This window comes from Candidatus Poribacteria bacterium (genome assembly GCA_026702755.1).
In the GTDB taxonomy this organism is placed as follows: domain Bacteria; phylum Poribacteria; class WGA-4E; order WGA-4E; family WGA-3G; genus WGA-3G.
This window is the reverse complement of sequence record JAPPBX010000088.1, coordinates 1-55,707: the sequence shown is the minus strand read 5'-3', so window position 1 is coordinate 55,707 and position 55,707 is coordinate 1. Positions and strand designations below refer to the sequence as shown.

41 protein-coding genes are annotated in these 55,707 nt (G+C 47.4%); 10 read left to right on the top strand and 31 right to left on the bottom strand.

The annotated features are described in order from the left end of the window. Nucleotides 1-279: 279 nt before the first annotated feature. From OXH39_16910 to OXH39_16895, 4 genes are all read right to left on the bottom strand, one after another. Nucleotides 280-1,539, bottom strand: coding sequence for a cytochrome-c peroxidase (locus OXH39_16910; GenBank protein ID MCY3552145.1), 1,260 nt, complete (start codon nucleotides 1,537-1,539; stop codon nucleotides 280-282). Nucleotides 1,540-1,616: 77 nt separating this feature from the next. Further along, nucleotides 1,617-2,516: a formylglycine-generating enzyme family protein gene (locus OXH39_16905; GenBank protein MCY3552144.1), complete on the bottom strand. Its 900-nt coding sequence runs from the start codon at nucleotides 2,514-2,516 to the stop codon at nucleotides 1,617-1,619. A gap of 7 nt (nucleotides 2,517-2,523) precedes the next feature. Beyond that, on the bottom strand, nucleotides 2,524-3,348 hold the full coding sequence (locus OXH39_16900) for an SUMF1/EgtB/PvdO family nonheme iron enzyme (protein MCY3552143.1): 825 nt from the start codon (nucleotides 3,346-3,348) through the stop codon (nucleotides 2,524-2,526). A 170-nt stretch (nucleotides 3,349-3,518) separates the two neighbouring features. Continuing rightward, a complete protein-coding gene (locus OXH39_16895) occupies nucleotides 3,519-4,316 on the bottom strand; it encodes a hypothetical protein (protein MCY3552142.1) in 798 nt (265 codons plus the stop codon). 226 nt (nucleotides 4,317-4,542) lie between these two features. Between OXH39_16895 and OXH39_16890 the strand changes: the two genes are divergently transcribed. Continuing rightward, nucleotides 4,543-5,496 carry an HNH endonuclease gene (locus OXH39_16890; GenBank protein ID MCY3552141.1) on the top strand — a complete coding sequence of 318 codons (954 nt, stop codon included), beginning with the start codon at nucleotides 4,543-4,545 and terminating at the stop codon, nucleotides 5,494-5,496. 96 nt (nucleotides 5,497-5,592) lie between these two features. Here the strand turns inward: OXH39_16890 and OXH39_16885 are convergent, their stop codons facing one another. Both OXH39_16885 and OXH39_16880 read right to left on the bottom strand, forming a co-directional pair. Beyond that, entirely contained in the window at nucleotides 5,593-6,003 is a 411-nt protein-coding gene (locus OXH39_16885) for a PIN domain-containing protein (protein MCY3552140.1), read from the bottom strand. After that, nucleotides 6,000-7,808, bottom strand: coding sequence for a hypothetical protein (locus tag OXH39_16880; protein MCY3552139.1), 1,809 nt, complete (start codon nucleotides 7,806-7,808; stop codon nucleotides 6,000-6,002). The genes OXH39_16885 and OXH39_16880 overlap by 4 nt, the downstream gene beginning before the upstream one ends. A 128-nt stretch (nucleotides 7,809-7,936) precedes the next feature. On the opposite strand from OXH39_16880, the gene OXH39_16875 reads away from it, so the two are divergent. Then, nucleotides 7,937-9,022, top strand: a complete 1,086-nt coding sequence (locus OXH39_16875) for a Gfo/Idh/MocA family oxidoreductase (protein ID MCY3552138.1) — start codon at nucleotides 7,937-7,939, stop codon at nucleotides 9,020-9,022. 48 nt (nucleotides 9,023-9,070) lie between these two features. Further along, on the top strand, nucleotides 9,071-10,156 hold the full coding sequence (locus tag OXH39_16870) for a Gfo/Idh/MocA family oxidoreductase (GenBank protein ID MCY3552137.1): 1,086 nt from the start codon (nucleotides 9,071-9,073) through the stop codon (nucleotides 10,154-10,156). A gap of 183 nt (nucleotides 10,157-10,339) precedes the next feature. Here the strand turns inward: OXH39_16870 and OXH39_16865 are convergent, their stop codons facing one another. The 13 genes from OXH39_16865 to disA form a co-directional block, all read right to left on the bottom strand. Next, the gene (locus tag OXH39_16865) at nucleotides 10,340-10,852 is read right to left on the bottom strand and encodes a hypothetical protein (GenBank protein ID MCY3552136.1); all 513 of its coding nucleotides are present in this window, start codon (nucleotides 10,850-10,852) and stop codon (nucleotides 10,340-10,342) included. An 86-nt stretch (nucleotides 10,853-10,938) separates the two neighbouring features. After that, on the bottom strand, nucleotides 10,939-11,460 hold the full coding sequence (locus OXH39_16860; GenBank protein MCY3552135.1) for a hypothetical protein: 522 nt from the start codon (nucleotides 11,458-11,460) through the stop codon (nucleotides 10,939-10,941). Nucleotides 11,461-11,517: 57 nt separating this feature from the next. After that, nucleotides 11,518-12,564 (bottom strand): methyltransferase domain-containing protein, encoded by a 1,047-nt coding sequence (locus OXH39_16855; protein MCY3552134.1) that lies wholly within the window; start codon nucleotides 12,562-12,564, stop codon nucleotides 11,518-11,520. A gap of 121 nt (nucleotides 12,565-12,685) precedes the next feature. Beyond that, a complete protein-coding gene (locus tag OXH39_16850; GenBank protein MCY3552133.1) occupies nucleotides 12,686-14,953 on the bottom strand; it encodes a prolyl oligopeptidase family serine peptidase in 2,268 nt (755 codons plus the stop codon). A 101-nt stretch (nucleotides 14,954-15,054) separates the two neighbouring features. Next, a complete protein-coding gene (locus OXH39_16845; GenBank protein MCY3552132.1) occupies nucleotides 15,055-16,242 on the bottom strand; it encodes a CaiB/BaiF CoA-transferase family protein in 1,188 nt (395 codons plus the stop codon). A 33-nt stretch (nucleotides 16,243-16,275) separates the two neighbouring features. Beyond that, on the bottom strand, nucleotides 16,276-17,169 hold the full coding sequence (locus tag OXH39_16840; GenBank protein MCY3552131.1) for a phosphoribosylaminoimidazolesuccinocarboxamide synthase: 894 nt from the start codon (nucleotides 17,167-17,169) through the stop codon (nucleotides 16,276-16,278). Between the two features lie 185 nt (nucleotides 17,170-17,354). Continuing rightward, nucleotides 17,355-17,960: a hypothetical protein gene (locus OXH39_16835; protein MCY3552130.1), complete on the bottom strand. Its 606-nt coding sequence runs from the start codon at nucleotides 17,958-17,960 to the stop codon at nucleotides 17,355-17,357. Between the two features lie 104 nt (nucleotides 17,961-18,064). Next, entirely contained in the window at nucleotides 18,065-21,343 is a 3,279-nt protein-coding gene (locus OXH39_16830) for an FtsX-like permease family protein (protein ID MCY3552129.1), read from the bottom strand. Nucleotides 21,344-21,361: 18 nt separating this feature from the next. Continuing rightward, complete coding sequence (locus OXH39_16825; protein ID MCY3552128.1) at nucleotides 21,362-22,051, bottom strand: ABC transporter ATP-binding protein; 690 nt, start codon at nucleotides 22,049-22,051, stop codon at nucleotides 21,362-21,364. 41 nt (nucleotides 22,052-22,092) lie between these two features. Beyond that, the gene (locus OXH39_16820; GenBank protein MCY3552127.1) at nucleotides 22,093-22,509 is read right to left on the bottom strand and encodes a thioesterase family protein; all 417 of its coding nucleotides are present in this window, start codon (nucleotides 22,507-22,509) and stop codon (nucleotides 22,093-22,095) included. A 174-nt stretch (nucleotides 22,510-22,683) separates the two neighbouring features. Beyond that, a complete protein-coding gene (locus tag OXH39_16815) occupies nucleotides 22,684-24,090 on the bottom strand; it encodes a hypothetical protein (GenBank protein ID MCY3552126.1) in 1,407 nt (468 codons plus the stop codon). Between the two features lie 33 nt (nucleotides 24,091-24,123). After that, nucleotides 24,124-25,443 (bottom strand): DUF4398 domain-containing protein, encoded by a 1,320-nt coding sequence (locus OXH39_16810; protein ID MCY3552125.1) that lies wholly within the window; start codon nucleotides 25,441-25,443, stop codon nucleotides 24,124-24,126. A gap of 323 nt (nucleotides 25,444-25,766) precedes the next feature. Then, nucleotides 25,767-26,987, bottom strand: coding sequence for a DNA integrity scanning diadenylate cyclase DisA (gene disA / locus OXH39_16805; GenBank protein MCY3552124.1), 1,221 nt, complete (start codon nucleotides 26,985-26,987; stop codon nucleotides 25,767-25,769). 296 nt (nucleotides 26,988-27,283) lie between these two features. Between disA and OXH39_16800 the strand changes: the two genes are divergently transcribed. The 4 genes from OXH39_16800 to OXH39_16785 all read left to right on the top strand — a co-directional run bounded on the left by OXH39_16800 (nucleotide 27,284) and on the right by OXH39_16785 (nucleotide 29,896). Beyond that, nucleotides 27,284-27,817, top strand: a complete 534-nt coding sequence (locus OXH39_16800) for a peptidylprolyl isomerase (protein MCY3552123.1) — start codon at nucleotides 27,284-27,286, stop codon at nucleotides 27,815-27,817. Nucleotides 27,818-27,943: 126 nt separating this feature from the next. Continuing rightward, complete coding sequence (locus OXH39_16795) at nucleotides 27,944-28,999, top strand: KamA family radical SAM protein (GenBank protein ID MCY3552122.1); 1,056 nt, start codon at nucleotides 27,944-27,946, stop codon at nucleotides 28,997-28,999. A gap of 100 nt (nucleotides 29,000-29,099) precedes the next feature. Continuing rightward, nucleotides 29,100-29,519 (top strand): transposase, encoded by a 420-nt coding sequence (locus OXH39_16790; GenBank protein ID MCY3552121.1) that lies wholly within the window; start codon nucleotides 29,100-29,102, stop codon nucleotides 29,517-29,519. A gap of 2 nt (nucleotides 29,520-29,521) precedes the next feature. After that, complete coding sequence (locus OXH39_16785; protein ID MCY3552120.1) at nucleotides 29,522-29,896, top strand: transposase; 375 nt, start codon at nucleotides 29,522-29,524, stop codon at nucleotides 29,894-29,896. A 650-nt stretch (nucleotides 29,897-30,546) separates the two neighbouring features. On the opposite strand, the gene OXH39_16780 is transcribed toward OXH39_16785, so the two are convergent. The 7 genes from OXH39_16780 to OXH39_16750 all read right to left on the bottom strand — a co-directional run bounded on the left by OXH39_16780 (nucleotide 30,547) and on the right by OXH39_16750 (nucleotide 41,335). Continuing rightward, nucleotides 30,547-32,796 carry a serine hydrolase gene (locus OXH39_16780; protein ID MCY3552119.1) on the bottom strand — a complete coding sequence of 750 codons (2,250 nt, stop codon included), beginning with the start codon at nucleotides 32,794-32,796 and terminating at the stop codon, nucleotides 30,547-30,549. A 335-nt stretch (nucleotides 32,797-33,131) separates the two neighbouring features. Beyond that, entirely contained in the window at nucleotides 33,132-34,676 is a 1,545-nt protein-coding gene (locus OXH39_16775) for a leucine-rich repeat domain-containing protein (protein ID MCY3552118.1), read from the bottom strand. A gap of 117 nt (nucleotides 34,677-34,793) precedes the next feature. After that, the gene (locus OXH39_16770) at nucleotides 34,794-34,934 is read right to left on the bottom strand and encodes a hypothetical protein (GenBank protein MCY3552117.1); all 141 of its coding nucleotides are present in this window, start codon (nucleotides 34,932-34,934) and stop codon (nucleotides 34,794-34,796) included. Next, nucleotides 34,935-35,450 carry a hypothetical protein gene (locus tag OXH39_16765; protein MCY3552116.1) on the bottom strand — a complete coding sequence of 172 codons (516 nt, stop codon included), beginning with the start codon at nucleotides 35,448-35,450 and terminating at the stop codon, nucleotides 34,935-34,937. 38 nt (nucleotides 35,451-35,488) lie between these two features. Next, nucleotides 35,489-37,825 (bottom strand): hypothetical protein, encoded by a 2,337-nt coding sequence (locus OXH39_16760; GenBank protein MCY3552115.1) that lies wholly within the window; start codon nucleotides 37,823-37,825, stop codon nucleotides 35,489-35,491. Nucleotides 37,826-37,890: 65 nt separating this feature from the next. Beyond that, a complete protein-coding gene (locus tag OXH39_16755) occupies nucleotides 37,891-40,551 on the bottom strand; it encodes a leucine-rich repeat domain-containing protein (protein MCY3552114.1) in 2,661 nt (886 codons plus the stop codon). A gap of 253 nt (nucleotides 40,552-40,804) precedes the next feature. Continuing rightward, entirely contained in the window at nucleotides 40,805-41,335 is a 531-nt protein-coding gene (locus tag OXH39_16750) for a hypothetical protein (GenBank protein ID MCY3552113.1), read from the bottom strand. A 478-nt stretch (nucleotides 41,336-41,813) separates the two neighbouring features. Here OXH39_16750 and OXH39_16745 point away from each other — a divergent pair, with 478 nt between their 5' ends. Next, entirely contained in the window at nucleotides 41,814-45,044 is a 3,231-nt protein-coding gene (locus tag OXH39_16745; GenBank protein ID MCY3552112.1) for a hypothetical protein, read from the top strand. 69 nt (nucleotides 45,045-45,113) lie between these two features. Here OXH39_16745 and OXH39_16740 read toward each other — a convergent pair whose 3' ends face one another. The 5 genes from OXH39_16740 to OXH39_16720 form a co-directional block, all read right to left on the bottom strand. Beyond that, the gene (locus OXH39_16740) at nucleotides 45,114-45,884 is read right to left on the bottom strand and encodes a slipin family protein (protein MCY3552111.1); all 771 of its coding nucleotides are present in this window, start codon (nucleotides 45,882-45,884) and stop codon (nucleotides 45,114-45,116) included. Nucleotides 45,885-46,194: 310 nt separating this feature from the next. Then, nucleotides 46,195-47,217 (bottom strand): hypothetical protein, encoded by a 1,023-nt coding sequence (locus OXH39_16735; protein ID MCY3552110.1) that lies wholly within the window; start codon nucleotides 47,215-47,217, stop codon nucleotides 46,195-46,197. 186 nt (nucleotides 47,218-47,403) lie between these two features. Beyond that, a complete protein-coding gene (locus tag OXH39_16730; protein MCY3552109.1) occupies nucleotides 47,404-51,018 on the bottom strand; it encodes a hypothetical protein in 3,615 nt (1,204 codons plus the stop codon). Nucleotides 51,019-51,162: 144 nt separating this feature from the next. Next, a complete protein-coding gene (locus OXH39_16725) occupies nucleotides 51,163-51,855 on the bottom strand; it encodes a DUF4159 domain-containing protein (GenBank protein ID MCY3552108.1) in 693 nt (230 codons plus the stop codon). Between the two features lie 32 nt (nucleotides 51,856-51,887). Then, nucleotides 51,888-54,263 carry a hypothetical protein gene (locus OXH39_16720; GenBank protein MCY3552107.1) on the bottom strand — a complete coding sequence of 792 codons (2,376 nt, stop codon included), beginning with the start codon at nucleotides 54,261-54,263 and terminating at the stop codon, nucleotides 51,888-51,890. Between the two features lie 304 nt (nucleotides 54,264-54,567). Here OXH39_16720 and OXH39_16715 point away from each other — a divergent pair, with 304 nt between their 5' ends. Together OXH39_16715 and OXH39_16710 are read left to right on the top strand one after the other, a co-directional pair. Next, on the top strand, nucleotides 54,568-54,948 hold the full coding sequence (locus OXH39_16715) for a hypothetical protein (protein MCY3552106.1): 381 nt from the start codon (nucleotides 54,568-54,570) through the stop codon (nucleotides 54,946-54,948). An 86-nt stretch (nucleotides 54,949-55,034) separates the two neighbouring features. Continuing rightward, nucleotides 55,035-55,517, top strand: coding sequence for a hypothetical protein (locus OXH39_16710; GenBank protein MCY3552105.1), 483 nt, complete (start codon nucleotides 55,035-55,037; stop codon nucleotides 55,515-55,517). The last annotated feature ends 190 nt before the right edge of the window (nucleotides 55,518-55,707 follow it).

Genomic DNA, 55,707 nt, shown 5'->3' with positions numbered 1-55,707 from the left:
AACCCACAAGAATACCTATAACTATTGAATCAAACAATGTTTTGAGAAATATCAGCTGTATAAATTCTATTCAATTTCCACCTGTTTGTCAAATTATTTTTTGGTATGATGGAGCCATTCGGTTTTTCTCTGTTTTCATTAAAGAAATAACGATTGGGAAACCGCCCCTACCGGACGGATGCTTTCAAGGATTTAGAGGTTTTTCGTCAACGGAAAATTAAATGTTTGTGTTAGCATGGATCGAAGGGCAAATTCGCTCTGACAAGGTTGAAAATGTTTCTATGGAAGGTTAGGTTTAATTAACAAATGTGCTGGTGGTGATTCACCTGTCAATGTCTTCAAAAATTCAACCAAGTCCCGTTTTTCTTCTTCACTGAGATGCAGCGGTTCCAACGTCCCTTCCCGTTGACCAGCAAAATTGCCTCTGGCTCCACCAGCATTATTAAATTCAATTACCGATTCGAGTGTCGGAAATTCGCCGGTATGAAAATAGGGTGCCGTTAGTGCAACATTGCGGAGGGTTGGCGTTTTGAATTCGCCTTTATGTTGCGGTATTGGTTCCAGAAAGTTTAAAATACGCGAAGCAACGGCAGTATCGTCGCTATAGATACCGCCACCGTTAAACGGGTTCACTAAAAGTTCTGAGATTCCAGCAAAACGCCCGAGGTCTTCTGGCAATTCGCCTTGTGGCACACCGAGATTATGAAACTCATTGTTTGTGAAACTTGGTGTATCGTGACACAAGATACAGACACCTTTACCAATGAATGTTTTTAATCCGCGTTTGGCTTCAGGCGTTATAGCCTCTTGATCGCCTGCGACATACTGATCAAACGGGGCATTCCTGCTAATTAAGAGACGTTCATAAGCCTCAATTGCCTTACCAATATTCGCGAAAATGGTGTTAACGACATGTTGGTCCGCTTCGGACATATTATCAAAGGTGGGGTCACCGGGTTTGCCATCGGACGGAAAGCGTGTTGTATCCTCAAATTCGGGAAGTGCCCCGAATACTCTTTCATAATCCACTGCGTAGTGCCGATGGATGAGATGTGCATATTGGAGTCGCGTTCCTGCCTGTTCCGCCTCACCTTCAAGCGCACTCAACGCTTGTGCCCAAAGGGTATCCGCCCGACCATCCCAAAACTGCCATTGGTTATAGGCAGCATTGAGGAGTGTTGGGGCATTTCTGGTGCCTCTACCTGCCCCTAATGACGTTGATTCAACATCGGCGAACCCGTGAAACGGTGAATGGCATGTTGCGCAAGCAACCGTCCCATCCTTTGAAAATCGTGTGTCAAAAAAAAACATCTGTCCCAACTGTGCGGCTTCTGGGTTATCAGCCCCACGGTTGGTAGGGTTGGGGGGCGGTGTCTCAGGCAATGGCGATAAACGTTGAATTACACTCCACTCGCGCGCTGTGAATATATCATCTTCTTGCTCAGGTGCCGCTATTTCTGGTGTTTTTTCCTCGCCGCACCCAAAGATAAATAAGACACTATTGAATATTATCCAGAGCGTTACAAGCCGTATGGTCAAGTTGATATCTCCGAATTGAGAATTAGTTTTTTGATATGGGTTGGCGTGCTAAAGCTGATACAAGTTTTATTCTATTTCTATTTTTGGGCATCCATCGCGCATCGGAATCCGAGTATCTGTCCACTTGCAACGATATCATCATATTCTCGAAAGGCGCACCGCATCTGCTCTGAACCGGCAAACCAACTTGCCCCCCGCCACGATTTTTTTCCCATCCCGCTTGTTGGGGGGCCCTTCGGGTTTTCCGCAGGACTGACGGCATAGTATTCCGCGTCAAACCAATCAGCGACCCATTCTGCTACATTTCCTACCATGTTGAGTGCGCCATACGGACTCGCGCCTTGTTCAAAACTTTTCACAGGTGCTGCCATCGCGAAGCCGTCAAGGTGTCCATCGAACTTCCGTTCATCATCAAAATTACATTTGGTCGGATCGAATTCATTGCCCCAGGGCCAGATACGTCCGTCAGTGCCACGTGCTGCCTTTTCCCATTCCGCTTCAGTAGGTAGACGTTTCCCAACCCATTCTGCATAGGCGGCTGCATCGCCCCACGTCACACCTACAACAGGTTGATCGGGATGATTGAACTTTGGATTGTCCCAGAAGATTGAGTTTCTGTGTCCCGTAACTTCTACAAATTTGGTGTAATCAGCGTTGGAGACCTCGTGTTTATCAATGAAGTAGGCATCCAAGAACACCTTATGCTGTGGGAGTTCATCAAGGGCATCCGTCATCGGATCGACATCCGGATCGCTGCCCATTATAAACTCACCTGCGGGGACATGCACCATACCTTCCGGCACCACTATGGGTGTTGGTTGAGGTTCCGATTCCACTACGGGGACCTCATCAATTTGAAGAGCCTGTTCCTCTTCCACTTCTTCGTCAACAGGTATTTCTTCATCGCTGCCACAACCGATGAGGCTCGCTATTAGCAACATCAAGTAACAGATGGTGTGTTTCAGTATGTTTGACATAGTTGAGTTAAGGATTTTTTGCGCAGCGGAATCCAACGGAACTACTGTGATCGCTACACTGCGCGGGATAGATATAAGCGACGGTTGTTCTTGTGTCTCCTGCCCCGTTTGTCCACGAACCACCACGGATTGCATAAATTTTCCCGTTTATTGTCTCTGGGTGTTTTGAATATTGCTCTACTACCCATTCCCATACGTTTCCTGCCATATCGTGTAATCCATAAGGACTTATACCGCTTGTAAAATTTCCGATAGGTGCTGATGTCATAGCGTAGCCGTCGGTGCTACCGTCCATACTGCCACCGTCGTCGAAATTGCCGCGCGCTGCGTCATAATCATTACCCCACGGATAGAGCCTACCGTCTGTGCCGCGCGCCGCCTTTTCCCATTCGCTTGCCGTAGGTAGCCGCTTACCAGCCCATACAGCGTAAGCCTCAGCGTCTTCCCAATTGACACCAACAACGGGTTGATCTGGCGCGTTCAGCCTCGGATCATCCCAAAACTTCGGTTTTCGGTGTCCAGTCTCAGAGATGAATTCGGCGTACTGCTTGTTTGTAACCTCGTACTTATCAATATAGAACGCAGCGACAAACACTGTCCGCGTGTCGGCTTCTGTTCCGAACGTCAAGTCGGTCTTGCTATCCGTGCCGAGCCTAACCTCTCCAGACGGAACCAAAACCATCTCTTCAACATCAATTGGGGTGTGAGAAGCCTCCGGAGAGGTTTGCGAATCCATGAAATCCTCTGATGCTTCATCACCACCGCATGAAATCAGGCTGACGCTCAAGCCAATAATAAGACACAAGACTGCACAATGTTTTGTTGCTTTCATGCTAAAGTTAGTTAACAGTGGGTGGAACATAATTTTTCGTGGCATGGTATATAGTCTAAACTGTCAACAGTCAGTATTCCGTCACCACAGTTTCCGTTGGTGCAAATTGATTGTAGCCCCAATATAAAGATTGAGGCTACAAGTAAACAGATAGTTCCAATAACGAATTGCTACTGTAATGATTTTTTGAGTTGTCCCCATACAACGCTAATCTTACCACTTGGATCCACCGCTTTTGCAGTCGCAAAACGATTGGAAATGAGTTCTGCGTATTCCGTAGCGATCTGATCATTCGGCGGTATGGCTGTTCCGCAACACGAGGTATGGAAATTGATAAACCACCCCTCCATATCTTTCGTGCGGTAAGCGATTGGATCCGCGTTTACACCGTCGTCGGCGTAACTTTCATACTCAAAATCGTTCCCTTTCAAAACAGCGAGACCTGACGCACGATTGGAACTCCACTTCTTGAGAGAAGGAATGAGCTCCTTACCGAGATCCGTCGGGCTAACTTGCGAAACTGTGCCGTTTGTGACTGTGGCACCAAACACGCTCTGCTGTCCGGCACCGGCAGCGGTAACACGGGCACCTTTATCCCAGTAATAGTAGAACGCGTAATCGCCGATGAAGCCGCCGATCCCGCCTTCTCTTAGCCATGTATAGACAAGGTCTTTCTTGCCTTCCTTCTTAAATATGGTGCCAGGGGTATTCCCCTGCGTGATGATGTAGATCCCCTTTGGATTCGCCTTCATATACTCAGCCAACTCGTCGCTATCCACAATTTCAGCAGTTAACTTTTTCGCTTCCAGTTCATCTACGATCATCTCAGCCAACTGCTTCGGGTTTGGAACGGCTAAGCCGCCTCCATTTTCAACAGCCGCGTCATAAAAAACAGCGACATCCTGTGCAAATGTGTGCCCTGTGAAAATTAGCACCAGCACACAAGCAAAACAAAATAGCCTTTTCATTCTTTATTCCTCCTTGTCTGCAATTTCAAATCGGTTTTAATGTTATCTAACCTTCATCGTCTAATTTAGGATAACACATCTGGACAGAAATGTTAAGAAAAATTTAATTGGGTCATAAAATTTCATTCTGGGAAAATTGCCAAACAAAAAATTGACATTTTCATGTAACGGTATTAGACTACAGACTAAAATCACCCACGTATGAACTTCCAAAGGGATGCGAAAGATGCCTAATAATATCCTACAAAAATACATCCAGAAAATGGAAAGATTGCGAATAGACAGAGCACGCGGTGCAGCACCTAATAAACCCCTTTTATTGTTAGCAATTATTGAACTAATTGAACAAGGACAGATTCCTGAAAACAGAATCGTCCTTTCCCCTGATTTGGCGGAGGCTTTCCTGAAATATTGGACTAAAGTAACAGATCGGAAACCTAACATCGCCATGCCATTTTTCCACTTAAAAAGCGAGGGATTCTGGCACCTCCACGCAAATTCTGGATATGAAACAGCATTAAGCGTTGCCTCTCAACTTAAAACGGCTTCTCGTATTCGTGAGGTGATCGCGTCTGCGAGTTTTGATGATGAACTTTTTTTCTTACTTACTAATGCCCATGATCGAGAGGTAATCCGCCAAACCCTTATAGACACCTATTTCACAGATTTTAAAACAGGTATTGAGAGTCTTATAACTGAAAAACAGCAGGTTGATGAGTACAGACAAGCACTACTGCAGCAAGTTAAACAAACGTTCTCATCTCTACAACCGTTGACACCAACAGAAGAAGATAATCCAATTCGGACTGCAGGTTTCCGTCAAGCAATCATGAGAATATACGATTACACTTGTGCTGCTTGCCAATTACGTATTGTTACAATGGATGGAGAAAGTGTGACGGAAGCTGCTCACATCATTCCGTTCAAGGTTTCAGGAAATAACGATGTACGGAACGGGATTTCTCTCTGTCAACTACATCACTGGGCTTTTGACGTGGGCTTGATTTCCTTGGGGAAGACCTATGAAGTGATCGTTTCAGAACTTATGTCAGAGCGTGGACCTACAGAGTGGTTGCTAACGACCTTGCGTGGTAAGTCGATACTATTGCCTGAGCATAATGAACTTTACCCAGCTCAAGAAGCGTTGACATGGCATCGTGAGGAAGTTTTCAGACAGTGAATTAACGAAGTATTTGAGAGGAGATACTGCAAAACATAGTCGATTAATTGATAGGGAACACGATACCAATGAAGTGATGGGTGAAAGACAAGAGAGTTATCGACGCAAGTCAATCCCCATCATCGCAAAATGCTGATCAAAAGCAAAAGCCTCGCGGATGTTATTTTCCCTGCACACTACAAAACTTGTGCAATCCGTAAAAGATAATCGTGTCGAGTCATACTGACGAAAAAGTGCTATTGCTTTCTCAAACACATCTTTATCAATTTCTACAATGGTTAGACCACCTGTCATTTCAGCGTTTCCAATAAACTCAAGGAACGCAACCGCTACTGAATGGTTTGTATCATATCTGAGTCGAGTTACGGCTTCGTCAATTACATAATCAGTGGTTAAAAGTTGGGTTTCGCGGTCTCGTAGGTTGTTGTAAATTGCCATAGCTTCGCGATGGTGCCGGTCATTCCGCTTGTAAATAGCAATCCATGCACCAGTATCAACAAAAATCATGTTTTTGACTGCAATTCATAGATAACTTCATCGTGATTGACAGAAGCATCAGTTGTGCCGGAATCGACAGATCCAACCATTTCATCAAGGATAGCGTAAGCGGCCTTAATTTGATTTCTCTTAATGATTTCACGGATTTGTCCGCTATTCACAAGAATAATGAAGTAATCGAGCGTGTCTGAGGCACTGTTCAGGATGTTAGCGAAAACATGCCGTAGACTCTGATTTTCAACCCCAAAATGCTCCGCTATTTTTAGATAGTTTCGTCCTTTCCGATGCGCGCTCCCACTTGAGCGAAGGTTCTGAAGTTTTCGGAGAAAGGCAACGTGAACATCAGCACCTTCAAGTTCATTCAAATGCAGGACAACTTCAAGAAGAGCAATCCCTCTTTTATCTTTAAACTCTTCCTGTTTCTCACAAGAGATCAATTTTCTCAGCGATTTTTCATTCAGAGAGTCAATTAGCATCTTAGTAAGGCTTAACACCATGCTATCAAAATCCCGTTGTTCGTCAGTAGCAGGAATCCTCAAGGATTGTCGGTGATGAGCATCGGCAGTTTGCAGTGGCAACAACCACTGCAAACCCAACTGTGCTTGACTCACTTTTTGCAAATCGTCGTAACGTTGTTTAAATATATGTTCTGGTCTGCCTGAATTTGCAAATTGTGCTTCAATCTGACGAGCGAAATATGTTTTGCTTACACCACCTATTGGTGGAATATTGTGTAGGTGCCAGTGTCCCTGTTCGCTGGACGGCAAGTCGCGTCCGAGATCGCCTAACCACGCACAAACTATATCATCGTGATGATTATCAATATACACGCTCCATAAACTACCGCAGCGAAGGATAGAATCCTCTACAGAGTATTTACTTGGCTCGTGGTAGTATTTGTCTAAGACTTTCTTACGGAAGTGAACGGGTGTTAGATAACTCGGTGCCTCCTCATCCACACCGCGAATATTCCCCGGATCCGCCGGCGTTTTTAGTTCATCTGGATTGGACGTGTAACTAATTTCATTCCCGTTCTCATCGACATCAATAATAAATGAGGCATATTCCTGTTCAGATACTTCGGTAAAAGGCCAGAAACCACTCTTGGTTTTTGGCAGCGGTTCAACGAGCCGTTTTCCGACTAACCGACTAAACGCTCCACAATTACCAATGCCATCAAGATCCCCATAGCGTTGCATCCAACGTATCATCCCATCTCGTCTATCTTCCTCACCTGCTGTGAACCCGAGTCTTTCCAACGACTGCGTTGAGGTTTCATTAAAAATGAATTGAATGGCGAGATGCATCTCCTTGATCGCCAAAAATTGGCGAATTTCTTTGAGTCGGATCCGGACATGGTTCGGTTCAACAACTGCAACAACTTCCTCATTTCCATCTTCATCAATTTTGATGTATGGATCCGTTGTTCTTTCGTGATGGAGATTATGGAAAAGGCGGAATTCTTCGGATATCTCCCTGTAGTCATCGCGCAATCTATGAAAATTTCTGCCAATGATTAGGGGTTCAACCCCATTGTCAACACCATAACGGAGATATTTGTGTTCTTCTTTAGTGCCTTTATAGGAAACCATACCACTGGGCATGCCCTGTGAAAATTCCAAATCCCACGTTGAATCAGACAGGGCTTCTTCAATGTGATCAGATGGTATCAGCGCACAATAAATGTAACGTTTGCTATATTCCTCCTCATATTCTTGATATACAGTGAGCATCTCGTTAAACTTCTGGGTGCTCTGCACATTCTGCAGGTTCTGCGCTTGTGAGAGTCGCCTCTTGTCTCCATTAACACTCATGGGGTCCTCCTTTCTATAACCATATAGAATATGTACCTTGAAGTATATCACATTTTTCCCTTGCATTGCAAACCGATTTCGTCTAAACTTTTATGGCAATTCTATTCTACGCATGAGGAGATAACAGTATGACGATTCGAGTCGGTATTGTGGGTACGGGTGGTATTTCGCGTGCGCATCAGCGAGCTTACACACAAGTCGGCGGTTTCGAGATCGTCGCGGTGTGCGACATCATCAAAAGCAAGGCAAACGAAGCTGCCGACCAGTGGGGTGTCCCCAGAAAGAACGTCTTCACAAGTTACAACAAGATGCTTGAGATGGACGAAATCGACACGGTGAGTGTTTGCACCTACAACCAAGGACACAGGCGACCCACCGTCGCGGCACTAAACGCTGGCAAACATGTCTTCTGTGAGAAGCCGATGGCAGCGACGCTCCCCGATGCGACAGCGATGGTGCGGGCAGCGAAAGCGTCTGGCAAAATCTTGCAGATCGGTATCCACAGCACGTTTAATCCGAGACTCCAATTCGCTAAGAAAGTGATCGATGAAGGACTGCTTGGTGACATCTATTATTCTGAATCTGCAGCATGCAGGCGCCGCGGGAATCCAGCGCGCACGTTCATCTACAAGAAAACAGCAGGTGCCGGTGCGATCGTAGACATCGGTGTCTACAACATGCACGATTCACTGTATGCGATGGGGTATCCGAAACCGGTGCGTGTCTCTGCTATCACCGAGGATTACATCTCACAGCAAGATCCCCAATTTCGAGGGATTATGGATGTCGAAGAGTTTGGTGTCGCATGGGTGCGGTTTGAAGATGGTGGCGTGATGGTATTCAAAATCTCTTGGGCGATTCATCAGGATTCGCTCGGTCCCAGTTTCTGTCTCGGTAAAGAGATGGGTATCTCCTTAAATGGTCCAGTCGTCTATGCCGATACCTATACAAGTGAACTCAAGAAGCTGGTAAAATCGGAAGGATTGACAGCAGAACCGAACCCACCAGAGGGAATGACGACGATTCGGTTCTCCGGGTTTCCTGAGGTCAATGTCTGGCAAGCACAGATGACGGCATTCCGTGAGGCAGTTAAGGCGGACGCACCATCACCGATACCGCCAGAGGGTGTACTCCTCACAAATGTGATTATGGATGGCATTTTCCGATCACACGAGGCGGGGAAAGAGGTTGCGGTAAGCGTGCCGGAAATTTAGTAAATCGCGTCTATTTCTATACAGAATTTGTTATGAGGAGGGAACATTATGACTGTCAAGGTTGGTATTATTGGTACAGGTGGCATCTCCCGGGCACACCGAAGCACTTATGAGAAGGTAGGCGGTTTTGAAATCATCGCGGTCTGCGACATCATCAAGAGTAAGGCGAACCAAGCCGCTGACGAGTGGGGTGTCCCAAGAAAGCACGCTTTTTCAAGCTACAACAAAATGCTTGAAATGGACGAACTTGATGGTGTGAGTGTCTGCACTTACAATCAGGGACATCGGCGACCGACAGTCGCAGCATTGAACGCCGGTAAACACGTCCTCTGCGAAAAACCGATGGCGGCGACACTCCCCGATGCGACCGCAATGGTGCGCGCAGCGAAGGCATCAGGCAAAATCTTACAAATCGGTCTCAATCCCACGTTTGATCCAAGGATCCAATTCATCAGAAAAGCGTTCGATGCTGGATTGTTTGGTGATATTTATTACTCTGAATCTGCGGGCTGTAGGCGGCGCGGGAATCCAGGACATACCTTTATCTACAAAAAGACGGCGGGTGCGGGGGCAACCGTTGATATCGGTGTCTACAATATGCACGCTTCGCTGTATGCGATGGGGTATCCGAAACCGGTACGGGTCTCCGCGATCACTGAGGATTACATCTCGCAGCAGGATCCGAGATTTAAGGGCATCATGGATGTTGAAGAGTTCGGCGCGGCGTGGGTCCGGTTTGAAAATGGTGGTGTGATGGTGTTCAAAATCTCTTGGGCAGTGCATCAGGATTCGCTCGGTGGCAACTTCCATCTTGGGACGAAAGCGGGTTTCTCGTTGGGTGGACCGGTTATTTATGCCGATGCGTATGATGGTGAGCTCAAGAAGTTTGTCGAAGCAGAAGGATTAACTGCGGAACCGAACCCACCAGAAGGGATGACGACGATTCAGTTCTCCGGATTCCCGCAATCTGATAACTGGGCGGCACAGATGATCGCATTCCGTGAAGCCATCAAGGCAGATGCTCCGTCGCCGATACCACCGGAGGGTGTATTGCTCACAAACGTGATTATGGATGGTATTTTCCGTTCACATGCAGCCGGTAAAGAGGTTGCAGTAAGAGTGCCGGAGATTTAGTTATTAGCCGTCAGCAATCAGCAAGCGGTAGGCGGGGTATCTAACCCCGCCTATCCGCAATGTTAAAGTAATTGGTTTTGGGCGGTTTTACCCATCTCTGTGAAACGCTTACAGATAATAACACAAGGCACAAAGCATGGAAAATAAATATAAGTTTGAGATGCTTTTTCATTTGATTTGTCTCTAAAAGGCACTTGTGTACGCCAGCAGCGTTGCAAGGGCAAAGCCTACATTGCTGGCGATAGATCCTGCAATTACGAATTTCTTGCGAAGCGATGTTATTTTCGATGTATAGATTTGGGTGTAAGCCTCAACATACTCAGGAGATTTGCCGAGGAGTCGCTCCGGTGGTGGCGTTACGTTGTGTGGATACAGGTCCACACCGAGCGGCATTGCGAAGGCACCAAGAAGGATAGCACTTGCGGCAGCGCAACCTACCTCGGCAGGAGAAAATAAAACATCAGATCCTCCATCCATCCGTGTTCCTAACAAGCACCCTCCGACACAACCTATGAGGCACCCCGCAGTGCTACCCAACCCACCTAACATAAACAACATCGCTTTTGCCGTATCTGACATATCGGAATTCGCATCGGCTTCCGCTTGTGCCTGCACGGAATTCTGTTGCGCAAAACTGACAGGTGTCGTGCTGAGAATCAATAAGGTTGCCATCAAAAAGGCGGATATACGGAACATAAAGCATCTCCTTGAATTGCAAATGGTGAGGGGTCCCGGTAGGTGCGGTTTCTAACCGCACCGGGCTTCGTCAAAAAATTGTAGCATCATAAGTCGTTAATCATGAATAGTAGCATCGCGCCCATACCCAAGTTAGAGGTGAGGGACCCCACCGTTATCCACCTTTTCCGAAGCGATACTGTTTTTGATCTATAGGCGTGGAGATAGGCTTCGATGTATTCCGGTGATTTACCGAGAAGTCGCTCCAGCGGTGGACTTGGATTATGCGGATATATGAAAACAGCGGCTGGCACGACCAAAGTCCCGCAAAAGATAGCACCTGCGATGCTACAACTCACCATCGGGTCTTCAGAGATAGAATATATACAACTATTAGTATCTTCTATAAGCAACCCGGATAAACACGCTCCGACACCGCCCGCGGCAAAACCCACGCTACTACCCACCAGTCCTGACATAAACCACAAACTTTCTCTCATATCGTGGTTTACGTCCCTATGTGCATCGGTTTCTGCTTGTGCTTGTATGGGATTCTGTTGTGCGAAACCAACAGGAATCATGTTGAAAAGAAGTAGAGTTGCCATCGAAAAGGCAGGGATACGCGACATAAAACTTCCGCTTTTATGTACGTTCTGGAAAAAGTATAGCATATATGGTAGAAATTATTATGTAAACCGGATGACATATATCCATGCTTGTTTTCCACGGACATCGACTGTCAACCGTTGCTGAACACCGAGAAAACGCAGTTTTTCCAGCTCGTCATTGAGAAGTGTACGTTGCGAGGTGAGCAGCACCATCCTCCCCCTCGGTTTCAAGACGCGTGCATACTCCTTGAGACAGTGCCGATATAGATTCGTCAACTGAGGAATGTTTCCGATAGTCTCACCGAATGGGAGATTACAGACGATTTTATCAACTGTGTTCGGTTGTAGTGGTAAAGTGCGTGCATCCCAATGGAAAAATTGACGGGGTTGATGTTTCCTGCCGAAATTCATCACGGTAGCATCTAACGCCTCTGTAGAGACATCACCACCGATGAGATAACGGTAGCGACCGATAAGTGCACGTTCCAAAAGAATCGTCCCAGCACCACACATAGCGTCTAAAAAGACATCGTCCGGATGGGGTTTTGAAAGGCGCACCATGCTATACGCCAACGTCGGTTTGAGGGACGCGGGGATATGCGCCTGTTTATATGGACGCTGTGCCATATCGTTTGGGGAAAGTTTGATACTGATATAGCCATCGTCTCCGTGTACCTCTGCCCAGACATCCAGTGCTGCTTGAGTCGATGCCAAATACCACCCGCGCTCCGATAAGGCGCGCTCAATCACGCGCTGCAGGTCGAGACGGCGGAAGTTGCGTTTGCCAGACAACCGACTCGTCACGCGAAACGGCATCCGTTTCCGCACATTGATACCCACCTGCCGACAGCACTCGAACAGCTCCTTGAAACTTAAACGCGTCAGTGAACCACGCAGCACTGCCAATGAACTGCGCGAGCGTGTCATCTTTGGTATCCGCTTTAGAATGAGAAAGAGATGTTCGGCTGTTCGCAGAGATAGCAGCTCACGCGGGTTACCCGCATATTGGAAGATGATGCGCTGCGGTTTACGTTCCAGGATTTTCAGATTGGTTTCAAAACGCGCGGATAACTCCTCGCGTGCGATGTTCTCTAATCCTGCACTAACGATGATAGAATAAAGCATGGTTTTTAATAGTTGTCAGTAGTCAGTTCTCAGTTGTCAGCAGGGACCCGTTTCCGCTTTCTGAGCAAAAAGTAGGACACCAGCGTAATCTTGAAAATCTGTGAATCCTATAAATCCTGGTTCAGACAGAAGAAGAAGGTTCGGGCCAATCGAGGTGCCGATGTAGGAATCGGAACGTCCGATCAGAATTAATCTGGTGTCCGCCATCAAAGAATTCGATCTCCGTTCTATCAGCGATACCTAACCGAACATAAAGCCGCCGGACGACAGCGAATTCATGCGCCACCCATTCATCGGGCGCGACACCGTCGTCATGCCCACGTTCCACCATGAACGGACGCGGCGCAATCAATCCTGCCATCTCACCGTAGTTGAATGTGTTTCCCAAATCGAACTCCGGCATCTCGTATTCACCCGTGAACATATAACTGTAGCCAGAGTCAAACGTCGCATTTTTGACGATCCACTCGTTGAAATCAGCGGAACAGATAGAACAGGCGTAACGTTCAAGCACTGCGGGGACACGCATCGCCGTTTTACCACCGTAGGATAATCCATAAAACCCAATCCGATCGGCATCAACGAAGGGCTGTTCCGCAAGCCAATCAAGCGTCCGTTCATGCTGACGGATAATCAACGAAAAGAGCGACCATTTTATCGGATTCGCTTTGCGTTGAATGACACGGAAAGCATCTTGACCGATATAGGGATTCTGCGGTGCGTAGGTGATAAACCCTCTGTCCGCCAAGCTTGCAGCGTAAGAGTAATAAACCGATTCTATTCTCGGATCCGCCGTATCCTGTGGTCTACCCTCTAAACCGTGCTGACAGACAACGACAGGACGCTGTTCACCCGGCTGAAGATCGTTTGGAAGCAACAAGATACCGTAGGCGAAAACACCGTCCCACACATCAAGGACGACCTCATAACCTTTCCAGCGGGGTTCGTCATAAATGAGCCTCGTTCTCGGATTAGCAGGCACATCGGGTGCTGGACACCTGCCGATGACTTCGCCCCAGAAATAGGCTTTAGCATCGGTACACGTCTCCTCCCATTCTGCGAGCGAAGAGGTATCGGTTTTCTCCCAAAAAAATTGTTGTCGCCGCGATGCTGCTTCCCGCAAGAAACGTTGGCTCAAATTAACCAACTGTGTAAACTGCCGCTTCTGCCTCGCCTCGTAATCAAAATCGTCAACGCTGGGAGAAGAAAGCAAATGGTAGCTGTCAATGCGCGCATTCTCAACACCGAGTCCCGTAAGAAAAGCGGTTAAAGTTTCTTCAGAACCCGGGGATCCATCTACAGAAGAGACGAGGCGCAAGGCATCTTCACTGCCGAGCTGACAATAAAAATCGTGTGCGCGACTGAATTCTGCCTCAACGGAATCGGCGGGTGGTGACACGAGTTGCCCGGGTGCCGCGCCGCCGCGTCCATTACCAACCGGTGGCGGACCGGCAACTTCAGGTCCAATGCTTGCCTCTATAACCAACGGCCGTGGCGCAATAAGGCTCGCAATTTCAGCATCGCCAAACTCGTGTAACTGCCCCCAAACGTTTCGGTAGATCGGTTCTCGCCAGACCTCTTGCCGCGATTGGAAATATCCACTGACAGCTGCCGCTTGAATTCGTGTATCAACCGCTGCACTATGGAGCGCGATCAATCCACCTTCACCGTAGCCGATAACACCTATTGGTGCGTCAGTAGAAGCCATCCAGTCCACCAACGACAATACCTTCTGCACCTCATACCCGATGATATGCCTTCCAAGTTGATACGCCATCCGATAGATGAATTCGCGATGTGGTTGGTTCGTCATTCTACCGATGGTTGAATTGCCGGAATAGGTATCCTCGCGGTTAATAAGGAGCGGAACAACGACGCGACATCCTGCTCTTGCCAAACGTCTCGCAAACTGGGCACTCGGTGGCAATTCATCCGTTACACCGGCTATCATCTCCGGTGTCCAATCAGCATCGGGCAAAGCAACGACTTGAGCAACAATAGGGGCGTTGTGCATCGGTTCCAACAAAAGCCCCTCACCTTCTACCTCATCGAAAACCTGCCAACGCACGCGAGATACGGTGTAATTCTCATCTTCTGTAATCTGCGCGGCGGATGTTGTTGTAGCCACATAAGCGAGGTCCTCGATTGGCAGACGCGGATCGAGACACCCAATCTGTTTCCTAAACCGTGCGCGGTTCGGTTCGACAGATTCAGTATACGCCTCGTGAGAACTATAATCGCGATGCCACAAGGTTTCCCGTTTTTCAACGGAACGCGCCACCGCGTCGGTAACGTAACCGTCAAGAGCCTCGACCATTTGTGCAGCAAGATCACCCTCTAACGTCAGAGCAGCTGTTCCATGTAACACTTCTGCGGTTTTGTTTGACATGCAAACTCCTTTGAGGATTAGCCATCAGCCGTCAGCAGTCGGCTATCAGCAATCAGTTATCAGTGGTCCGTAAAGCGCGTCTACCGGATGGTGTCGTTCACTTATATAACACCATCCTGTTTTAACTTTGCTACTTCGTCTGGAGACATTTTCAATACATCGGTTAGAATCTCGGTTGTATGTTCACCGAGACTGGGGGCAGGTGCGTCCACATTTCCGGGCGTTTCCGAAAGTTTAATCGGCACCCCCGGCACCTCCACTTCTCCCGTAATCTGGTGTGCGACGCGTGTAATCATCTCTCGCGCTTGCACCTGTGGATGACTGACGACCTTATCCATTGTATTGATGGGACCACACGGCACACCGATGTTTCCGAGTGCGTCAATCCAATCGTCGGTCGTCCGTTGAGACATGATCTCCGAGAGAATCGGAAACAGTTCACTATGATTTTCTGTTCGATCTGCGTTCGTTTGGAACCGTTCATCTGAGATGAGTTCCTTCCGGTCCACATGTTCACAGAACTTAGACCAAAGCACATCGTTTCCGAGTGCGATAATTACGTATCCATCCGCGGACGCGAACGCCTCAAACGGTGTAATCGCCGGGTGTCTGGCACCGAGCGGTTTGGGTGCCTCACCAGTGGCGAAATAACGGACAACAGCGTTTTCCAAAACAGCAACGAGACTGTCTAACATCGCTACATCAACAAACTGTCCCTTGCCTGTTTGATTGCGATGATGCAGGGCGGAGAGGATACCAATCGTCGTGAAGAGGGCAGCGGTGATGTCACTGATAGACGTGCCGACACGCACGGGCGGTCCTTCCGGTTCACCCGTAATGCTGATGATACCGCCCATGCCTTGGATAATCATGTCGTACGCCCCTTGCTGTGCATACGGACCGGTCTGTCCGAAGCCGGAGCACGCTGCATAAATGAGCGATGGGTGGTCGGCTTTCAGTGTCTCGTAATCCAAGCCCAAATTTTTCATTGTTCCCGGACGGAAATTCTCGACGAGAATGTCAGTCTGTTTCAACAACTGCTTGAAGATTGCCTGTCCACGTTCGGTTTTAAGGTTGAGCGTCACACTCCGTTTTCCACGATTCACACTCATGAAGTAGAGGCTGAACCCGTTTTTAAAGGGACCAAAATTGCGAGATTCGTCCCCTGTGCCGGGCTGCTCAATCTTGATGACCTCTGCTCCAAGATCACCAAGAAGCATCGTCGTGTAAGGCCCCGCGAGTACCCGCGTGAGATCCAAAACCTTTATGCCGTCAAGTGGACTTGCCATCTCTCATCTCCTCTGTCCAACAGAAGTCCGACGCTACAGCTCTTCGCCGACGATGAGACGATACGCCTCGCGATACTTCTCGCTCGTTTTGGAGATGACCGTCTCTGGCAACTCAGGTGCGGGGGGTTCTTTGTTCCAACCGATTTCGGAGAGATAATCCCGGACGAACTGTTTATCGAAACTCTGCTGCGGTTTACCCGGTTCGTAAAGCTCGGCGGGCCAGAAGCGGGATGAGTCCGGCGTAAACACTTCGTCGATGAGAATCAGGTCGCCATTGAGCTCCCCAAACTCAAACTTAGTATCACAAAGGATAATACCGGTACTTTCCGCGTGCTGACTGGCACTTCTAAAGAGCGCGAAACTCGCATCAATCAAGCGATCCGTAAGTTCGCTACCGACTTCGTTCTTCATATCTTCAATAGAGATTGGTTCGTCATGCTCGCCATGTTCGGCTTTAGTTGTGGGTGTAAATAGGAGTTCGGGCAGTCGATCAGATTCCTGTAGTCCATCTGGGAGTTTCTGTCCGCAGATCTCGCCTGTCTTCTGATATGAGGACCAGCCGGACCCAGCGAGATAACCGCGCACCACGCATTCAATATCAACCCGATTCGCTTTACGGACGAGCATAGAGCGTCCTTCTAAGAGTTCCGCGTCAGGGTGTAACGTATCGGGGTAATCTTCAACATTAGTCGCAATGAGGTGGTTCTTACAGACAGATTCCGTGTAGTTGAACCAGAATTTGGACAGACCGGTTAAAACTCTGCCTTTATCGGGTATGCCGTTCGGTAAAACGACATCAAAGGCGGAAATCCGATCTGTGGATATAATCAGGAGTTCGTCTCCGAGGTCGTAGAGATCGCGCACCTTACCACTGTGGGCAGGGGTTAAGTTGGTTAACTGTGTAGATGTGATAACATTTTGAGACATATTTCGTTCTCCTAAGCAATATTAAAAAATAAATTTTATGTTCTGAGGAAGTGTGGAAGAGGAAGGCTGGAAGAAATGCCGTTCCGCTGTCTTCCAAACTTTCAACTTTCCAACCCAATTGGATGCTTTGCCACCACCGCTGGCGAGGATTATATCCTCGCCCTCTCAAACAAGCAATTTAGATATTATTCCTCTTTCAGTAAGTTTTGTAGGACAATGGCAGTCCTGTTTGTCGTATCAATTTGGAGTGCTTTGTTAGCCTCCTGCTGTGCCGACTGACTCTCGCCAAGATAATAGTAACACGCCGCTTTAAGCGCGTAGAGCTCGGCATTGGAGTAATAGTCGTGCCGAAAGAGATATTGTGGGTCCCCCTGTAAGGCATTATCAACCGCTCGGATAGCCGACCTGAAATCAGTAGCATCTTTATTCCGTAAATAGAGGAGGTTCGCAAGCCCAACCCACGCATCCGCATTTAACGCGTCGAGTTGGACAGCGTTTTGGAACGCTTCCTGTGCCAACGGCGGATTCAAGGATAGACTGAGATGGCTCCATCCGACCCCGTTATGCGCATCGGCAAGTTCTGCATCGAAATTGATTGCCCGTTCAAAATTGAGCAACGCTTGCGGGTAGTCACCTGCCTCATAGAAGTGCCATCCGCGTTCCGTATGATCCAGCGCGCTTGGCGTATTCGGATCGGAATCGCTGGAACACCCACTCTGCATCAGAAAACAGAAAACGAGTATAGCTGCACAAAGAATGCGAGACGTAGTTCTGAATGTAACAGGATACATAGCGTGTTCCCCAAAACTGACCTGATTGGAAACCCACCTGCTAAAACTTTAAAGAAACGGACTTGAAGAGTTCATCTGCACGAAAAGCCTTGTATACAAAGGCTTTATTCCGATTTAAGCGTTGACAAGAGTGGACTTCGGAGTGCCACGGCAACAGCAACAGCATTTGCAATTATACCAAAACCGAAGATGAAAAGCAAGGTAATTGTGAGGGAAAACCACGGAAAGGAAGGGAGATGTCCCTGCGAGGCGAGAATTGAAGCAAGCCCAGCGACAATTCCGATGAACATTCCTATGCCGAGAAGAAAGCAGCTTTCAATAAAGAGCATCCGAGACAGGAGTCGCCGTTGGAAACCGAAGGCGCGTAGGGTCGCCAATTCTCTGCGACGCTCAATGATATTTCTAAAGAAAACCAGTGCCAATCCGAAGGTACCGAGTAGCACGCCTAAACCGCCGAGGCTCTGGAAAGTGGAGATATAGGTATTTTCAACCGCTCGATAGCTTGCCAACCGCGCCGCTGCTGACGTAAGGTCGAAACCGTAATCGCCCAATGTTTTCTCCAAAATCTGTGCGGTTTCCTCCCGCAGCGCGGGCGGCGTTTTGATGAGGAAAAACTGGTAACCGCTTTGGCTCGGAAAGTATTTCATGAAATTTGACTCAGAGATAATCAATTGGCTTTGGAAAAGGCTGTTTTCAACTGTCTCAAGTTCAAGACGGAGGGTTTTGCCAAACTCATCTTGGACCAGGAAATCCTCATCTGGGTCATGGTGTAAAATCCAACGAAGCGACTTTGCATCACCAATAGCGCGCGCTCTACCGCCTTCAGGTTGAACAACTTTTATTTGATTCCAAGGATATTCGGTCAATATAGCCTCAGAAGCACCTAAAATCTGAGGTTTCTGAGGCTGATAAAGGTTGAGGCAGCTCACATCTTCACCGGGCAGCACGCGAAACGGAATTATCTCTGACGCACTTAGCAGCTCGGAGGCACGCTCGGAGAAACCGAGTTCAAACCTGCCGTCCGGTGTATTGAGGCTGTGATGCAATGGAAGTGCCGACTCAGCAACAAAGGCGTATTCCGTTTTTGGCGGTGCATCGTGTCGATTCGCACCCACTGCAACGATGATGCAGCACGCGATACTGATTGTCGTAACGCAGGTTGTACTCCGTCCGGGCTGCCGTGCCGCGTTTCTGATAGCAAACCGCGCCCTGCTCAGTTGTTTAGGCACAGTCTGTGATTTTAACCATCTATCAAATAGCTCCCATCCTACACCAATAACAACGAGTGCCACACCCAGTAAACGAACGATAGGATGCCCCACCAGTATGCCCACGCCTATTCCCCCCATCAAAGCGAGCAGGAATGGAAGATATCCCTTTTTCCGAATTTTGGGTTTACCTGTTGTCGCGTCAACAAAATCGGTTCCACCGGCGAGGAGTGACACAGCCGATGCTCTCCCTAATTTGTGGACAGTCAGTCGGATGGAAATCATCACAACAGCCAGCGAGATAAGCACACCGCTCAGTAGGCTCCATGGGCTGGCGTGAAGTTCCATAAATGGCGTGCCGATGGCAGGCAGCCACCACGTCTGCAGCCCAAATATCATCAGTTGTGCGTAGCCCACAGCGAGCAGACACCCTATCAGACTACCGATACCAGCGATGATGCCTCCCTCATAAAGAAAACGGCGGCGGACCTTGACAAGCGGGTAACCAATGGCTTGTAAGATACCGATTTCACGCGATCTCTGCTCTACACCGATACGGAAAAGCATCCCTACCAACAAGGCAACAGCGATAATGATAAAAGCACTCAGGCTGCCAAAGAGCATCCCAAAATCTGTTGCTCCTGCGGAGGCTTGAAGCCCATCTGCCTGAAGCGATAAAAATTGAAATCCAACCGCCTCTGGCTGAATTTCTTTGAGGAACTCGGTTTCAAAAAGGGTGCGTGTTTTATGAATGTCTGTGTCCGGTGCAGCGGTCATCCGAAGAGTCGTGAGGTCGCCGAATCGGTTCTGCCACAATTGTTTACCGGTCTCCAACGAGATAAACGCTTTCGGTGTCGCACCGTATTCATCCCAATACGCCTCGTCCTTGTCGCGAATGATAGCATAATCAATTGGAAAAGGCGATTCCCATTCGGACATATCGGCAGTATCATGGATGCCGGGAAAGGTAGGGATGATCCCTCTATCCGCAGTGATGCCTTCAATTGGCACGATTGCTTTCAAAAGGAAAGATGCCGTCTCTGTAATGTATTCTTCATCTATCCCAACACGATAGTATGTAATATTGATTCTGTCTCCGACTTTCACCCCAAGATCTGCTGCCGTCCATGCGTTTAAAACAATTTCATTCGGCTTGGTCTGAGTGCGCTGTGCTTCCAAATTATATGCAAGTCGGTCTGATTCAGTGGTGTGTTTGCTAAGCAGTTCTGCAAATGTTCCTTTGTCAATAGGGAGTGCAACAATTGTGGAGTATGGAACCGTTCTGCCATTCGCAGAAATCGTATTCGCGAGATAGGTGAGCGTCGGAAAGATCGGAATGCGGTGCCTCGCTGCAACCGTCAACGCAGTCTCTGAAAGGATCGGCTTAAGGAGATACTCTTGACTTTGGAGATCGAAATGGGTTTCATGTTCCTGAATATTTAACTCCAGTGCTTCAAGCGTCAATGCCAAATCGTCAGGTGAAATCGGAGTCATCTCTTTTGTAAACAGAGCGTTTATTTTACCTTCCTGTCCAAGTGCTTTTTGTAATACCGGAAGTGCAATAAAGGCATTCAGAGGAAGGTTTTGATGCGCACGCAGGCTGAATCTACCAACGTTTTCGGAAGGAACAGTGTCGCTGACAATCAAACGAAGGCTTTGGATAGCCTCGGACGCATCGCGCTCGCCGAGGATGAATTCTGGATGGATGTCAGCTATCTGCGGGATATTCACCAGCAGTGTGTCACCAACTTGGACGTTCAATTCGCTTTGAAGTGCCTCGTTAATGACGATCGCATTGAAGGGTTGTCCAGCTGCTTTGTTTAGATTTGGTGCGGTTTTCGCGTCCCAGAACGTAAAGAAACTTTCCGTTACGCCGAGGATATTCACCTTCGATGCCCGCGTCTGCGTTTGCGGCGCAACGATGGTTCCATTCAGCAAAACCGCTGGCACCTTATCCTGTCGATCCAATAAGTCAGGCTGAAAAAAGTGATCTGCGAGGAGGGCATGTTGGATGGTGCCAAGTCGTTCCGTTGTGAGGCTCCGTAGGCTCCCACGCACAGAATCTCCAACAATTAACGCGCCTGCAAGTACACCTGTCGCCACAGCCGTACAAAGTGCAACGGTAAGGTGTATCTGCCAAAAGTATTTGAATGAACGCCCAAAAAACCTACGCATAGTCTATACTTAAGAAGATTATGAATCGCTATCTACTGTGCAAGTGCCATCCGCGAGTTGGAGGTGTTGCTGAAAACGCGAGGCGAACGTCCGATTGTGTGTGACGACAATCAACACGTTTTTTTCCGCTTGATGTAGTTCAAAGAGCAGATTGGCGATAGTTTCAGTTGTAGTAGTATCAAGGTTGCCTGTCGGCTCATCGCAGAGGAGAATATCCGGTTGATTGATAAGTGCACGCGCGATCGCAACGCGCTGTCGTTCACCACCTGAAAGCTCACCAGGCCGGTGCGATATCCGATCCGTAAGCCCAACCCGGTTTAGGAGTTCATGCGCTCGCTCGTTTGCGTCAGGCTGCTGTTTAAAAGCGAATGTAGGCACGAGAACGTTCTCAAGCACAGAATATTGCGGGAGCAAGTGATGCTCCTGAAACACAAACCCGATCACGGAATTTCGATATCGCGCCAATTCAGGTTCGGAGAGGGCAAACGGATCCGTGTCGTTAATCCTAACCTGTCCGTTAGTCGGTTTCTCTAAAGTGCCGATGATGTGTAAAAGGGTGCTTTTACCGGAACCGGAGGGACCGGTGATAGCGACGGATACACCATCCGTAAAACGAAATGAAACATCTCGTAAAACCTCAACAGAACCGTAGTCTTTAGAGAGATTGGATACTTGAAGCATGGATGTGTTGGTAGAGGGTTGACGCATGATTTCTGTAATCCTCTGTGAGGTGAGATTGGAAGGATCTTCTACGATGAACTGTGTATCTGATTGGCGATGAAATCGGGGATAGGAATTGCACGCAGCTTTTCACCCGGATTTGTTATACAACAGACCGTCGTGAGTTGCCCACGTGCGATGTCCTCTCCCTGATGTGTAAAGTGAAACTGGTAGGTGAGCGATTTCGTCCCTTTTCTGGAGACCAAGAGGTGAATATCCACCTCATCTTCAAATCGGAGCGGACTTAGATATTCACAAGAAGCAGCGAGCCGGGGCCACCCGATTTTATCCCCATTCCATTCCGTCGCAACACTCGTGCCTAAACTACGGAGGAACTCGTGCTCCGCTGTCTCCATAAAGACAAAGAACCGTGTAAAATGGACAATGCCCGCCATATCGGTATCGGCGAACTCAATTTTGCGTTTGGTTCGGTACTCAGTGGACATTTTTTTATGAGTTGTCAGTTATCAGTTATCAGTCCTGTAGGTTGGGTTGAACGGATACCTACTAAAAAATCGCACAGTATAGTGTTTTCGGAAGAACAGAGAAACCTGAAATCACAAAAAACCGAGTGAAACCCAACGTATTAGATACTACGTCCTGATAACCGACAACGGCAATTACATCTTCGGGAAATCCGGGACATCTTCATAGCGACTCCAGGTTTCAGAGTAAATTCGCCAATGTCCATCTGCCGGATCCACCATCAGATTCAGTTTTTTCGTACCATAGTCAGAGTAGGCAGGACGGCTACCGCTCGCGGGTGTGCCAGTGAATTTTTGTAAGAACTTGACATCCGCCACTGCTCGGTCCCCGTTAACCTGTAAATTAGAGATAGACACCTGAATCTCAGCGTACATTCTGTTCAGTTTCTTCATCTGTTCGTGAAGCTGCACTTTTGAGAGATGACGCTTAGTTTCCTTGCCACCACGCACGCTGACACGGGTAATTCGGGATCTTTCCGAATAGATGGACATATAGGTTTTCAGGTCCTTCTCTTCCCAAGCCGCCTGCCATTTTCCTAAGACCTGTCGCACCTTGAGCTGCGTGTCCAGCGGGGCGTTCCCATCGAAAGCACTACCCGACTCTTCACCAGAGACAGTATCTGCTCCTGATTCGTCTGGTAAGTATGCGATAGCATCAGAGACCACACCGATCTCATCGTTAATGATTTTCCATTTTCGTCTGAAAAACCCCTTTTTCTCAATAGTAAGTGTGCGGATGTGTGTCTCAATAACATCATCGCCACTTTGCAAAGTTACGTGAATGTGGTCAACAACGTGGCGATTTTTATGCCGTGGAACAGCAGTATAGGTAGCACCCGTGATATCTATAATATGGGTTTGCGACATCATTTCGGTGGCACGCCCAAAACTTGCAGCTCGCCGTTTTCGGGAGGATTTATCCCACAAGTCAGTATAGCTCTTTACATTTTGGGTCTCTAACGCATTTTTCCATGCGATGACCACAGGTGCCACAGGGCTGTTTGGTTGTTCTACAGTTCCAGTCTGTGGCGTAGGCTCAGGCGTTGACAGTGTAGCAGTTAACTCACTGCCAGCTGTTTCATCCGTGACAATTTTCCATCGCTGTTGAATAAGCCCTCTCTTTTCAATGACGAGATTTCGGAACTGCTGTTGCACTTCGCCAGGGTAAGTGACAGTGAGCGGAATCGCCTCGATTCGGAAACGATTCGCGTAACGGGGCACTCGATAGGGTTGGTTGGCACCTCCAAGGTTAACTTCAAAACTTACGTTATCCATAAGGAGTTGCGCCGTATATCGATAGCCAGAATCAGGACGCTGCCGCGCACTTTTTATCCAAAGCGATTCATACCTCTTAATATCCCCAGATTCGAGCGCATTTTTCCATTTCGCCATAAAGGAGGCAGGTGTCTCACTGGAACTCATAAAGATCACAAGGAATAAAGCAAAAGCGATAACAATTGCTACAATAGCACCACCCCAAATCAGATTCCGGGACATAGTGAATTTATCTTGGCTGTCTTGCCGATTTTGTGCGTCGTTCACAATTTAACCTCCGTTCTTGGTTGAGATGGGCACTTAGAAATTCGGCACATTTTCATAGATCTGCCAGATTTCATGATGAATTCTCCAGTCGTTACCGACTTGATGCATCCAGACTTCGCGAATCCAAATGTTGTAGAGTGCCGCAGTGTTTTCGTCTGCCGGAGTAGCCAACTGGGTCAATCGGTGGATACCGATGACGTTTTCGCCTTCAACCTCAGTGTCCGTTTTGGCTTTGTTCCAAGCACCGGTACTCATCTGGTGGAGTTCGGATTCCAGTTGTTGCAGATCGATTTTACTCCGTTGCTCTTTGCTCTCGCGAATCACGACTTTATCGGCAATAAGACTCGGTTCATAGTACGCAAGATGGGCACTGAGGTTTTTCGCATGCCACGCCCGTGCCCAATTACCGAGGGCAGTTTTACCCGTTGCGATCTGTGCCTCAGAGAGCGAAGTCCGACCTGTTTTAGTGGGATGAAGTGCAGGTTGACTGTCAACATAAGCGCGCGCCTCTGCTGCCTTCTGCTTGAGATATTCCGCATGCTCCGTATCCGAACTCACCTGACTTGCTTCGGCGAGTTTCTCGGTATAGATTTGCGCTTGTTCGCGGAGTTGCCTTCTCAGAGAATCTATCTCAGCGACAACCGCTCGTTTCTGATACCCCTCTTCTTTCACCCTTCTGTCAGCGACTTCGAGTCTTCGACGGAGTGAAGCGACCTCCCTACCGTAATTGCGAATCTCAGTTTCTGCCTGTTGCGCACGTGCCTGAATTTCCGCTAAAGTTTCAGAGAGCTGTGCCACCTGTTTCCCATAGGCTGCCCGTGTATTGCCCAATTCACGGTTCTCGTTCTGTAGGTCCTGAACAGCTTGTTTCAGCTGCTTTTCCTCTTTCTGAATGTCCTGAATCTCAGACTGAACGCCTGCGAGTTCCGTCTCTTTATGACGGAGTGTATGGCGGAGATCTTGCGCCTCAACGTCCTTCTGAAGTATGGAGGCGTTCAATTCCGAGTTCATTGTAACGTTGACGGAATTCATTTGTGCGAGTCTCGCATCAACAGTCGCTTGATATGCGAGACGGAGGGCATCGTCCCCTCTTTTCTCAGTAAGAGCCGTTTTCGCTGCTTCAAGGTTGGTTTTTGCGGATTCAAACAGATCAGACGCAAGCGAGGGAGCATCAGCGTCCTGTGCCGCTGCAATAGCTGCCTCCGCGTTCACAATTGCCGTGTCAACCGTTGATATTTCAATCTTTCCGAGTTTCCCGCCACATCCTACCAAACCCAACGAAGCGAGAATCAGCCCGATGAATAAACTCAAGGCGATGTTGTTCTTCCGCGATAAAGCGACGAACCATTTCATTTTCTGACTCCTTATTACATATTTTTCTGTCAAGACTTACGCAGCGACCTTTGCTGGCGAGGTTTTAAACCTCGTCAGCGGCGTGCGTGCAATAGGTATCCATCAGCAAATTGCGTAAGTCCTATGTGTATAGGGTTCTCGTTTAAGTTTTATTTTTTCTCTATTAAGCCACTCAGTCTATACGGATAGGTCTTGGGTTTTCCTACCCTACATCTTTCTCTTGTAGGGGCACCCCTACCCCACATCTTTCTCTTGTAGGGGCACCCCTTGTGGGTGCCCACAAACTCACCAGTCATAATGTTCAAGTAATTCTAAAATCTACCTTAGTTGCCAAAAACACAATCTTCTAAGGATAAGTTTTTCTTTTCAGTATTCAACACAGACAAATCAAGGACATGAGGTTGCGTAGTCGTTGTTTTCATTTGTGCGAGGGCATCCTTAATAGTCAATGCCCTCGCTTTCCCTACCCCATCGACTGCCTGAAGTTCACCAACAGCAGCTGTGTAGATGCCATCCAACGTTTTGAATCTGTGAACGATGTTTTCAATAGTATCGAATGGCATACAAGGCACCTGACTCAGCATCCGGTAGCCGCGTGGTTTGAGATCATCGAAAGTGTTCCCAATATCACTCGGATACCCTAAAGCCTCACTAATATTATGCTGACTCGCGAGACTATCTGCGTCAAGTGCCAGAATTTTTTCAAATGCCTCAGATTCGCCGTGCTGACTTTCGTGATAGTAATCTTTTGTAATCAGAAAACCGCTCTCGATCTCAGTGGTGAGTTCGGGAATATGTTGTAGCGATTGCGCCTGCGTTCCCAATTCGGTTCTGTAGCGGCGTAATTCTTGCTCAGCGCGCCGCGCCCGCTCACACAACTGGATAGCAGTGACGACCTCCACTAAAGAGACATTTCCATTTAATTCTGCCCAATTGAGAATCGTAATAGCGTTTTTCAGTGCTTTGAGGTGCTGCGTAAGCGCAAGCATCGTTTGGTTCGCTCCGGAAAGCAATGTGGTACGTTCTCGGAACATGTAGTGCTGATTTTTGAGATATAAGGTAAGGGTATTCCGACTCTGCGACACAGCAAGCACGACATGCTCAGTCTCTCTCGCAAATTTATCCGCCGAGCGATGGCGAAGCCCAGTTTCACTTGAAGGGATAGACGGGCTTGTTTGCAGCGTCACATTGGCACGCACGATGCGTTTCATATCTTCAGAAAGGATAATCGCTCCATCCATTTTTGACAACTCATATAAGCGTGTCGGCGTATAGGGGCAGTTAATCCGAAAGCCACCTTCTGTCAAGTCCAGAATCTCTGGTGTATCACCAATGACGATGAGTCCACCAGTTTTGGCTTGGATGATATAGTCAATACCTTCCCTCAGATAGGTCCCAGGCGACAGCAGCTTCAGCGTCGCAAATAGTTCGCGCGTCTTCTGATTTTCCGTCGAGATGTTTTGCACTGCAACCACCTCCTCATTAATAGGGTACCATGTCCAACTTTGCAGCGTCAAGGCGAATCGACCTGCTATCAGAAGCATATCGTGTTATTCTTCTTCAAAAAACGCGAGGTTTGCAGAGAACCGAAGCAGATACCTTCAAAATTTTGCTTGACTTCACGCACAAATAAGTGTATAATGTATACCAACTTTTGCTTTTACCGAGAGCGTTATTGATGCATTTATAAATGTGAATGCTCGTCGGAGACTTCTGACCCAACCCAGTTAAGGCTTACGTCGCTGATTTTCTGAACAGAACGAATTTTGCGTAAACCTTGCGACATTAAGATAACCAAAAAGGAATTCGTGAAGACTCCCAAATTTTCACACCAAAAACTATGCGATTTAGCTTATTAGGCGCGTTTTTCGCGACGATCGTCTCATGTAATACGGATCAATTACCTTATGTAACGATTGAAACAGAAAAAGGAAACATTATTATTGAACTTTATCCCGAAGCGGCTCCGGCAACGGTTGCAAACTTCGCTCGGTTGATCGAAGCCGGGTACTACGATGGCGTGATCTTTCACCGGTATGTCCCCGGTTTTGTTATTCAAGGGGGCGACCCACAGGGAACAGGTAGAGGTGGACCCGGGTGGACAATTCCCGGTGAATTCCAAGACCCAGACCTCCTCGAAAAGATGCCGAAGCATGAAAAAGGCGTTATCGCGATGGCACGCACACAGAACCCTGACTCCGCTGGCAGCCAATTCTATATCTGTATCAGTTCAGATACAACACCTTATACGCATCTAAATGGCAACTACACCACATTCGGAAAGGTTATCGAAGGAATGGATGTCGTAGACGCGCTACGCGAACGCGATGTCATGAACAAGGTAACAATTGAGAACTACACGCCAGCACCGTAGCACGTCTTATTAATTCCACGCACCACAGTCTTAACGCAAAGCGGTGTTTGCGAGTTTTTCAGGTTACACCGCGCCTACGGAGCAACACGTATAACAGCGGAAATTTGGAAAGGATGGACATAATCAATGGAAGAATGGAAACAACTTGTTAGAGATACTGTCAACACACCAGAAAAACTCGCCGCCGTGTTCGATGTTGATGTGGATGAGATGCGGCGCATTCATGAAGAGTTTCCGATCCGTATTAACCCCTATTATCTCAGCCTCATAGAAAAACCGGGTGACGCGATTTGGAAACAGGTCGTCCCGGACCCCAAGGAACTCATTAGTACCGGTGTAGAGGACCCACTCCACGAAGAAGACGACAGCGAAGTACCGAACGTCACACACCGATACCCCGACCGGGCACTCTTTTATGTCAACTATATGTGCCCAATCTATTGCCGTTTCTGTACCCGTAAGCGGAAAGTCGGCGACCCACACTCAATCTCCGATAACAACATTGAAACAGGGCTTGCATACATTCAAGCACACCCAGAGATTCGCGATGTCATCATTTCTGGGGGCGATCCGCTCATGCTGACGGACAAGAAAATTGAGACGATTGTCGGTGGCTTGCGGGCAATTGAACATTTAGAAATCATTCGGATTGGTTCGCGCGTCCCCGTAACGTTACCCCAACGTATTACACCAGAGTTGTGTGCGATTTTGAAACGGCACCACCCTTTCTATATCAACACGCATTTCAACCATCCACGCGAGATCACACCTGAAACGGAAAAGGCGTGTGGTATGCTGGCAGATGCGGGTATACCGCTCGGTAACCAGACAGTCCTCCTGAAAGGCGTGAACGACGATCCCGATGTGATGGTCGAACTCATGAAGGGACTGTTACGGATTCGGGTTAAGCCTTACTATATTTATCAAGCCGATCTCATTGTCGGCACCGATCATTTTCGGACAGCAGTCCAGACGGGATTAGACATCGTTGCCGCGTTGCGTGGTCACATATCTGGGCTTGGCGTGCCGCACTATGTCGTCGATGCCCCCGGTGGCGGTGGAAAAATCGCGCTAATCCCCGACCCAATCGTCGCCTTCGATGACGATGAAATCCAACTCCGCAACTACGAAGGCAATGTCTATAGTTATCCGAGTACACCGTTCTTTGACGAAGATTGGTAGGTCTAAGAAAATCTATGTTCGTTATTGGGGTGGGCCCCTAGGTTGTGTTTACATTTGAAAAGGTATTGACTTTTCGTAGAGATTTTAGTATGCTCTGTTTATGGAAACTCAAAATACAGTTACCTCTCAAGACCTTCCAAAGCAAGTGAGTGATGCTGCTTGGAATAGCATCTTGCCGTTCCTTAGAGACTGTCGAAACGTCTATGTTGGAAACCCTGAAAAGTGCAGACACTTTCTCTCTGCTGTGCTTTGGATCGCTAAAGAAGGCGCGACGTGGCGCGCTTTACCGGAAGTCTATGGCAATTGGAATGCGATCTATCGTCGCTTCAGTAGATGGTGTGATGCGGGTGTTTTTCAGGCACTCCACGAACATTTTCACGATGCTGGCGACATCTCAGGTATTCTCATTGATTCGACGATCGTGCGCGCACATGCCTCCGCAGCGGGTGCCCCTAAAAAAAAGGAGGCCAAGAAGCACAAGCACTCGGACGGACGCGCGGTGGATTTACGACGAAACTGAATCTGTCTCTCAGTGATGCCTGTGTCCCGTTGCGTTTTATTTTCATAGAGGGACACCGCAATGATATTACACAAGCGTCTGCGCTGATTGAAGGTTATTGTTATGAACATGTCATAGGCGATAAGGTCTACGACTCGGATGCGTTTATAGAGGAGATCACCTCCCGGGATGCGATTGCGGTGATACCGCCCCGCAAAGGGCGGACGGAGCCGCGTGCGTATGACGAAACGTTGTATAAACGCCGGAACTTGATAGAACGTTTCTTTGGCTGGTTGAAACAGTATCGTCGGGTGGCGACGCGCTACGATAAGTTAGGTGTTCGGTATCTCGGATTCGTCTATTTCGCAGCTATACTTGTAACCATTCACAAAATGTAAACACAACCTAGGCTCCATCGTGTCCTCATCTGGTAGAACCGGGGCTATCGTTTGCCGTGCGCGATCGCACGATACTAATGGAACACAGGCAATTAAAACGACAATTAGAATTATCTGAAATTTTAACACTATTGATGCTCCTTATTCTGAATTATAGATTAAATAGTTGACAAAAAGTTAAGCGTCTATTTGTGACAACGTGAGTTTAAAAATAAAAATTAAAGCGTCCCATAGATTGGGTTGAACGCAGACCTAGTAAAAATTACACACAGCACAGAGTTTTTTACAGGACAGAGAACCTGAAATCACCCAAATATATCGCCCTACTGGGGCTGCGCTTTCTGTTTTGACATGCCTTTTTCTATCCGTTGGATCAACGAAAGAAAACGCGTAATATTAGACGGTTTTTCGGTGAAAGCGGCTCCGACTGTTGATAAATAGGTAGCAATACTATTCAGATTGTCCAAACTACGATATAAAATAGGAGCGGTTTTATGAAGGTAAAAAACATGTCGGCAATTGACAAACAATGAATGTTTTTCTGACTACAAACGGAACTACTTGTCGTAAGGACAGCGTTTATGGCACGTTGGGAATTACCCGATTAAATTCTTAACCTTCATTTAACCACTCCTACTGGATTTAGCCTTCTAATCTTGAACTTTCAATTCACTCCATGTTGTAGTGAGTTTGTCACTCGCGGAGACATATCCTTTCATCCGAACCGTCGCAAGACGTTGACGATCCCCTGAAAGGGAAACATCTTCTATCTGGTAATAGTAAGCAACATTCGGTTTTGCTGTCGTATCTGTCCACGTGTAGTTATTCCGTTCGGCTGTCGTCCCAGCCCCCGGAATCAGCGTTGGGTTCACTTTCACAAACGAACCATCCTTCGTTTGACTCCGTAGGATATTGAAACCGGCATTGTCGGTCTCCGATTCCGTCGTCCATTCGATGATAACACCCGCGTTTACCCGTTCTGAACGGAACGCCGACAACACGACCGGCAGCGGTCCACCGCGTCTATACCCAGGGTTACCGATATCCGCTTTATGACCGTAATACGTGTTGGTAGTTATCTGTACATCCGCAGCACGGAGCCAACTCATTGCTTCTGTGCCTGGTAGTGCCGTGCCGTCTTCATACCGACGAATCAATGACGTTCGCATTCGGTCCTCTGTCCAGCCTGTGGGAAGCTCCCACGCAGGAGTATCCTTGCTCCTTTTCTCACCATCAAGATTTCCAGCACTATCAATTAACGTGCCATCTGCGGCGAACAACTTTAGAGAGAATCCGGAGGCTGGTAAAACCGCATTATCACGCAAACCGAGGCTACTTACATTACTATGATCAGAAAGACTATAAACTCGATGCTCAGGCAAATGTCCAGAGTCTCGGCTATTATCTCGCGTCACCAGAAGCACTGTCCATTTTGGTTTAATAACTAAGTCTTCAAATACAATAGTTGAGTACCGATGCTTTGTTTCACTATCACGTGCCTCAATGACTAACTTTGATCCTCTGAGATTCACCGGTTCAGAACCAACAGGACCATTGTTGAATAACTCTATCCACTGCGGTTGCGAAAAGAGCCCCCCGCTCGTCGCGAACATCAACTCGCTAAACGTAATTTGTCCTGCGGTTATAACCGAAGGTGTAAATGTTTCAGGTTTCGGTTGCGTGCCTGCATCCTGAGGGACTTCTGCAGAATCTTGTTGAACCGATGCTGCTTGTTCAAACAGGTCATGAGTGGGCCAATGATCTATTCCCTTAATCGCTTCCCAAACCATGTTATCCATTTGGACCCTAAAGTCTCGCAAATTCGAGGGACGTGTATTAAACAATACTGCCCAGCCTAAGCCATTGGAGGTTCTTACCAATATTGAAGAGGTGCCCGGTAAATCGCCAGCGTGCCACCAGTTCCCCCAAGGATTAACTGCCCATCCCATCCCATACCCACTATTTGCAGTTGAAGGAGTGGTCATTAATCGTATTGCTGCTTGATTGAGAATGTCTGGCTTTGTATCATATCCATCTACGGCAACAAGTAATTTCACTAAGTCAATTGCCGAGGCTATCCATCCACCGTGGGAATCCATTGCTTCGATATTGAATCCACTGTAGGGAAATGGAACACCTGCACCTGCTCCATAAACCGAATTAACTAAAGGGGCACCCGGGGAGTCATAATATTTAACTTCATTTGGTGCCTTATTCTCATACAGATTCCGACCTAATTGCATTTCAGAGATACCTAAGGGATTCAACAATTCGGTTTTTACATAATTTTCATAACTTTTTCCTGAGATGTGTTCGATAATTCTGCCGAGAATACAAAATCCAAAATTAGAATAAAAATAATTGGTGCCTGGTTCATTATTTAGCGTTTGGGTCGTAAGCATAAATTGAATTATAGCCTCTGAATCGACTGGAGGGTTTTCTCCCATTTGCTGAGCGATATACCGATTCAAAAACATGGGATCACCGTTTTTGTTAATAAAACCCCATCCAGACGTATGGTGTAATAAATGCCTCACGGTAATATTTTTGACGCTTGGGTCAAGAATAGTGTTGTAGTTAGGACCACTAAGTAGACCATCAGCCCCGAAAACTTTAGCATCAACATTAATTGCCCCTTCGTCAATGAGTTTCATTATTGCAATCGAAGTAATCGACTTAGATACACTTGCAATTCTAAAAAGATGGTCGGGGCTCATGCGTTCATTGGATTCTTTATTCGCGTATCCAAAACCCCGGGCGTAAATCAAACGTCCATCTTTCACAATGGCTATGGATCCACCAGGTATGTTCCAGTCATTCATAAAATTGGAGAAAACTTTGTCTACATTTATCATTTCCTGAACAAATTGACCAGTTTGTGCGAACGCCTTATTTGGCATAACATCTTGCCGGCCATAAATTAGTAATATGGTCATCAAAAACAACACAAGGTATTTTGAATTCGAGACTGGATTTTTCATTTTCATGGTTTTTCCATCCTTTAAGACTTCAGTTAAGCCGCAACTCTTCTGAAGCACTGGCTTTGTGGCTATTATCATGTCATTATACCCACCCAAAACCGAGAACACCTAAAATTGACAAGAAATGTGTGAATCTTTTCAACACTGGCTACCAAAAGGTTTTATTGACCTCATTTTCAGCATCCGCAACGGCTGCTGCCTCTATTCAATGTTTACGGACGACAACGCGGTGCCGTCCGTGCAGCATTTTCCAATTACTTCCGTATCAACATCTTGCGCGTAGCCGTGAAGTCGCCTGCGGTAAGCGTATAGAAATACACACCATTCGCCACAGCTTCACCGAATGCGTTTCTACCATCCCAATACGCAGCACGACTCTGGTTGTGATAGACCTCCGCCGATTGATGCCCCAATGCCAATCGTCGGACGATCATGCCACGTACATCATAGATAGCGATCTGTACATCTGCTGGCTTCGCCAACTGATAGGGTATCCACGTCTCTGGATTGAACGGATTCGGATAGTTAGGCAAGAGAGCCATTTCCTTTGGAATCAACGATGCGAGAAATTGTTCTAAGAAGCGGATACCCTTTTGCGATGTTGTGCCTGGTAGGTTTAGATGCTGTGCTTGGATAAGCCAGTTTTCCACGTCTACAGCAGTGAACATTTTCAGTGCCTGTGGGTCTAAGGACGGTGCTGCTGGGGCAGTGCCGAAAGCGCTCGCAACCAAGACGAGATCCCTGATGTCAACAATTCCATCCGCATTGACATCCGCAGCACTTTCTCCTGTTTCACCGAAGTTGGAGGCAACTAACACTAAGTCTTGAATGTTGATGACACCATCGGCGTTGATATCTTCAACAACAGATGCGGTGATTTCAATGTCCACGTCAACAAGTTTTGTCAGACTCGTCAGCGGTGAGGTATCTGCGATCGGGTTCTCCGCAAGCCGTAATATTTCCAGGTTTACCAACTTCGCAAGCGGAGATACATCGCGAATATCGTTCCAATGGAGATATAACTGCTTCAATTGCGTTAGTCTTGCAAGCGGACTCACGTCTCGGATCTGATTATGACTAAGACTTAACACCTCTAACTGTGTCAATTCTGACAGAGGACGGATATCGCTGATTTGATTCCCCTCAAGACCTAACGCCTTTAATCGTGTCAGTCTTGTGAGCGGACTCACATCTCTGATTTGATTCTCCCGAATCGCTAATTCCGTTAACTGAGTCAATTGTGTGAGTGGACTTATATCACTGATTTGGTTACGATTGATATGTAACTGTTCTAACTGAGTCAATTGTGTGAGTGGACTTATATCACTGATTTGATTACCACTAATGTATAACTGTTCTAACTGAGTCAATCGTGCAAGTGGACTTATATCATTGATTTGATTACCACTAAGACCTAATCCAAATAATTGCGTTAATCCTGCCAGTGGGCTGATATTGCTGATTTGATTATTATCACTGAGACTTAACACCAATAACTGTGTTAACCCAGTTAGCGGATTTAAGTCTCGAATCTGATTTCCATTAAGATGTAACACCTGTAACTGCGTCGCGTGTTCCAACCCAGTAAGGTTTCTTATCTGGATATCTATAGCCGTAAATCCTTCTAATCTTTGCATATCCTGTCTGGTGATAGGTGCATTCGGTGCTAAACCCAACCGCTCTCGCAATGCTTCTGCTAAATTCGGATCTGGTATATTCACGACTTGTGCGGATGCAATATGCAGTGTTAAACAACTGAACGCAAGAAAAATAACAAAGAATCTGAAATACTTTTTCACGGTTTTACCTCCGTTTTTGGATTGTACGCCGAATTTAAGTTGATTCTGTTCACCGAAACCCACGTAGAAAGAGTCGTGTTTCACTATAAATGCGCGATTTGTCAAGGTATCGGTCGATCAGAACCATGCCATAAAGGTCATGTTTTCTGTAATGTCAAATGTTGGATAGTCTTTAACCACAAGAGCGTCACCTACACCATCAAAGTCCACTTCGCCGGTATTGGGGGTAAATGGACAGTTGATTAGATAAATTCGCATTCAGTCTTCCTGTAGATTCTCCCAGATGCTCAAGCCGAATAAGCAGGATATGGCAGATCCGACAGCGAAACCCGACACCGCCGACGTTATCCGAGAGTACCGGGTATGCCGTTTGTAGACAGAGGTGTAAGCCGAAACATACTCAGGGGGTTTGCCGAGCAAACGCTCCGGTGACGGATTGATAGGTGTCAGCGCATAGGAAACCGGTAACATGAGAACACCGACAACACCACCGATACAGGCACCATTAATCTGTGTCTCATTCGGGGTCGTCCAACAACTATAGGAATAGTAGTCGGATTTGACAGGTTCCGGGTCAATAGATGTTCCTATAGCGTATCCAATGAGACACCCGATGGGTGCCATTGCCCCTAAAAGAAACCAGGCTGCTGGTTTCATATCCGCCGTTGCGTCAGCTTTCGCTTGACTTTCTACGTCTATGGGTTGTGGAAAACAATTACCGGCGAGATTGAAAAACATGACTCCTATCATCAATACAGCGATGTTGCGGGTCATAAAGCACTCCTTGTATTTATGAGATAGGTTCTAACGATCTAATCTTGAACTTTCAATTCACTCCATGTTGTAGTGAGTTTGTCACTCGCGGAGACATATCCTTTCATCCGAACCGTCGCGAGACGTTGACGATCCCCTGAGAAGGAAACATCTTCTATCTGGTAATAATGCGTAACATTCGGTTTCGCAGTCGTATCAGTCCACGTGTAACTATTCTGTTCAGCCGTTGTTCCAGCACCCAGAATCAGCGTTGGGTTGATCTTCACAAACGAACCATCCTTCGTCTGACCCCTTAGGATATTGAAACCCGCATTGTTCGTCTCTGATGCCGTCCTCCATTCAACGATAACACCGACTTCCGTCCGATTCGCACTGAAATCTGATAACATCACAGGCGCAGCACCACCGCGTCTATACCCAGGTGTGCCAATATCGGTCTTATGCCCATAATACATGCTCTCAGATAACGCCATAGCCGCAGCAGACACCCAACTCGTCGATTCTGTCCCTATTAGGGCGATGCTATCTTCGTTGTAACGACGAATCAACGATGTCCGAGCACCGTCCTCCGTCCGTCCTGAGGGCAGCTCCCAAGTTGGGATATCTATACCCTTTTCACCATCAAGATTCCCTGCGCTATCCACTAACGTGCCATCGGGTGCAAACAACTTCAGCAAGAAACCAGAAGCAGGAATCACAGCGTTTTCACGCAAACCGAGGCTAAATACGTTACTATGGTTGTAGAGATCATAAACTTGATCCTCAGACAGATGTTCTGAATGGCGACGATTTCGCGTTACTAAGAGAACCGCTTCACCTGAGGCGATCTCTAATGCTGTCAACTCAATTTCGGTATACCGGTGACGCGTCTCACTATCACGTGCTTCAATGACCAACGTCCAACCTTCAAGGTTCACCGCTTCCGCTGCCGTCGCTGTATTGTTGTATAACTCTATCCACTGGGGTTGCGAAAACAATCCACCGTTGGTTGCATACATCAACTCACTAAAAGCGATGCGTCCCGTGAGACTCTCATCGGCAACTGTATCGTTGGGATACCCGGGGGTGCCAAGACATACTTCTATTGAAGTCCCAGCTTTATATCCAATCCCAGATTGATACCCACTCGATGCCCACGCGCCTTTTGTATAACCGCGTTCTTCAACAGCAACTCGCCGCCACGCTTGACCCAGCGTCAACTCCGCTCCTTCCCTGTTAGGTGGTGAGAAGGTGTACATGAGGGGCCAGACCTGTGTGTGGTAGTAAATGGAACTTCGGAAGTAATTGCCAGCGATATCCTCAAACGCCTCAGACTTGCCATTCTTATCCGTCGCACTCCGCAGAATCAGGAGATACGGTGTATCCGGCAAACGCATCTCCGAGGCAACAAGATATTGCGGTTGCTCATTGGGGTCGTGCTCCAGGTCGGTTATATCCGCCCCAGATTCAAGTCGCGTCTCACTCGGATCAGTATTGACAACCAACAAAATACCGCCTGTGGGAAGCGTGTAGTCTGGAAAGGTAACGATGTCTTCGTCTTTTCCAGCATCCTCCGCCCTATTTACCTGCCGAACCTCAGAAGGCGTGACGATGCTTATCTCCCAGTCTGTGAGGGAAACATCTTCATCGCTGATGTTCTTGAGTTCAATCCAGTCCTCAGAATCGTTCGGAGCATTTTGAATTTCATTGAAGATGATTCGGTCCTGTGCGACCGGAGAAGGCCTTAAATTCGCTGGCTTTGCATTATTCCGCGGAAGGATGCGAAACTGTTCCGGCGTCGGCACCGGGCTTGTGGTATTTGCGTTCGTCAGCACCGGGCTTGTGGCATCTGACGGTTGGTCTCCATTTTCATCTACATCTGTGACAAAGATCTGATACACGAACAAAGCACTGCCACCTTTACCATCTTCAACCGTGACCACTACTGTGTGGTATTTATATGGAGGGTAGTATGTATATGGCAATGCCTCAAAATCTAATCCATCACTACCCGTGCGTACCTCACCCGTTTCAGAGTTAATCGTGTAATAATGACCATAATGCTGAAGATGATGCTCATCACCAGGAATGAAATAAAACATAAGATCATAAGCCAAACTATAAGTTAACGTATCATCTTCATCTTCATCAATTGCCCTTACATTTCCTATTAAATGATTTGATAGGTTCTCTAACACAAATATGGGAGGAGAAGCAATCTCATCAAAGTAAGGGGTGTGATTGTGCCCCACAGGGAGCACATTATGACCGTAACTTACACCTTGAGACGTTAAGAACAACGCCGTGCAAATTAACACGAAGCATTTAGCTGGGGTCCACATTTTTCTCACGAATTTGTAAACGGTTCTATAACACGATTCTGTTAAACAGGTCATATTAAGTCTCCTCTGAATGAAGTATACAACGATTCGTTGTAGCGAGGGTGAAAGCGCGACCGTTGTTAATCCCGCGTCTTCAAACCACCCCACGTCATAGCGAATTTTCCTGCTGCTGAGAGATGTCCTCTCATACGAACCGTTGTTAACTGCCGACGATTCCCTGAGAATGAAACATCTTCTATTCGATAATAGTAAGCGACATTCGATTTCGCAGTCATATCTACCCATGTGTAGTTCGTCCGTTCGGCTGTTGTCCCTGCACCCGGGATTAGCGTTGGATTCACCTTCACAAACGAACCTTCCTTGGTTTGACCGCGTAGGATATTGAAACCGGCATTGTCGGTCTCCGATGCTGTCGTCCATTCGATGATAACACCCGCGTCTGTCCTATTCGCACCAAAATGCGACAACGCAACCGGCAGCGGTCCACCGCGTCTATACCCAGGCGTGCCAATGTCGGCCTTATGTCCATAATAAAGTTCCATAGATAACTCTACATCTGCAGCACGCACCCAACTCATTGCTTCCGTACCCGGTAGTGCCGTGCCGTCTTCATACCGACGAATCAATGACGTTCGCATTCTGTCTTCTGTCCAGCCTGCCGGCAGCTCCCACAGAGGGGTATCCTTGCTCCTTTTCACACCATCAAGGTTCCCAGCACTATCAATTAACGTGCCATCTGCGGCGAACAACTTTAGCGAGAATCCGGAGGCTGGTAAGACTGCATTATCATGCAAACCGAGGCTACTTACATTACTATGATCGTAGAGACTATAGACTCGATCCTCGGACAAATATCCTGAGTTCCGACTATTCCCTCGTGTCACCAGCAACACTGTCCATTTGGGTTTAATAACTAAGTCTTCAAACACGATAGTTGAGTACCGATGTCGGGTTTCACTATCGCGTGCCTCAATGACTAACCTCAATCCTCTGAGATTCACTGGTTCGGAACCAACAGGACCATTGTTGAATAACTCTATCCACTGCGGTTGAGAAAAGAGCCCTCCGCTTGTCGCGAACATTAGTTCGCTAAACGTAATTTGTCCTTCGGTTATCGTCGAAGGTGCGGGTGTTTCAGTCGGTTGCGTGCCTTCATCTTGAGGAGTTTCTGCAGTTTCTTGAGGTGCTGGTTCAGGACTTGGCTGAGTTGGGTCTTCCGATATCGGCTGTGGCTGTGAAGGCGGAGCGGTAATCTTAACATCCACATCCGTTAATTTTGTGAGGCTCGCAAGTGGTGACGTATCCTGAATCGGATTCCCCGAAAGCCTTAACACCTCCAGGTTTACCAATTTCGCGAGCGCGGACACATCACGAATATTATTTCCAGTGAGCCATAATACTGTCAATCGCGTCAATCCAGTGAGCGGACTAAGATTAGTTATTTGATTGTCACTGAGAATTAACAGTTCTAACTGGATCAATCCAGCGAGCGGACTAAGGTTACTGACTCGATTGCTATTGAGGGTTAAACGCTCTAACTGGGGCAATCTAGCGAGCGGACTCACGTCACTTATTTGATTACTTTCAAGAGCTAACCATTTTAACTCCGGCAATCCAGCGAGGGGTTCTATATCGCGAATCTGATTTTGATGCAGGTATAACTCTCTCAATTGTGTGGCGTGCTCTAACCCAGTGAGATTTGTTATCCGACGATTATTCGCATCCAGATTTATTAATCTTTGCATATCCTGTGTGGTAATAGACGCATTTGGTGCTAAGCGCAATGCCTCCCGTACTGCCGCCGCCAAATTCGGATCGGGTATTGAGACCCTACTAACGGGTCCCGTAGGAGGCGCAGTAATCCTAACATCCACTACCCTGAGTTTTGTCAGGCTCGCCAGCGGCGATGTATCCTGAATTGGGTTCCCCTCAAGGTATAATTCTGTTAGGTTTGTCAATCCAGCGAGGGGGGATACGTCACGGATTTGATTCGTCCTGAGATTTAGAATTGCCAACTGTGTCAATCCAGCGAGCGGGGACACATCGCTGATTTGATTTTGAATGAGATACAACTCCTCCAATCGCGCCAATCCCGCAAGCGGACTTACATCATTGATTTGATTCCCTCTAAGATTTAACCATTCTAATTGCGTCAATCCAGCGAGTGGAGACATATCACTGATTTGATTGTCGGCAAGCCATAATAATCTTAACTGTGTCAATCCAGCAAGCGGTGTCAAATCTCGGATCTGATTATCACTAAGCCGTAATTCGTTTAATCGCGTCAATCTTGTGAGTGGAGTGAGATTGCTCACTTGATTATCTCTGAGAGATAACCGTTCTAATTGCGTCAATCCTGCCAGTGGACGGATATCACTAATCTGATTAGTCCAAAGGAATAGCCACTCTAACTGTGTCATCTGTGTCAGTGGAGTCACGTCTCGGATGCGGTTCTCAGCAAGAGATAATGCGCCTAACTGCGTCAATCCTGCCAGTGGGCGAATGTCACTGATCTGATTATCACCGAGATCTAAAGCACGTAATTGCGGAGCATGTTCCAATCCAGTAAGGTCCCTTATCTGACGATTAATAGCTTCAAAGCCTATTAATCTCTGCATATCCTGTCTGGTAATGGGTGCATTTGGTGCTAAGCCAAATACTTCTCGTAATGCCGCTGCTAAATTCGGATCCGGCACGTTCACGACCTGCGCGGATGCAATATGTGGGGTTAAACAACTGAACACAAAAAAAATAACAAAAAATCTGAAATACTTTTTCACGGTTTTACCTCCGTTTAAGGTGAGTTAATCTATTTTGTTTGAAAAAATGAAACGTCTGTCTACTGAAAACCAAGCAGCCTCCCCTAAGAAGGGTTCATAAATCGTTTGTGCCGAAAACAGGCGGCTGCAGCATCTCCCGTCCGACACTTTTTTACAATAGTGTATCCACCCGCAGCGATAAGAAAAGCCTACTTTCTTATCAACATTTTCCGCGTGGACAACCGGTTCCTCTTACTATCAAATGTTCTGTCCCTTAATTTACAAGCCCTGCGGCAAGTAATATAGCTCCCCCTATAGCTGCCAAATTACCAACGACTGTACCTCTGGTGACATGTAGTTTACTGAGGCGCGATGCTTCAGATTGATAGACTTGGGTGTACGCCTCAATATACGCTGGCGATTTGCCAAGCAGCCGCTCTGGTGGTGGATCTGGTTTGTAGGGTCTTAAGTTTATGTAGAGTGGCATTGCAACGACACCCAAGAGAATCGCACCAGCACAACATCCATAAATCTGAGCGTCGTTTCCGAAAGAGTAAACAACTCCACCTGGGACTGAGTCGTCAATAGCGGTTCCTATTTGCCAACCGAGATAACTGCCGGCAAGACACCCCAAAAAACCCCCGGCAACACCGAGCGAAAAAAATTCGCTATTGAGAGCCGGACTTGAGTCTTTTTTGGCATCTGCTTTCGCCTGTGCCTGCACCGATAGTTCTTGAGCGTAACTGGAAGGTAGCATATTAAAAGCGAAAACGGCAATTGTCAAAAAAGCAAGTAAACGAAACATATATTTGCTACTCCTTTGTCATTAGGATTCCCTAAGCAAACGCGAAGGTTAAATCTAATAGAGGATTTTACATAACTAATGATTTTGAGCAAACTACACAGTATCCTCTGAATCGTGTATATATTGAACTAACACGCTATCCAGCGAATCCGCCAACGACACAGAATAATATTATCATTAAACCTATTATTTTTACAATACAATTTTATAAATTATAGGTTTAAATATATCAAAAACACAATTTTTTCACAACTAATTTCATAAAAAGCGGATTTGCAATGTGGAATGCAATCAGATACTGCGGGTGCAGCAGCATCCTTTTAAGCACTCGGTTCTTTCGCTTTGAATCGTACGAAAATCTTGATTAAGAGGGGACTTTGTGCTATTATGCAGTAGTGTTGAAGATGCTTGCATTGGATTTTAGTCTTCCAAAGTTCATTTACTGTAGCCCAAGTTACTACATTATAAGATTTTAAATATGCCGACAGACCTCTTTAACGATCTTATTCAACGCTGCCATCAACGTCACCAAAAGCCGCTTCGGCAGCAGAAGACAGTAGCAATACCCACGATGTTGAGTGCAGCGCATCCGCACCAATACACGGTTTACTGCGCCCACAAATGCCCTGTGTTGCTTGATGATTTGGAACAGGCGGACATCTCCGTTATGCCGATAGGGCGAGCACCTGTGCACGATAGCGGTCCAAAGAGTTTGATGCCTAATCGATTTTTGAAACGCCAAGGGATGAGAAACTGGAGAGCCAGACGATGGGACGCGTCATGGGGACTCCAGATTTATACCGGTATCCCTTCCGAACGCGACGGCGCACGGTGGCATGACCTCGATTTTAAATACGAAGCGATTTCCGCTGTTCCAGACGACATTCTTACCTATATTGAAGTGCTTGTGAACGCTGTCGAGAACCCGCTGTTGACGCTGTCAAGGTCGGGTGGGCTGCGCTTTTCCTGCAGAGTGCCAGAGTATCTTCATCCAAATACCGAGGAAGAAAAACTGTATGTCTATAAACACACGTCGACCCCTGAAAATCCGGGCTATCGAGACGTATACCTTGAAATTCTTGGAGAAAACGGATACAGTCGCTGGGATGCACGCTACGAAATTTTGCTCGGAAATCTGTTAGACCCACCCGTGATTTCTAAAGAGGTCCTCTTTGCCCCTCTTGACGCGCTCCGCGCAAAACTTCACGAACCTGTTCCGCAGAAAACTGAACAGGACGAAGCTTTCACCGACACACCATTATCTCTCGGTTCACGCGACCTTGACCTCGCAAGAGAGGCACTTTCAAAACGCGGTTTCTCTTATATCCGACAATCAGACGGTTTTCACCACTGGATACGTTACGGCGGTGATGCTAACAATACGGACGCACTGCTCTGGGAGAACGAGGGAACCGTATGGCTCCGCACATCTATACCCGATGCTGAGCTTCCGACGGAAGCAACACCTATCACAGAGATCTGGAGCGATACCGGTATTGCGCCGCCGACACTCGCTCCTGTGCTGTCTGTCTCTGATAAGATGCTCGCTGTGAGGGCAGGAAAACTCAGCCCGTTGGCGATAAGACGTTCCCGTCCAGTCCTACGAAAACCGGAAACCCCTGAAGAAATTACCACTCGGATAGGGAGCATTCTCGATGGAACCGAGCGTATCATTGGACTTAATGTTGAAACAGAGGGAATCGGCTACGCTGATACAGAATACCATCTTCTTAACAGTGGTACAACCTGCTTAAACGCGCCAAGTGCCGAGTTAGCAGATGCAGCAGAACAAGGTCTTCAAGAACAAGGTGTCCGCTCTGTTGCTCGTTGGAAACCTCGGATGCACCTCTGGGAGCAGGTAAAAGAGATACCCGTCGATGCGCGTATGGCAAATCCGTTTCAACACGGAAATGTCTGTGAGGATCCAGAGCGGTGCGATGCGCTTGAGGAGAAAGGTGGAGATCCGAGTGAAAGTATTTGCCCGCAGTGCCCGGTTTACGAGACGTGTCAGGCGCGTGGCTATTTATCCCAACCCGCCGCACTACAACGCGCCAAAACACAAATAGTAGTGTCCAATCAACTATTTTTCGATCCACAACACGCTAAATTGGTGGACACGTTGCTGAAGCCAGTCGATAGAAGAGAAAATAGGCTTTGTATCATCAATGGTGTGACGGATGTGCATCCTCTGTTTCTGAGATGTGGATTATCAAGAAAGGTGTTAGAAGAGTGGATCGCTAACTGGCAGGGGAGTGCCTTAGGGAACTTCGCCAAGACATTACTGAATGCTTTAGAAATCAGAGGTAAGCCCCACGGCGATGCGGTCAAACGGGTCCGGGCAGCACTGCAGACATTTGAATGGCAGAAAGAAGAAGTTATCCAGCAGATGACACAAGTCAATGTACGTGGCAAGGTGGTGGAGAAAGGCAAGAACGAAGAAATGAAAATCCAAATGCCGATGGCAGAAGCGATTCAATTAGGTATCCTGAATCCGGAAACCGTCCAAAGTATTCAGGCATTCCCGACCGTCTATCCGGATCCAACATGGACGTTTTGGCATCAACTCAAGCGTTTCTTTGCGCATTACACACGGGATGCTGATGCACCGATTCAGTGGGATCACAAGGTACTGACGCTTACTATTCCCCCAATACTGCATTCGAGCGTTAGACGACTTGTGTTAGTATCGGAAACACTCTCCGAGCAACATCTTCGTAGGATATTTCCAGCTGACGAAGTTGAAGTTAAGCGTATTCAACCGACACCATGGCGACCGGAAAACCGAGTCTTTCAGATTCGGACAGGTCATTACCAACCCGAGACGATTTTAGACTACGGCGATAACGGAGCAGTTGCTGGTGCTTCTAAAATGGGGCAACGCTTTTTTGCTGGTATCCGAGCAGAAATTGAAAGAGAACCCGACGTTAAGCATGCAATTATCGCCAATAATATGATTTTAAAAAAATTGGTGAGGATCGTAGAAAAAGAGAATGTCTGTTTCATAAGCTATTCCAGAAAAATAATACGGGGAAACACAAATCTCGCAGATGCTGAGGTCATCTGGATGGTCGGCATGCCAACACCACCCATAGACGCTACTTGGAGGTATTCGCAGGCTCTGTTTGGAAACGATGACAAACCTCTCTGTTATGATAGAGTCATGCAACCCTATCACTACAAAGACGAACGAATCCAGAACGTTTATGAAACGGCTGCACGCCGAATCATTACAGAGGCTGTTGGACTTATTCCATTGAATTCCCAGACAGGCAAAAATGTCATGTTGCTCACTGGGTTGGAACTGCCGAACATCACCGATAGACCTGAAACCCTCCTTTTTGACTGGGAAGACTTTGAGATCGCCGGTGGGCTGGACAAACTTCCTGAGATAATAGCCACACGTCAACATTTTGAAGTTGAGAGAGCCAATCTAACTGCGGAATCCGGTAGAGACAAAGTGCAGCATATTCTCGGATGCACCCACATTCATGCCAACCGTGTACTGAGAAAACTCAGCGGTACGGAACGCATTACCTTCCGCCAGCAAATTCTCACGCTCCTGGCTTCAGATGGTGAGAAAAAGGCATCTGAAATGATCGCGGTTATTGACGGGAACCCAACAGCGATACGCCATGCTCTCATGAAACTTGTTAACACCGGTGAGATTGTGAGGGTTCGACGCGGTGTGTATACACTCAAAACAGATTAACTGCTCCCCCAAGAGACCGTATCCGTCAGCACAGCCTCCATTTCAGAGAATACTCTCAAAATATATCAACTATTCCTCTGAACCCTTTATCTTTTCAAGGAACGGACTGAGCAGATCTATCGGGATTGGGAAAACCATGGTCGAGTTTTTCTCCGCGCTGACTTCTACCAACGCTTGAAGGAATCGGAGTTGGACAGCGGTCGGGATCCTACTAAGGATTTCCGCAGCATTGGTTAAAACCTCGGCAGATTCAAATTCACCTTCGGCGTGTGTAACTTTGGCACGCCGTTCCCGTTCTGCTTCCGCTTGTTTCGCCATCGCGCGTTGCATCTCAACGGGCAAATCCACATGCTTAATCTCCATCGCAAGCACTTCGACACCCCACGGTTCACAATGTTTCTTGATAATCTCCTCTAAATCCTGATTCAGTTTTTCACGTTCGGAGAGTAGGTCATCCAGTTCAGCGCGTCCAAGCACACTACGAAGCGTCGTCTGAGCAACTTGGGAGATGGCAAACCCGAAGTCTTCAACCTCGATTACTGCTCTATCCGCTTCGGTTACTCTGAAGGTCAATACTGCGTTGACGCTCACGGAAACGTTGTCCTTTGTAATCACATCTTGAGGGGTGACATCGTTGACGATAACCCGTAGACTGATGCGTTGCATCCGTTCAATCCAGAACGGTATCATTAATACAAGTCCGGGACCGCGGGTACCCGTTAATCGTCCGAGACGAAAGATAACAGCACGTTCATATTCCTTAAGAATTCGGACGCTCGTCCCAAGCATAATGACAACAGCAACAACAATAGCAAAATAAATTGGATCAATTTGTGGCATATTTTTAATTTTCCTTGCGGTTCGTTGAGGATGGATTGGATTTTGACGTTCCTGTCCGTATAGCCGTCCTCCATTTCATTACGGACTACGTTTTTTTTAAATTTTCCTTGCGGTTCGTTCAGGTGGTTTTGGGACTTTGACGCTTCTGTGCGTAAATCCGCCTTCCATTACATTACAGGCTACTTTCCTGATGCTATGAAGATAAACACCTTTTTAATTTTCCTTGCGGTTCGTTCAAGTGGTTTTGAATATTGACGATCTTTTACGTAGAATTCCTTTCACTTCGTTTTAGGCTCGGTTCCTGATGCTATCAAGCGTTGAAGCCAGTGATGTCGCGAGCCTTCTCAAAAAAAGCGCGTTTGCGCGGTGTGTTGATTTGCCACTGCACTGGCACGGATTGGTAACCGTTACAATAGTCGTTTTCACCGGGGTCGAAGTAGCCCCATGAGGCGTATTGGCTCACAGCAGCAACGAAGTTGTTGAGTGGTTTATCGAAATCAAAATGATCGTCTTCGTTGAAAAGAATCGGCATCGGACGGTAGCCCGGCACCTCGCGTGTCTGTTGGACCATCTCAATGATGCGGTTCGGATCGCTCACACCATTTCCATGGACAAGCAGGAAATCGGAGGAGCGGACGACATTTTCAAACGGCACCCTACCACCACCGTAACTCGTTCCGACGAGAAATCTGTTGCCGTCGCGTGTTGTCTCTTTCACTCTTTCAATTAATTCGTGTACCCGTTGCGGTTGTAGTATTTCATGGGTATATGCTCTCACGTTGCATTCGTTGTTCACCTCAACGATAACGTTGGTGTATCCCTTGTCGAAGAGCCAACCGGTTGCATTGTCAACAGCCTTTTTGATAGCGTTCTCGTTCTTAACCCGCTGGTCCTGCCCAAAGTAGAAATAACCGAGAATGACAACCATACCGAGTATATCAGCAAAGTCGATAATGCGTTCAAGCCGCGACAGATAATCAGCGTTGAGGCTGCCGTCGGCTTCTATACCGGAGTTATGCCACGGTTGCGCTTTAGAGTAGCCTTCCGGACTGCCGCCTTGGAGATTGATGGTAAACGCCAATACACCGTGGGCACGCCACGTCGGCATTGCCGCCAAAAATTCACGAGTATTGCGCTCAGCGTCCCATTCACCTGTATCTGGATATTCCCACAGATGAACGGTTTCTGGGTTCCGATCATCAAAGATACCTTGCACCATGCGGGTGTTAATAAGCAACCCTTCTATTTTATGATCTTGGTAGAAATGTCCCGGATATGTGATTTCTCCATTGATATAAAACGCATCGTCAACAATACTAACCGCTGTCTTCATTGATTTTTCCCTTTCGTTTATATATTCGTCAATATGAATTGCCTGACTGTCCGCACACAGTCGTGAGGTCCCGTTAGCGAGAAATAGTCCTGCCAATGCGGTGCCTCCGTTAATCAAAAAATTTCTACGGTTCATGAATTCTTCCACCACGCTGTTTCAACAGAACCTAATCTCAGACAAACCCACTTACTGTGTTTTCTGCGAAAGTGCTTTAAAATACTTTCGTAGCTGCTCTCGATACTGGAACGGAATGTCCTCAAACTCTTTTGCGTGCGGTGTCATTTCTAACTTCCGAACGATTTCGAGTAATTCAGGGTGCAAAGGCGGAACTTCCTGTGCAGGTGCCTCAGGATTTTCAGCGACTTCCGCCTTGCGCTGTTTACCGACATCCCGTTTCTGCAGCGATTTCAGACTGTCGAGCATCCGCGTCAAAATCTGCGCTTGTCTATCGAGTACCTGCTCGTCAAGTTCACCTTGACGAAGCGATTTTTCAACCTCTGTCATCTCCTCAGCAACATCTTCAAGACTGCCGAGCATCTGTGCCATCTGCTCTGCCCGTTCAGCGAGTCGTTCGGCTGCCTCTCGAATAAGCTGCTGTTGGTCGGCGAGTTGCTGCATCATCTGTTCAAGTCCGGGAGTTCGCCCCTGTTCTCGCAGCTGCTGGTTCAAGTTCTGCGCCATCTCGTTCAGTTGTTCCTGACTCTCGGCAAGTTGTTGCAACTGTTCCATCATATTCTCAAACCCGCTGGCACCCATCTGCTGATTCATCTGTGCCATCGCGTCAAGCAGTTCAAAGATTGCCTGATTGAGATCGGCAAGTGCAGCCCTTTGGATCGGCAGTGCGAGGTTCGGCTGTCTATCCTCCAATGCCCGTGCAGCACGCGAGAGTGCATCGTTTGAGGCGTTAAGATGCATTATCACTTCAGGCGGCACCTCCATCTGGCGATTCCCTAACTCCCAAAGCTTACTGGAAAGTTGGGTAATGCTCTCCGCCGCACCGAGTTCATCGGCAGCGAGTTGCTGCAAGCGCACGATCTCATTCGGGATATAGGCATCAGTTTGCCCAGCGATGAGAATGTCATTGGTTTGGGTGAGCACCTTTTCATGGAGATGTGAGAGATGCAGCCCACTTTGAACGGCTTCCTGCATTGCGGTCAGCGTTTCGTTCGCATTCGCACCCTCCATGAATGCGAGCGCGTTATCCAATCCTTGCGCGACCTCTGTGAGTGTCTGTTGCGCTTCTCGCCCCGATTCGAGTGCCTCACTGTTCTGTCCACTTCGGAGACTTTCACTGGTTGCCTCAAGCATTTCCGACAAATTCTGATCGCGGGCAAACTGATTGAGCCGTTTGATCTCGTCCGCAAGCCGCTCTATTTGCGGTGGAGCATTGTCACTGTTTTGAGCCATATCTTTCATCTCTGTGCCGAGTTCATCTAACTCTTCGCTGAGATGTTCAAATTCGCTTGCGACTCTGTCCTCCTTTTGTGCAAGATCATTTATAGGCGCGGATTGTGCCTCCGATTCCAACGTATCCATCAGCTGCTTCTGTTGTTCAGCGAGAGCCTTCGCTTGTTTGGCGGCAGCCTCAAGTCTTTGTTGGAGAAGTATCTGTTCATAAAGCGACTTGGCGCGTTCCAATTGTTGTAAAAACTGTTCCTGATTGAGATTCGCTTCCGTCATCGACTGCTCTTGCTCGTTCATCTGTTGTTTCGCCAGTGCTTCTGAAAGTTTCCGCAAAAGTTCTTTATGCTCTTCAGAAAGTGCTTTCTCCATCAGATTTTGCAGTTCCTGATATTTTTCGATCGTCTCAGTATCAAAGAGCTGATCCTGCTCCATCTCCTTTGCCGTCTGCTTCATATCTTCGATCAGCTGCTTGGCTGTTTCCTCAATCTGCTTCTGATTTTCAAGCACCTGCTGCATCACGCTCTCATCGTTGAGGGTAAGCTCCTGGCTCTTCCTAATCTTATCAAGGAGCGTGTCAACCAAACCGGTAGCATCCGCCTGTTCGTCAACAAGCTCTTCAAGTCCTTGTTGTTCAACCTCTTGTTCGGAAGCAATTGCATCGTATAATTCGGAGAGAGACGGGAAACGGAGCGTATAGGTATGAGATTTCCCGATATTCGGTCCTGAGACGTTGTCGATATCCAATGCTTGGACGTAATAAGCAAGCACTTCACCCGGAAAAATGCCAATCCGATCCACGTCCCATGCGTATGTCACAGAAACCGAGCTGCGCACAGCGGTACCCGCTGAATCCCAACGCTTCAACGGGACATTCACCTCTTCGGCACCTTCACTCTCAACACGATATACCAATTGGAGTTCCTGTATGCCATAATCGTCTGTGGCTTCTACCTTTAGTTCTACCAGCATAGCGTCATCCAAGACGGTATCCCGTGCTGGTTCAATGATAGCAACTTCAGGTGCGGCATCCTCCAGAACAGTGAGCATATACTTCACCGGGTCCCGATTTGTGAAACCCTCAACATCTGTAATTTGGATATGATAATTCTCACTCTGTTGCGCAATAAAAGATCCTTCTATTCTCTCATCCTTCCACCCTTCCACCCTTCCACCCTTCCACCCTTCCACTCTTCCATCTTGTGTAATAGTCTCTTGTAAATGTTTTTCCTTAATTTCTAATGGAACGTCGCCTGACGTTTCAAAGACGAGGGATGCCTTCTGAAGTGGTTTATTGCTCTTCCCAGTGAACACAATTTCCGTTCCAAAAAGCACTTGAATGTCTCCGATGTCCGCGGGAAGCGTTTGGGGCTGCAGCTGCGTGTAGGCTGGGTAATTGAGTCGATACTGGAACTGCGTGACAATTGGCTCATTGCTGATTGTCACCTGGTACCGTGCCGATACCACCCCATTGACAGAGATATAATATTGAAGCGGACGCGCCACATTTTCAAGTGTCGCCCTGTATGGAAATAGCGTATCAGAAGTTTGTGAGACGCGCCCAGGGTCAATGGAGGTACGGTACATCGGTAGCGGTTGCCATTCAGCGGTTGATGTCACCTCATCAACACTTCCAACGCGATAGTAAAGCGAGACAGGCGCGTCGAAATGTCCATCTACTTTGGCAGTCACCTTAACATCGCTCCCCCGTTCAATTTGGATACTGCCGGGTTGGATCTCTGTAATTTGAATGGTGTCTTTCAGATATGATGCATCTTCCTGTAGTGCTTTTGGTAAGGTTTGAAATGCCAGTGCAAAGCCTGTAAAAGCCGTAGGTAAGAGAAGATGTGTAAGCAAAAGAAGCACAGCACCTGCGACAGCGATACCAGCATTTCGTTTAATCTTCTGAAACTCGGTTTGGAATACCCTCTTAGGTTGGACCTGTTCTACGTCTTGACTGGCTTGAACGATAAGGTGTTCGATAAACTCAGGCGCATATCCAAGCGGATTATCTGTTAAGTTTTTCCGAAGCTGGATAGCACTGAGGATTCGGTTTTCGGAGGAAAATTCCGTTTCCGTCTGTGTCGATTCAAGGCGCGCCGCGACCGCAGTATCCGTGAATTTACCGCGGAGAGGTAGAATAAGTATTCGGATGACCGCATAGATAGCACCGCCTATTGCCAACAAAAGGATCGCGATACGTATCCAACGCGAGAAAGGAAACTGCCATGCTTGAAAACTAACGGTTAAAATGATAAGCGTGCTTGTCATCAGCAGCGCAAGAATCGCAAAGCATTTTAGTACACTTTCGGAGAAAACGAGCCATCGCCATTGTCGCCGAACGGCACGCAAGCGCGTCATAATATTTTCGTAAGCACGGTTCACATCTCGTGTTTCCATCGTATAATAGTTGTCAGTTATTAGTTGTCAGAGGAAGAGTCATCAGTTTGCCTCGCAGTGAGAGTTAAGAGGGTTCTTGTGGCAGCCACAGTACCTCTTGTCCCTGAAAACTGATAACCGAAAACTGATAACCGAGAACCTCCTTTAATGCGTTAGGGCATATACAGCGATATTTACTGCCATCTTTGCCGCAAGTTCGCGTACTTGGGGGGTATCATCTGGATGTACATCGGCATCTTCAAGCCCATCCCCGATGTCAGCACTGTAAGCGTAATAAACAACCATGCGTCCGTCGTGAAAGAGTCCAAATCCTTGGGCAGGCTCCGTATCATGCACATGAATTTTCGGTAAGCCTTTCAGTTCATAGAAGCAGCGATAAATTAGATGTGTATTCGGTATCGGTTGCAACTCCTGTTCTGGAAAGACCCGACGCATTTCACGGCGAAAACTTTCATCAAGTCCGTAATCGTCATTGGCGAATAGGAAGCCGCCCCGCGTGAGATAGTCACGCAACGCCTCAACTTCACTCTCGGTCAACCGAATATTCCCGTGTCCTACCAAGTAGAGCATCGGGTATTGATAAAGCGTATGATCCGTCAACTTAAGGATTACCCTATCCTTAGCGGTTTCAATACCTGTTCGGGTTCGGACGAGCCGGAGCCAATTCTTAATCGTCGTCGCGTCGCCGTACCAATCGCCACCGCCGCCATAGTGAACTTGTGCGATCGTTAGTGGGACATTGGAAGCCAGCAAACCTTGCCATCCGTGTGTTCCAATCATCGCACAAAGTAGGAGGCAACCGACCCAAAATAGTTTCCATTTAATTGATAGTATCATATTTTTCGCCTGCTACACAGGCTTTCAGTTCCTCAAGTCATTCCAATCCGCTTGCGCAAAAACCATTCAGTTCCCAACAACCCAACGACTGTAAGAAGAATCAAAGGATGTGCCCAGAGTTCACGTTCAGCATCGACAAACATCGCGTTTTGAACATCGGCAATGTTCTCAAGCATCAATTCCGCATCAGCGATCGGAAAATAGGCACCACCCGTTTGCGAGGCGAGTTGTTTCAGTAAGTCCTCATTGAGTTGCGGACTCTCTAATTCCGCAAGCTGCGGGTGGACGAAAATATCGAGCCGATCCTCGCCTAAGTTTAGATTGCCACTTCTACCCGTTGCGCGAATACGGTAGTTCCCCTTCTGTCGTAGTGCGAATTGAGCCGTGTAGAGGTTCCCCATGTTGGCGATTGTATTTTGGTGTGTCACCCCTTCATTAGTGCTTTCAATCGCTGAGCGAATCTGGAGTTGGAAGGTCGCTCCATCGGGTGGCATCACTTCAATCTGCACCGTCGCGCCTGCTTGGGGTTGATATGTTTCAGAGTACAAATACGCTGTAACCTTCGCTGTATCCCCTATTGCGTAAGCCGAGGCATCAGTCGTAAGGTATATGTTCTTGTCGTCGGTGTCTGTTGCCATCCATCGCAACACCTGTGCCCAAAAGCGCGGATAGATCGTGTGATAGCGAGTGTCTTTAAACGTTTTAACCCCGAAGTCCCAATTCCAGAGACCTTCTGCAGCGATGAGTAGACTTTTGCCCAATCCTGCTCTCTGAAGAATCAGAATCGGTGTACCTTTCCCGTTCTCCATCAGAGGGGTGGCACCGCCCCTGAGACGAAATCCACTAAAGGACCTCGACAACGCCGGCATATTTCGCCATAAAGTTACACTGCTCTCGCCTAACATTTCGGTTCGGCCCGTTTGTGTATCACTCAGCTGCAACATCGGGTGAAACGCTCCGGATGGAGTCGGCTGCACAGTGAATTCCATATCCTCTACACGACACCCGTTTCGCGGAATCTCAATCGGTAAAAGCTGCGCCAACTCTGTGGTTCCAAGTCCATTCAGACTGAGCATACGCCGAGAGGGCAGAAAGATAATCGATTTCCCCTGCGTTTCAACGAAGTCAACAATTGCGCGTTGTTGGTTTTCGGTAAGATGCGCTGCCTCCAAATCACCTAAAATCAGGACATCATACTCGGAAAGTGCAGTCAGCGTTTCGGGAAATCGTGGCGTGTCCGATACTGGCGTTGCTTGTGGATAGTACCCATCTAAGCGGTTGAGTGCAGTCCCAGTAAGTCCCGCATTTAACCTATTGGACGATAAAATCGCACAAGTCGCCTCAATATCCGGGTCCCGCTCCAATGCTCGTTTTAAGAACGTGTAGTCCCACCTCGGTGCGCTTTCCAGATAAAAAACGTTGAGTTTCGCTTTTACAACCTTCACCGAAAATGTCTTTTGATTGTTTGCCTCCGTGAGTTCACCGTCAAGCGTTGGAAGCATAACAGTATATTGAAAGTTCCCCTCTGTCTGAGGTGTCAACTTTAATTCAACAACCTGTTTTGTGCTGTCACTCGTGGAATCTGCGTCCTGATGCGGTTCAAACGTCAAGGTTGCGTCATCTATGAAACGCTTATTCTTCGCCTCTCGCAAAGAGAGTCGTGTTGTTTTACCAGTGTAGCCCGTTTGCATAACGCTTACACGAACAATGCTTTCATGGTTTGTGTAAGCAATCGGTGTGTAGTCAACACGTTGAATCTGAATATCTTTCGGTGGATCCGCAGAACCGACACCTATCGGATAGATTGGCACCTCCAATGCAGTCATCTGTTCCAACGGAAATTGCCCAGAATTGTGTGCACCATCTGTAATAAGGACAATACCAGCACTCTGTTGCCCTTTCCATGCTGCTGCCGCCTCTCGAACAGCGGCTCCAATATCAGTGAGTGCGCCTTCCGGTTCAAACGCTGGCATAGGAGGACTGTCATCTTGTACCAAGAGAACGCTTTGATGCAGTCCCGTATCAAAAGGATAAAGATGAACCTCAAACCTGTCCTGTAAAGTTTGCAGGAATTGCTGTGGTGCATTGAATAGAAGTTGATTTACCTGACTGATCCTTGATTCGGACATCCCACGTGTAGACGGATCGACGAGTTGCATACTTCGAGAGGTATCCACTAAAATGGAAAGATGCGTTGACGGCGTGACATCCTTCTTTTCAATGACAACAGGTGCCAAGAGACATCCAAGCAGAATCGACGCTGCAACGACCCGCAGCACGACAAGTAAAAATCTATATCTTGGATCTATGGGGCGCGCGACCCGCAAATAAAAGAATACAGTTATACCGATGACGATGCCAATACCGAGCGCAACTGCCCACCCGGGCCAAAAATAGGTGAATCGCATATCTGGTTTCAATCCTTTCACAACATATTATAATCTAATTCAGAAGCAGCTGTCAACCTGCTTTTTCTTTCCGGTAGGAGGGAACTCCGATTCCCGACTCTCAACCTGCTTTTTCTTTCCGGTAGGAGGGAACTCCGATTCCCGACTCTCAACTCCGATTCCCGACTTTCTTCTCTATGGAGGACGAAATACCCCACTAACAAGGTTCAGCGCATCCCCAAGGATACATAAAAATAATTTTGACAATAGACAACCCTCTATGCTAAAATATCCGCAATTCATATTTATAGAGGTGGAGTAGCACATGGCGGAACAAAACACTAACGAGAATGCAACCGAAACCCAAAATCAGATGCAAGCACAAAGCGGCATAATTATTAACGCTGTGCAAATGCAGTCGCTTGATATTGGTGATCGATTCACTCGAACGAAAACTGAAACCGGTTGGCAAATTAAGTTGGAAGCAGCGGCACGTGTCACCATCAACTTTATGACCAGTATGCGAAAGTTTGAAATCACGTTAATGCAAAATGACATCATTGAACGTGATGGAGAAGACCTGATCTTAATCCGAAATCAACCTGCTGACGCTTACCGTTCCCAGAGAGGTGCATCATCATCACCCCTCGCGCGGAGTAACGAAACACCCTTAGCTTCTGAACCAACTGAAGGCAGGACAGTCTAATTCTCTTTCCATTACGAAATTACAGGAGGTGGCTGCCCATTTTAGAACGCATCTATCGGCTTCTCTCCAGCTTAAAGGGCGGAACGATGATTCCAACGGAATTGGTCCTAAGCCCACAAAGTTACGCGAAAATTGTCTCGGAACTCGCTGAAAAGCTTGGAACCCAAGGCGTATCGCATTTGCAACTCGCACATCACCTCGCCTTGACAGTCTCTATCCGAGCGGAAGACACAGACCTCGTCATCGTAAAAGAATTGACCCCTAACCCCTGTCCCGTCTGTCAGCACCGCTTGACGTTTCTTCGGGAAACAATGGAACGCTTCACGGACAATAGTTCCAATCTGATTCGTTGTCCGATGGGACATCGTTACCCGGGTGAGTTAAAGATATACTACCTGAATATTTTCCAACACAACGCAGAGGACGAAATAGAAAAGCCGATAAAAATATGTCCAGAGTGTGACAGTAAAAACATCCAGTACTTGGGACCGAAGGTGATGTTCTGTCTCGATTGTGATTGGGATAGCGGGATGGAAGCGCGGTATCAGATACAGAGAGATATAGAGTAACGAGTAGATAGGCGCACTTTGATGAAGTTTAATTATTTAAATCGGTAATTCTAATTCGCCCCAGATCCGGTAGGTGTGGTTTGCAACCGCACCATAACTGTCAATTTTAGAAAAATGGTGGCATTGATCCCCAGGCCCGGTAGGCGCTGTTTCTAACTGCGCCGGGTTTTAGCCAGAAACTTTGAACACG

What these genes read in the sequence shown, in the direction of transcription:
- OXH39_16905 (MCY3552144.1), bottom strand. Translation starts at nt 2,516, where the DNA reads ATGTCAAACATACTGAAACACACCATCTGTTACTTGATGTTGCTAATA.
- OXH39_16900 (MCY3552143.1), bottom strand. Translation starts at nt 3,348, where the DNA reads ATGAAAGCAACAAAACATTGTGCAGTCTTGTGTCTTATTATTGGCTTG.
- OXH39_16895 (MCY3552142.1), bottom strand. Translation starts at nt 4,316, where the DNA reads ATGAAAAGGCTATTTTGTTTTGCTTGTGTGCTGGTGCTAATTTTCACA.
- OXH39_16890 (MCY3552141.1), top strand. Translation starts at nt 4,543, where the DNA reads ATGCCTAATAATATCCTACAAAAATACATCCAGAAAATGGAAAGATTG.
- OXH39_16885 (MCY3552140.1), bottom strand. Translation starts at nt 6,003, where the DNA reads ATGATTTTTGTTGATACTGGTGCATGGATTGCTATTTACAAGCGGAAT.
- OXH39_16880 (MCY3552139.1), bottom strand. Translation starts at nt 7,808, where the DNA reads ATGAGTGTTAATGGAGACAAGAGGCGACTCTCACAAGCGCAGAACCTG.
- OXH39_16875 (MCY3552138.1), top strand. Translation starts at nt 7,937, where the DNA reads ATGACGATTCGAGTCGGTATTGTGGGTACGGGTGGTATTTCGCGTGCG.
- OXH39_16870 (MCY3552137.1), top strand. Translation starts at nt 9,071, where the DNA reads ATGACTGTCAAGGTTGGTATTATTGGTACAGGTGGCATCTCCCGGGCA.
- OXH39_16865 (MCY3552136.1), bottom strand. Translation starts at nt 10,852, where the DNA reads ATGTTCCGTATATCCGCCTTTTTGATGGCAACCTTATTGATTCTCAGC.
- OXH39_16860 (MCY3552135.1), bottom strand. Translation starts at nt 11,460, where the DNA reads ATGTCGCGTATCCCTGCCTTTTCGATGGCAACTCTACTTCTTTTCAAC.
- OXH39_16855 (MCY3552134.1), bottom strand. Translation starts at nt 12,564, where the DNA reads ATGCTTTATTCTATCATCGTTAGTGCAGGATTAGAGAACATCGCACGC.
- OXH39_16850 (MCY3552133.1), bottom strand. Translation starts at nt 14,953, where the DNA reads ATGTCAAACAAAACCGCAGAAGTGTTACATGGAACAGCTGCTCTGACG.
- OXH39_16845 (MCY3552132.1), bottom strand. Translation starts at nt 16,242, where the DNA reads ATGGCAAGTCCACTTGACGGCATAAAGGTTTTGGATCTCACGCGGGTA.
- OXH39_16840 (MCY3552131.1), bottom strand. Translation starts at nt 17,169, where the DNA reads ATGTCTCAAAATGTTATCACATCTACACAGTTAACCAACTTAACCCCT.
- OXH39_16835 (MCY3552130.1), bottom strand. Translation starts at nt 17,960, where the DNA reads ATGTATCCTGTTACATTCAGAACTACGTCTCGCATTCTTTGTGCAGCT.
- OXH39_16830 (MCY3552129.1), bottom strand. Translation starts at nt 21,343, where the DNA reads ATGCGTAGGTTTTTTGGGCGTTCATTCAAATACTTTTGGCAGATACAC.
- OXH39_16825 (MCY3552128.1), bottom strand. Translation starts at nt 22,051, where the DNA reads ATGCGTCAACCCTCTACCAACACATCCATGCTTCAAGTATCCAATCTC.
- OXH39_16820 (MCY3552127.1), bottom strand. Translation starts at nt 22,509, where the DNA reads ATGTCCACTGAGTACCGAACCAAACGCAAAATTGAGTTCGCCGATACC.
- OXH39_16810 (MCY3552125.1), bottom strand. Translation starts at nt 25,443, where the DNA reads ATGAAATGGTTCGTCGCTTTATCGCGGAAGAACAACATCGCCTTGAGT.
- disA (MCY3552124.1), bottom strand. Translation starts at nt 26,987, where the DNA reads ATGCTTCTGATAGCAGGTCGATTCGCCTTGACGCTGCAAAGTTGGACA.
- OXH39_16800 (MCY3552123.1), top strand. Translation starts at nt 27,284, where the DNA reads ATGCGATTTAGCTTATTAGGCGCGTTTTTCGCGACGATCGTCTCATGT.
- OXH39_16795 (MCY3552122.1), top strand. Translation starts at nt 27,944, where the DNA reads ATGGAAGAATGGAAACAACTTGTTAGAGATACTGTCAACACACCAGAA.
- OXH39_16790 (MCY3552121.1), top strand. Translation starts at nt 29,100, where the DNA reads ATGGAAACTCAAAATACAGTTACCTCTCAAGACCTTCCAAAGCAAGTG.
- OXH39_16780 (MCY3552119.1), bottom strand. Translation starts at nt 32,796, where the DNA reads ATGCCAAATAAGGCGTTCGCACAAACTGGTCAATTTGTTCAGGAAATG.
- OXH39_16770 (MCY3552117.1), bottom strand. Translation starts at nt 34,934, where the DNA reads ATGCGAATTTATCTAATCAACTGTCCATTTACCCCCAATACCGGCGAA.
- OXH39_16765 (MCY3552116.1), bottom strand. Translation starts at nt 35,450, where the DNA reads ATGACCCGCAACATCGCTGTATTGATGATAGGAGTCATGTTTTTCAAT.
- OXH39_16760 (MCY3552115.1), bottom strand. Translation starts at nt 37,825, where the DNA reads ATGACCTGTTTAACAGAATCGTGTTATAGAACCGTTTACAAATTCGTG.
- OXH39_16750 (MCY3552113.1), bottom strand. Translation starts at nt 41,335, where the DNA reads ATGTTTCGTTTACTTGCTTTTTTGACAATTGCCGTTTTCGCTTTTAAT.
- OXH39_16745 (MCY3552112.1), top strand. Translation starts at nt 41,814, where the DNA reads ATGCCGACAGACCTCTTTAACGATCTTATTCAACGCTGCCATCAACGT.
- OXH39_16740 (MCY3552111.1), bottom strand. Translation starts at nt 45,884, where the DNA reads ATGCCACAAATTGATCCAATTTATTTTGCTATTGTTGTTGCTGTTGTC.
- OXH39_16735 (MCY3552110.1), bottom strand. Translation starts at nt 47,217, where the DNA reads ATGAAGACAGCGGTTAGTATTGTTGACGATGCGTTTTATATCAATGGA.
- OXH39_16730 (MCY3552109.1), bottom strand. Translation starts at nt 51,018, where the DNA reads ATGGAAACACGAGATGTGAACCGTGCTTACGAAAATATTATGACGCGC.
- OXH39_16725 (MCY3552108.1), bottom strand. Translation starts at nt 51,855, where the DNA reads ATGATACTATCAATTAAATGGAAACTATTTTGGGTCGGTTGCCTCCTA.
- OXH39_16720 (MCY3552107.1), bottom strand. Translation starts at nt 54,263, where the DNA reads ATGCGATTCACCTATTTTTGGCCCGGGTGGGCAGTTGCGCTCGGTATT.
- OXH39_16715 (MCY3552106.1), top strand. Translation starts at nt 54,568, where the DNA reads ATGGCGGAACAAAACACTAACGAGAATGCAACCGAAACCCAAAATCAG.
- OXH39_16710 (MCY3552105.1), top strand. Translation starts at nt 55,035, where the DNA reads ATGATTCCAACGGAATTGGTCCTAAGCCCACAAAGTTACGCGAAAATT.